This is a genomic window from Paenibacillus sp. FSL F4-0097 (genome assembly GCF_038593125.1).
Taxonomy (GTDB): Bacteria; Bacillota; Bacilli; order Paenibacillales; family Paenibacillaceae; genus Paenibacillus_AQ; species Paenibacillus_AQ odorifer.
In genome coordinates, this window is the sequence record NZ_CP151965.1 from 2710559 (window position 1) to 2768229 (window position 57671).

56 protein-coding genes and 1 pseudogene (2 of these 57 running past the window's edge) are annotated in these 57671 nt (G+C 43.8%); 45 read left to right on the plus strand and 12 right to left on the minus strand.

Features of this window, described 5'->3' with window-relative positions:
• The 24 genes and pseudogenes from MHH86_RS12035 to MHH86_RS12150 all read left to right on the plus strand — a co-directional run.
• Positions 1–532, plus strand: the 3' portion of a protein-coding gene (locus MHH86_RS12035; protein WP_076317099.1) for a glycosyltransferase. The gene continues 662 nt to the left of window position 1, outside the view; only the last 532 of its 1194 coding nucleotides appear in the window; the start codon falls outside the window, past its left edge; it ends in the stop codon at positions 530–532.
• Positions 533–542: 10 nt separating this feature from the next.
• Entirely contained in the window at positions 543–2276 is a 1734-nt protein-coding gene (locus tag MHH86_RS12040; protein WP_076147189.1) for a hypothetical protein, read from the plus strand.
• Positions 2269–4854, plus strand: a complete 2586-nt coding sequence (gene uvrA / locus MHH86_RS12045; RefSeq protein ID WP_052096966.1) for an excinuclease ABC subunit UvrA — start codon at positions 2269–2271, stop codon at positions 4852–4854. Before MHH86_RS12040 ends, uvrA begins: the two co-directional genes overlap by 8 nt.
• The gene (locus tag MHH86_RS12050) at positions 4848–6500 is read left to right on the plus strand and encodes a carbamoyltransferase C-terminal domain-containing protein (RefSeq protein WP_036685931.1); all 1653 of its coding nucleotides are present in this window, start codon (positions 4848–4850) and stop codon (positions 6498–6500) included. Before uvrA ends, MHH86_RS12050 begins: the two co-directional genes overlap by 7 nt.
• Before the next feature lie 27 nt (positions 6501–6527).
• Positions 6528–6815 carry a hypothetical protein gene (locus tag MHH86_RS12055; protein ID WP_076317098.1) on the plus strand — a complete coding sequence of 96 codons (288 nt, stop codon included), beginning with the start codon at positions 6528–6530 and terminating at the stop codon, positions 6813–6815.
• A 38-nt stretch (positions 6816–6853) separates the two neighbouring features.
• The gene (locus MHH86_RS12060; protein WP_076317097.1) at positions 6854–10195 is read left to right on the plus strand and encodes a non-ribosomal peptide synthetase; all 3342 of its coding nucleotides are present in this window, start codon (positions 6854–6856) and stop codon (positions 10193–10195) included.
• A gap of 18 nt (positions 10196–10213) precedes the next feature.
• Positions 10214–10474: an acyl carrier protein gene (locus MHH86_RS12065; RefSeq protein WP_162164283.1), complete on the plus strand. Its 261-nt coding sequence runs from the start codon at positions 10214–10216 to the stop codon at positions 10472–10474.
• On the plus strand, positions 10467–11474 hold the full coding sequence (locus MHH86_RS12070) for a hypothetical protein (RefSeq protein WP_076317096.1): 1008 nt from the start codon (positions 10467–10469) through the stop codon (positions 11472–11474). Before MHH86_RS12065 ends, MHH86_RS12070 begins: the two co-directional genes overlap by 8 nt.
• Positions 11471–12643, plus strand: a complete 1173-nt coding sequence (locus tag MHH86_RS12075) for an FAD-binding oxidoreductase (RefSeq protein WP_076100684.1) — start codon at positions 11471–11473, stop codon at positions 12641–12643. The genes MHH86_RS12070 and MHH86_RS12075 overlap by 4 nt, the downstream gene beginning before the upstream one ends.
• A 21-nt stretch (positions 12644–12664) precedes the next feature.
• Positions 12665–13408, plus strand: coding sequence for a hypothetical protein (locus tag MHH86_RS12080; RefSeq protein WP_038570138.1), 744 nt, complete (start codon positions 12665–12667; stop codon positions 13406–13408).
• A gap of 18 nt (positions 13409–13426) precedes the next feature.
• On the plus strand, positions 13427–14851 hold the full coding sequence (locus MHH86_RS12085) for a radical SAM protein (RefSeq protein ID WP_342479745.1): 1425 nt from the start codon (positions 13427–13429) through the stop codon (positions 14849–14851).
• A 41-nt stretch (positions 14852–14892) separates the two neighbouring features.
• A pseudogene (locus tag MHH86_RS12090) lies at positions 14893–15498 on the plus strand (4'-phosphopantetheinyl transferase superfamily protein); the annotation flags it as partial.
• A gap of 377 nt (positions 15499–15875) precedes the next feature.
• On the plus strand, positions 15876–16703 hold the full coding sequence (locus tag MHH86_RS12095) for a hypothetical protein (RefSeq protein WP_051491424.1): 828 nt from the start codon (positions 15876–15878) through the stop codon (positions 16701–16703).
• 348 nt (positions 16704–17051) lie between these two features.
• Positions 17052–17474, plus strand: a complete 423-nt coding sequence (locus tag MHH86_RS12100; RefSeq protein WP_036685950.1) for an Rrf2 family transcriptional regulator — start codon at positions 17052–17054, stop codon at positions 17472–17474.
• Between the two features lie 175 nt (positions 17475–17649).
• The gene (locus MHH86_RS12105; protein ID WP_036685952.1) at positions 17650–18174 is read left to right on the plus strand and encodes a hypothetical protein; all 525 of its coding nucleotides are present in this window, start codon (positions 17650–17652) and stop codon (positions 18172–18174) included.
• 547 nt (positions 18175–18721) lie between these two features.
• Positions 18722–19456: a metallophosphoesterase family protein gene (locus tag MHH86_RS12110; RefSeq protein ID WP_036685954.1), complete on the plus strand. Its 735-nt coding sequence runs from the start codon at positions 18722–18724 to the stop codon at positions 19454–19456.
• A gap of 81 nt (positions 19457–19537) precedes the next feature.
• The gene (locus MHH86_RS12115; protein ID WP_051491425.1) at positions 19538–20140 is read left to right on the plus strand and encodes a GNAT family protein; all 603 of its coding nucleotides are present in this window, start codon (positions 19538–19540) and stop codon (positions 20138–20140) included.
• Between the two features lie 23 nt (positions 20141–20163).
• Entirely contained in the window at positions 20164–20904 is a 741-nt protein-coding gene (locus tag MHH86_RS12120) for a peptidase E (RefSeq protein WP_036686532.1), read from the plus strand.
• Entirely contained in the window at positions 20901–21452 is a 552-nt protein-coding gene (locus MHH86_RS12125; RefSeq protein ID WP_036685956.1) for a GNAT family N-acetyltransferase, read from the plus strand. The genes MHH86_RS12120 and MHH86_RS12125 overlap by 4 nt, the downstream gene beginning before the upstream one ends.
• Positions 21453–21488: 36 nt before the next feature.
• Positions 21489–21833, plus strand: coding sequence for a protein tyrosine phosphatase (locus tag MHH86_RS12130; RefSeq protein WP_076100670.1), 345 nt, complete (start codon positions 21489–21491; stop codon positions 21831–21833).
• Positions 21823–22335: an N-acetyltransferase gene (locus tag MHH86_RS12135; protein ID WP_036685959.1), complete on the plus strand. Its 513-nt coding sequence runs from the start codon at positions 21823–21825 to the stop codon at positions 22333–22335. The genes MHH86_RS12130 and MHH86_RS12135 overlap by 11 nt, the downstream gene beginning before the upstream one ends.
• Positions 22336–22489: 154 nt before the next feature.
• Positions 22490–23356 (plus strand): VOC family protein, encoded by an 867-nt coding sequence (locus MHH86_RS12140; protein ID WP_342479746.1) that lies wholly within the window; start codon positions 22490–22492, stop codon positions 23354–23356.
• Positions 23357–23438: 82 nt separating this feature from the next.
• Positions 23439–24317 carry a beta-1,6-N-acetylglucosaminyltransferase gene (locus MHH86_RS12145; RefSeq protein ID WP_341031838.1) on the plus strand — a complete coding sequence of 293 codons (879 nt, stop codon included), beginning with the start codon at positions 23439–23441 and terminating at the stop codon, positions 24315–24317.
• Between the two features lie 18 nt (positions 24318–24335).
• The gene (locus MHH86_RS12150) at positions 24336–24971 is read left to right on the plus strand and encodes an NAD(P)-dependent oxidoreductase (protein WP_036685963.1); all 636 of its coding nucleotides are present in this window, start codon (positions 24336–24338) and stop codon (positions 24969–24971) included.
• Between the two features lie 77 nt (positions 24972–25048).
• Here the strand turns inward: MHH86_RS12150 and MHH86_RS12155 are convergent, their stop codons facing one another.
• The gene (locus MHH86_RS12155; RefSeq protein ID WP_036685965.1) at positions 25049–25810 is read right to left on the minus strand and encodes an MBL fold metallo-hydrolase; all 762 of its coding nucleotides are present in this window, start codon (positions 25808–25810) and stop codon (positions 25049–25051) included.
• Between the two features lie 249 nt (positions 25811–26059).
• On the opposite strand from MHH86_RS12155, the gene MHH86_RS12160 reads away from it, so the two are divergent.
• The 4 genes from MHH86_RS12160 (at position 26060) to MHH86_RS12175 (ending at position 30488) form a co-directional block, all read left to right on the plus strand.
• Positions 26060–28078, plus strand: coding sequence for a Na+/H+ antiporter (locus MHH86_RS12160; RefSeq protein ID WP_076212735.1), 2019 nt, complete (start codon positions 26060–26062; stop codon positions 28076–28078).
• A gap of 2 nt (positions 28079–28080) precedes the next feature.
• Entirely contained in the window at positions 28081–28611 is a 531-nt protein-coding gene (locus MHH86_RS12165) for a GNAT family N-acetyltransferase (RefSeq protein WP_244886468.1), read from the plus strand.
• On the plus strand, positions 28608–29069 hold the full coding sequence (locus MHH86_RS12170) for a DIP1984 family protein (protein WP_038570144.1): 462 nt from the start codon (positions 28608–28610) through the stop codon (positions 29067–29069). Before MHH86_RS12165 ends, MHH86_RS12170 begins: the two co-directional genes overlap by 4 nt.
• 534 nt (positions 29070–29603) lie before the next feature.
• A complete protein-coding gene (locus MHH86_RS12175; RefSeq protein WP_076105516.1) occupies positions 29604–30488 on the plus strand; it encodes a DegV family protein in 885 nt (294 codons plus the stop codon).
• 111 nt (positions 30489–30599) lie between these two features.
• Here MHH86_RS12175 and MHH86_RS12180 read toward each other — a convergent pair whose 3' ends face one another.
• The 5 genes from MHH86_RS12180 to MHH86_RS12200 form a co-directional block, all read right to left on the minus strand.
• The gene (locus MHH86_RS12180) at positions 30600–31028 is read right to left on the minus strand and encodes a threonine/serine exporter family protein (RefSeq protein WP_036685970.1); all 429 of its coding nucleotides are present in this window, start codon (positions 31026–31028) and stop codon (positions 30600–30602) included.
• Positions 31029–31056: 28 nt separating this feature from the next.
• Positions 31057–31821 (minus strand): threonine/serine exporter family protein, encoded by a 765-nt coding sequence (locus tag MHH86_RS12185; protein WP_051491428.1) that lies wholly within the window; start codon positions 31819–31821, stop codon positions 31057–31059.
• Positions 31822–31978: 157 nt separating this feature from the next.
• Positions 31979–33241 carry a DNA polymerase IV gene (locus tag MHH86_RS12190; RefSeq protein WP_036685972.1) on the minus strand — a complete coding sequence of 421 codons (1263 nt, stop codon included), beginning with the start codon at positions 33239–33241 and terminating at the stop codon, positions 31979–31981.
• An 81-nt stretch (positions 33242–33322) separates the two neighbouring features.
• Positions 33323–33925: a YitT family protein gene (locus MHH86_RS12195; RefSeq protein WP_036685975.1), complete on the minus strand. Its 603-nt coding sequence runs from the start codon at positions 33923–33925 to the stop codon at positions 33323–33325.
• A gap of 1555 nt (positions 33926–35480) precedes the next feature.
• Entirely contained in the window at positions 35481–36347 is an 867-nt protein-coding gene (locus MHH86_RS12200) for an AraC family transcriptional regulator (protein ID WP_076224023.1), read from the minus strand.
• Positions 36348–36512: 165 nt separating this feature from the next.
• Between MHH86_RS12200 and MHH86_RS12205 the strand changes: the two genes are divergently transcribed.
• From MHH86_RS12205 to MHH86_RS12220, 4 genes are all read left to right on the plus strand, one after another.
• Positions 36513–38477: a beta-L-arabinofuranosidase domain-containing protein gene (locus MHH86_RS12205; protein ID WP_342479747.1), complete on the plus strand. Its 1965-nt coding sequence runs from the start codon at positions 36513–36515 to the stop codon at positions 38475–38477.
• Between the two features lie 303 nt (positions 38478–38780).
• Positions 38781–39137 (plus strand): HIT family protein, encoded by a 357-nt coding sequence (locus MHH86_RS12210; RefSeq protein ID WP_235219538.1) that lies wholly within the window; start codon positions 38781–38783, stop codon positions 39135–39137.
• An 18-nt stretch (positions 39138–39155) separates the two neighbouring features.
• Entirely contained in the window at positions 39156–39791 is a 636-nt protein-coding gene (locus tag MHH86_RS12215) for a pyridoxamine 5'-phosphate oxidase family protein (protein WP_036685984.1), read from the plus strand.
• A gap of 104 nt (positions 39792–39895) precedes the next feature.
• Entirely contained in the window at positions 39896–40204 is a 309-nt protein-coding gene (locus tag MHH86_RS12220) for a hypothetical protein (protein ID WP_036685986.1), read from the plus strand.
• Positions 40205–40298: 94 nt separating this feature from the next.
• Here the strand turns inward: MHH86_RS12220 and MHH86_RS12225 are convergent, their stop codons facing one another.
• Both MHH86_RS12225 and MHH86_RS12230 read right to left on the minus strand, forming a co-directional pair.
• Positions 40299–42734 (minus strand): glycosyl transferase, encoded by a 2436-nt coding sequence (locus MHH86_RS12225; RefSeq protein ID WP_036685988.1) that lies wholly within the window; start codon positions 42732–42734, stop codon positions 40299–40301.
• A gap of 176 nt (positions 42735–42910) precedes the next feature.
• On the minus strand, positions 42911–43966 hold the full coding sequence (locus MHH86_RS12230) for a LacI family DNA-binding transcriptional regulator (protein WP_036685989.1): 1056 nt from the start codon (positions 43964–43966) through the stop codon (positions 42911–42913).
• Between the two features lie 288 nt (positions 43967–44254).
• On the opposite strand from MHH86_RS12230, the gene MHH86_RS12235 reads away from it, so the two are divergent.
• The gene (locus MHH86_RS12235; RefSeq protein ID WP_038570166.1) at positions 44255–45277 is read left to right on the plus strand and encodes an ABC transporter substrate-binding protein; all 1023 of its coding nucleotides are present in this window, start codon (positions 44255–44257) and stop codon (positions 45275–45277) included.
• 121 nt (positions 45278–45398) lie between these two features.
• Positions 45399–46994 carry a helix-turn-helix domain-containing protein gene (locus tag MHH86_RS12240; RefSeq protein ID WP_076100654.1) on the plus strand — a complete coding sequence of 532 codons (1596 nt, stop codon included), beginning with the start codon at positions 45399–45401 and terminating at the stop codon, positions 46992–46994.
• A 1-nt stretch (position 46995) separates the two neighbouring features.
• Here MHH86_RS12240 and MHH86_RS12245 read toward each other — a convergent pair whose 3' ends face one another.
• The gene (locus MHH86_RS12245) at positions 46996–47187 is read right to left on the minus strand and encodes a DUF6199 family natural product biosynthesis protein (RefSeq protein ID WP_036685995.1); all 192 of its coding nucleotides are present in this window, start codon (positions 47185–47187) and stop codon (positions 46996–46998) included.
• Positions 47188–47475: 288 nt separating this feature from the next.
• On the opposite strand from MHH86_RS12245, the gene MHH86_RS12250 reads away from it, so the two are divergent.
• Together MHH86_RS12250 and MHH86_RS12255 are read left to right on the plus strand one after the other, a co-directional pair.
• Positions 47476–48372, plus strand: a complete 897-nt coding sequence (locus MHH86_RS12250) for an SDR family oxidoreductase (RefSeq protein ID WP_038570168.1) — start codon at positions 47476–47478, stop codon at positions 48370–48372.
• 308 nt (positions 48373–48680) lie between these two features.
• Positions 48681–48950, plus strand: a complete 270-nt coding sequence (locus MHH86_RS12255) for a hypothetical protein (RefSeq protein ID WP_141240302.1) — start codon at positions 48681–48683, stop codon at positions 48948–48950.
• Here the strand turns inward: MHH86_RS12255 and MHH86_RS12260 are convergent.
• Positions 48940–49617 carry a DUF1796 family putative cysteine peptidase gene (locus tag MHH86_RS12260; protein ID WP_038574383.1) on the minus strand — a complete coding sequence of 226 codons (678 nt, stop codon included), beginning with the start codon at positions 49615–49617 and terminating at the stop codon, positions 48940–48942. The genes MHH86_RS12255 and MHH86_RS12260 overlap by 11 nt on opposite strands.
• Positions 49618–49825: 208 nt before the next feature.
• On the opposite strand from MHH86_RS12260, the gene MHH86_RS12265 reads away from it, so the two are divergent.
• The gene (locus MHH86_RS12265) at positions 49826–49987 is read left to right on the plus strand and encodes a hypothetical protein (RefSeq protein ID WP_155288122.1); all 162 of its coding nucleotides are present in this window, start codon (positions 49826–49828) and stop codon (positions 49985–49987) included.
• A gap of 129 nt (positions 49988–50116) precedes the next feature.
• Positions 50117–50758: a phosphoribulokinase gene (locus MHH86_RS12270; protein ID WP_038570174.1), complete on the plus strand. Its 642-nt coding sequence runs from the start codon at positions 50117–50119 to the stop codon at positions 50756–50758.
• A gap of 141 nt (positions 50759–50899) precedes the next feature.
• Here MHH86_RS12270 and MHH86_RS12275 read toward each other — a convergent pair whose 3' ends face one another.
• Positions 50900–53443, minus strand: coding sequence for an Ig-like domain-containing protein (locus MHH86_RS12275; RefSeq protein ID WP_076317170.1), 2544 nt, complete (start codon positions 53441–53443; stop codon positions 50900–50902).
• Positions 53444–53459: 16 nt separating this feature from the next.
• Between MHH86_RS12275 and MHH86_RS12280 the strand changes: the two genes are divergently transcribed.
• The 5 genes from MHH86_RS12280 to MHH86_RS12300 all read left to right on the plus strand — a co-directional run bounded on the left by MHH86_RS12280 (position 53460) and on the right by MHH86_RS12300 (position 55840).
• Positions 53460–53693, plus strand: a complete 234-nt coding sequence (locus tag MHH86_RS12280; protein WP_141118532.1) for a hypothetical protein — start codon at positions 53460–53462, stop codon at positions 53691–53693.
• A gap of 16 nt (positions 53694–53709) precedes the next feature.
• The gene (locus tag MHH86_RS12285; protein WP_036686005.1) at positions 53710–54501 is read left to right on the plus strand and encodes an AraC family transcriptional regulator; all 792 of its coding nucleotides are present in this window, start codon (positions 53710–53712) and stop codon (positions 54499–54501) included.
• Between the two features lie 5 nt (positions 54502–54506).
• On the plus strand, positions 54507–55097 hold the full coding sequence (locus MHH86_RS12290) for a DJ-1/PfpI family protein (RefSeq protein WP_038574385.1): 591 nt from the start codon (positions 54507–54509) through the stop codon (positions 55095–55097).
• A 48-nt stretch (positions 55098–55145) separates the two neighbouring features.
• Entirely contained in the window at positions 55146–55352 is a 207-nt protein-coding gene (locus tag MHH86_RS12295; RefSeq protein WP_143766171.1) for a hypothetical protein, read from the plus strand.
• A 74-nt stretch (positions 55353–55426) separates the two neighbouring features.
• Positions 55427–55840: a hypothetical protein gene (locus MHH86_RS12300; RefSeq protein WP_076224052.1), complete on the plus strand. Its 414-nt coding sequence runs from the start codon at positions 55427–55429 to the stop codon at positions 55838–55840.
• A gap of 32 nt (positions 55841–55872) precedes the next feature.
• Here MHH86_RS12300 and MHH86_RS12305 read toward each other — a convergent pair whose 3' ends face one another.
• Positions 55873–56832 carry a hypothetical protein gene (locus MHH86_RS12305; RefSeq protein WP_081384457.1) on the minus strand — a complete coding sequence of 320 codons (960 nt, stop codon included), beginning with the start codon at positions 56830–56832 and terminating at the stop codon, positions 55873–55875.
• A 134-nt stretch (positions 56833–56966) separates the two neighbouring features.
• Between MHH86_RS12305 and MHH86_RS12310 the strand changes: the two genes are divergently transcribed.
• Both MHH86_RS12310 and MHH86_RS12315 read left to right on the plus strand, forming a co-directional pair.
• Complete coding sequence (locus MHH86_RS12310; protein ID WP_036686008.1) at positions 56967–57206, plus strand: hypothetical protein; 240 nt, start codon at positions 56967–56969, stop codon at positions 57204–57206.
• A gap of 416 nt (positions 57207–57622) precedes the next feature.
• Positions 57623–57671: the start of a hypothetical protein gene (locus MHH86_RS12315; protein WP_036686009.1), read on the plus strand. 152 nt of this gene lie beyond the right edge of the window; only the first 49 of its 201 coding nucleotides appear in the window; it begins with the start codon at positions 57623–57625; the stop codon falls past the right edge of the window.

The window sequence follows — 57671 nt, forward strand, 5'->3', positions numbered from 1 at the left end:
GCTGGCTCAAGCTTTTCCGGACTATCCTTTTGCTGCGGTAATTACATGGGGCGATTTGAAGCAGGAGGAACAATCCGCTTTACGTGCTCTGCCTAATGTGACACTGCTTGAACCGGAGCGCGAGATGAATTTGATTTTTGAACAGGTACGAGTGTGGCTTCATCCTTCCATCTGCGCTGAAGCTTTTGGGCAGACAGTAATTGAAGCGATGCTAAGAGGTATTCCTGTTATTGCAAGCGACCAAGGCGGCCTCATGCAATCGAAATGCAAGGTTGACTATAATCTTCCGGTGACGCCGATTACGGAAACTTACAAGGATGAAGCAACAGGACATACAATGCCGGTTATTCCCGAACAGGATACTGCCATATGGGTGGAGACTTTGCAACGGCTGCTGACGGACAGGACACTCTACGAATCCATTTCTGCAGCCTCTAAAGCTGCCGCGCAGGAATTTATAACGGAGGCCCAGCCTGAAAAATTCGAACTGTATCTGGAGAATATGCTGCAATCCGAAATGTCAGCAAGGTGAGGTGAAGAGTGTGGAAAAGACATTGGATACATCCGCCATTTCCGTTACATTGCTCGACTGTCTTCATCGTGCTTTAACAACAGGAGATATTGAACTTTGGCTGGAGACCCAGTATTTCGAAGATGAAATGGAAGCTGAATCACAGCGGGCATGGTTCCATGGGTATTTACAAAAAACAGTTCCGACTTGCATAGAATTTAACGTACGAAATGTCAGAATAAGTCTTGCTGAAATTGTTGCTGCTTGTACTTTGACCTTTACTTATGAACAGTTTGACCAGCTAAAGGATGAGCATATTTATACTATGCGCTATGTTGAAGACAAAAAAGAATGGAAGGTTGTAACGATCGAGAAAAGCTGGCTACCGTTTGGTTCGGCCGAAGCCGATCTAATTCATTACGATACTTATTCCATGACTGATCTCTTCTGGTGGACCAATGAAGCGGAATTGGAGATTGTTAGAAACAGCAACGATCCTCTGCCGGCGAATTTATACGCTCGGGCAATTCCACGAAATATACGTTCCCGGGAAGTGCACTCTGAATTGGAATGTGCGGCCATTCTATCCAATATGCTGTCTTTGCGCGTAGCTGATCTGGCAGCATTGCTGTTTCAGCCAACCGCTCTAGGGACGCTGAAGTCCTTATATCATTTTGCAAGTGAAAATATCAATTTCCAGATTGAGCGGCCTGATCGTAACAGCAGCTGGTCAAGCAAATTTACTGCTCCAACGTTTAGTTATGATGAACTGTTGACCTTGGCTGAAGATCACTTTCCATTAACCGCTAATTGTACGCCGCTTATGTCATTTTATTTTGCGGTGCTCCGATTATGCGGCTTGGCGGCTTCGGATATCGTCCAGCTCCGTTTAGTTAATTACGATTGTTTGCTCGTCTCCATCACTGGAGAGGCATACCTGTTTTTCACAGACCGGATTGTTAAATTAAATGCAGGTACTTACTATTATCAGACCGAAATCAGCAAGCTGTTCAATGAGAGGGAGTATTGGTCTGCTGCCGGAAGTTCGAATTTATCAGGCCGGACGGTGGAGCGATTAAATAACTGGTTCAAGGATGGCATTGTGTTTAAATTCTCACGTCCGCTAACAACGGGAATTAGCTATATGGATGAATGCCCAATGCCCAGTTTAAAAGAATGCGCTGACCCGCTGCAACTTCATCGGTTGCTGCGTCAAACGATGCTGAGATACAGCTGCAATCTGCCGGATTCTGTATATACGTACGCCAAATATGCTTATCAGACACTATTAGTAACAAAACCGCAGGCTTATGTTCTGGCATCTATGAATAGTCCGCTTATTCGTCAGTTTCTGAGCGATTATAATACGAAACAGCATTTTTTTGAGTATGTGGATTTATTGAAGAAGAAATCCATATTTCGGGAACACGACCGACTGATGACTGCAGACCAAGTAATACGTCACGGTACCGCCGATCCGGCTTCCCTTACAGTGTTGGTGTATGTCTGGTTAAATCAAAGCCACCAGTCTCAAGGCGGGGTTTGTATAACTGATGAAGATAGCTATTGTTTTTTTGAAGGAGAAATATGGAGCGGCAAAAAACGAAAACCAGCATCAAAGATGCAAGGAAATCTGTTAGTAGCTTTTAACCATGAATCATGCTTCAGTGAGCTGATGAACATTTCTGAAGCGAAGACCGAATGGATAACATTCATACGGCAGCATATGACGATGTCTCATGAAGGAGCCGATCACATTGAATGACTGGATTAAAATTCAAGGTGCGAGAGAAAACAATCTGAAAAATATATCTCTGTCTATCCCCCGAAACAAACTAGTGGTGTTAACTGGATTGTCTGGTTCCGGCAAATCAACGCTTGCCATGAATACCTTGCAGCAGGAATGTCAGAGGCAATACATGGATTCGCTCGGTATGATAAGTGATTTTATCCACAAACCTAAGGTTGATTCTATTGAAGGGTTGTCGCCTTCCATCTGTATTGACCAGCGCCACACTAACCGAAATCCCCGGTCAACCGTTGGAACTACAACGGATTTGTACACCTTGCTTCGTATATTGTTTACCAAAAGCGGAGAAAGAGCTTGTCCTAATTGCGGAAGCCAAGTCAAGGGTTCAAGTAGTGCTGACATCTGGCAGGAAAACTATGAGTCGATCGAAACAGAGATTCAAGATCTTCCTATGTCCTATTCCGATGAGGGCAAAGCCGTGTGCCCAGAGTGCAGCCATGAGCTTAGAGCATTGACCATGTCCCATTTCTCTTTCAATAAACCTGAAGGCGCATGTCCGGTTTGTATGGGCTTGGGGGTTGAACGAAAACCGAATTTACAAGAAATTTTCGATGACAGCCTCAGCTTGAAGCAGTGTGCACTTAAGGGGAGCAATCCTCATGGAGCACAGTTAATGGCCGATAATTTGGTTGCAGCCGGTAACTATTACGGATTTGTGTTTGATCCTGATAAACCCTTGAGAGATTTGGGCACGGTCGAACGGGATCTGCTGTATTTCGGTGTATACAGCCAGCGATTTATCAGGCATTTTTCTGGGAAGACCCCTCCAACTTATGCTGCAGAGGGAAGATTCGAGGGGATTCTGACCAACCTGGAACGCAGATACAAGGAACGTGGACACGAATCGGACTATCGAGAGAAGATTGAAAAATTCTTTCATCTGCAAGAGTGTTCGGATTGTCACGGTACGAAGCTGAACGCAGACAGTCGAGCGGTTACGCTAGCCGGGAAAAGTATCACCGAAGCATCTGCAATGCCGCTCTTCCATTTGCTTGGCTGGTTGCGTAAAGTGTCCGCTCAACAGCTAGGGGGAAGTCAGGATCCGCTTATGAACATCGTTTCCGAAATGGAAAAAAAGCTGGCTCGCTTGATTGAAGTGGGTGTCGGCTACTTAAGCTTGGACCGCTCCACCGTTTCTTTATCTCTGGGAGAAATGCAGAGGCTTAAGCTCGTCTCATTAATCGGAGCTAGCTTAACAGGAGTTTTGTATATTCTCGATGAACCGACAATTGGCCTTCACCCGATAGATACCGAAGGTCTGCTCCGGGTGCTCCGGCAGTTGCGTGATCTTGGAAATACGGTTCTAGTTATCGAGCATGACCCGGATGTTATGCGGGCGGCCGATTACCTTATTGATATCGGACCGGGTGCGGGCAAGCAAGGGGGAGAAGTGGTTGCGGCTGGCTCCGTGCAGCAGCTGATTCAGTGCAGCAGATCATGGACCGGGCAGTATTTCGCTGGTAAAGATACGGTGGTTCTTCCTGAACAGCGCCGCAGAGGGAACGGGAAATGCATTGAGATTACAAATGCGAATCGCCATAACCTTAAGGATGTAAGTGTGAATATCCCGTTGGGCAAGCTCGTTGTGCTGACCGGGGTATCAGGGTCGGGGAAATCGACTCTTATGTTCGACGTCCTGGCTCGATCCGCACAGCTTCATTTTACCCAAAGCACCGAGACTGATGCCTATGCAGATGTTAAGGGCTGGGAGAATGTGCATAAGGTCATTAGCTTCGATCAATCCCCTATCGGTCAGACTGCAAGATCAAACGCGGCAACTTACACAGATGTGTACACGGCGATAAGGAATATTTTTGCTGCGCTGCCTGAAGCGAAAATGCGTAATCTCCAGGCCAAACACTTTTCTTGCAACGTCCCCGGCGGCCGATGCGAACGCTGTCAGGGAGCAGGGCTTGTGCAAGTGAATTTGCAATTCCTACCGTCGGTTGAGACCCCATGTCCTGTATGCCGGACCAAACGATTTAAGCCGGAGATTCTGGATGTAAAGTATAAAAACCATAGCATTTCAGATGTATTGGCTTGCTCTGTAAAAGAAGGGATGGAACTGTTCGCGGATGAACCATCCGTATATAACAAGCTGGATGTGATGTGCCGTATTGGACTGGATTATTTAATTCTGGGCCAGCCGGCAACCACTTTGTCTGGCGGGGAGGCACAACGGGTAAAGTTGGCCAGAGAGCTCTCCAAAAGCAGTAGACACCACACCTTGTACTTGCTTGATGAACCAACAACAGGCCTGCATCCGCATGATGTGATTAAGCTGATTGATATGCTTGGGCAGTTGGTCGACTCGGGTAATTCTGTCGTTGTGATAGAACATAATACCGATGTCTTAGTCATGGCGGACTGGATTATTGACATGGGGCCGGAGGGAGGCCTGGAGGGGGGACAAGTCTTGGGTGAAAGCACACCAGAGAACATCGCGGAAATCAAGAATTCCAAAACAGGTCGAATTGTAAATCAGCTTCTCAATCAATATCAACAAAACTTAGAGGGGGAGTATACGTGTTAATTCTTGGTTTAAGCGGTGGGCTAGGACATGATTCAGCGGCATGTTTGGTTCATGATGGCGTTTTGGTGGCCTATGCTGAGGAGGAGCGTTTTTGCCGAAAAAAACATGCTTACGGAGAGCCCCCGGTTTTGTCGCTCCTCAATTGTCTGTCACAAGCGGGCGTTGCTTTTGAAGATATCGATCTGATTGCTTTATCATGGGACCCGCAAAAAGCGGAAGAATTGGGGATATTGGAGAAATTCAAGAAGCACCCGGTATTATCAGGCAAAAAAATGCCCACTATCATTTCGGTCAGCCACCATTTATGCCATGCGGCAAGTGCCTACTATTTATCCGGGTTCGATGATGCGGTGATTTTGGTTATGGACGGACAAGGTGACGATATTTCAACCACAGTAGCCTATGGGAAGAATGAGCATATTGAGGTTAAGCAAGAATACGGGATTTCACAATCGCTTGGATTTTTTTATTCCATCGTCAGTGATTATTTACAGCTTGGAGCATCGGGAGAAGGAAAGCTGATGGGATTAGCCTCTTATGGAGAGTCAGTCTATGACTTTTCTGTACGGTTGACGGAAGACGGGTACGAGATTCCTATCGGAGAACCTGATAGTTCGCTTGGTTTGGAGGATAAGTATAACAAGCTGACCCGAATATGGATGAAGGAAATGTACCGTAAATTCGGTGATCCTCCAAAGCGTATCTATAGCAATAATACACTGTATGGCGGGCTCAATTATACGGTCGAATACAGCAAGAAGCACAAAGATATTGCCGCATCGGCGCAGCAGGCGCTGGAAGACACTATTGTGCATCTTTGCCAGCAGACCATCCGGCAAGGCAACAGTAAAAATTTGGTGATAGGCGGAGGTGTTGCTCTCAATTGTACGACGAATGGAAGGCTGGAACGCCTCGGAATTTTCGATGAAATCTTCGTATTACCGGCAACCAATGATGCTGGGGGCTGTATCGGAGCTGCCATGATTGCCTCTAAAGAACGTTCCGTTCTCCCTGTAAAGGGCAGACTGAAGACTCCTTACTGGGGAATTTCCTATGATGACAACCATATATCGGAGGTATTAAACAAGCTTGGTTTGAAGTATAACTATTCATCCGATATTTGCCGGCAGACGGCAGAACTGATTGATAGAGGTAAAGTCATTGGCTGGTTCCAAGGCGCAGCCGAGATGGGGCCAAGGGCATTGGGCAATCGTTCCATAACAGCCAGTCCTGCAAGTTATGATTCATATGTAAAAGTCAATCAAAAAATCAAATTCAGAGAATCCTGGAGACCGCTGGCGCCAAGTATTATGGATGAACATGCGGATTGGTTGGTGGAGGAGGCGCAGTATTCGCCGTATATGCTGAAAGCCTACACAGTCAAAGAAGAGAGAAGGCAGGCTGTTCCTGCCATCGTGCATGTAGATGGATCTACCAGACCGCAAACGGTTCGAAGCGAGGTGAATCCGGTCTGGCATCAGCTTATTGCCGAGCATTATAAGTTGTCTGGAATTCCGCTGATAATGAACACATCGCTTAACACACGAGGAGAACCGGTGTGTGAGACTCCATACGACGCCATCAAAACCTTCTATACCTCCGCTATGGATGCGCTGGCGGTCGGCAATTTCTTAATCGAAAAATAATACGGGAAACGAGGGGATTTGACCGTTATGAACAGAGAAGAGGAATATATCCAAGCGACAGTGATGGAACTAATCCGCAAAAATGGAGCCTTACCCTCAGTAGAGCAGAAAGAGACGCTGCAGGCTGCTGATTTGAACAGAACTTTAACCGAATGGGGAGTTAATTCGTTCCGGGCTTTATATCTTCTGTACGATTTGGAGGAGGTCTTCCGGGTTCAGATTCCAGACAACTGTCTCACTCCAGAGACCTTTGAGTCTCCCTTGACGATTATTAACTGTCTTAAAGTGTTGCTCAATGATAAGGCAATTTCCTGATGCATGATTTTTAATTCCAAGAATCGGGAGGATGAAGTATGACTCGAGGTTTATCAAATTGGGAAGCGCTGCTGCAGGCCGAGCGAATGCATAGAAGTCTCCCTCCTATCCGTGCTGATTCCGATTTAACCGATATTCCGCTGAGCGGCGCTCAGCGCAGATTATGGTTTTTGCATCAATTGAACCCTGCCAGCTCCGCTTACAATATGACGATACAATACCGCTTGAAGGGTTGTCTGAATTATAAACACTTGACTGAATGTCTGGGTATATTGAAGGAAAGGCATCGAATTTTAGACACTGTATTTTACGAAAAAGACGGGGAGCCTTACCAAAAGACGGTTCCACAGCCCGCAGCGGTCAGGATTGAGCGGTTGGATTGTCTTGAGTCAGAGATGGAGAAACAGGCGTTGGATTGGTTGGCAATGGAGATTAATAAACCGTTCGAATTAAATGGAGGCTCTTTATTTGAGACGGTACTGGTGCAGATGAGCCCAACCGAGCATTTACTGATATTTCGTTTCCATCACAGCATTTCAGATGCGTTGTCTCTGGATATTTTTACAAATGAATTCAGGGAGATCTACAACGCTTTGGAAGAAGGCAGGGTGGCACGCTTGCCTGAATTGCCGGTGCAGTATTCTGCTTATGCTGTCTGGGAACAAAAATATATTGCAAATGCCGGCAATCCAACACTAATGGATTATTGGAGCAACAAGTTAGCTTCGGCAGATACACGGTTTGATTTAAACCTTGCGGCAATGCCTGAAGCTGCTGGGCCAACCGATTCGGAGTGCAATTATGGGGGAGAGTTGCCGCAGGATGCCTATAATGAAATGCTGGATTTTATAAAACGTCACCCCGAATTCACGGTCTATAACGTTATGCTCGCAGCCTACCGGGTCCTGATGTTTAGATATACCGGTCAGTCTAACCTGATTATCGGCTCAACCATGGCTAACCGTAACCGCATTGAAGTAAGGAATCTTATCGGTTTTTTTGCCAATACTTTGCCACTCACCACCAATGTGCAGACTGAAGACAGCTTCTTTGAAGTATTGAATAAAGAGAAAGAAACAATTAATGAGGGCATTGCCTATCAACAAGTCTCTTTCGACAAGCTGGTCAGTATTATGCATCCAGATCGCAGGCCAGGGGAAAATCCGCTGTTTCAAACGATGTTTACTTATGTGCAGAGCGGCAAAACGGATTTGGAGTTATCCAACCTAACTGTTGAAGCGTTAAAGGCAGATAAAAGCTCTTCGGCCTTTGACCTGACGATTGGGCTTAATGATACCGGAAGCGGAGTGCAATTATTTTACGAATACAACAATGATAAATGGTACGCGGCCTCATTGAGGCAATTCCATTACCACTACATTAACATTCTCCAGCAGCTGCTGCAGCGACCGGAGGCTACGGTTAGCAGCCACATGTTTTTGACCGCGGAAGAAATCAATAAAGTGATCTACGAATGGAATGATACTTGTACGGATTTCGGCTGTCTGGACAGCCGAAGGTTCATAAGCCAGATCAAAAAACAAGCTGCGAAGCATAGTCATCTGCGGGCTGTATTTTTGAGCGAAGAAGACAACATGAGTTATGAGGAGCTTGATCTGGCCTCAGATATGCTTGCTTCGAGGCTGATACAATTGGGGATCGGGCGTGGCAGCCTTGTTGGGTTGGGCTTGGAGAGATCTGTTGAGCTAGTCACCTCAATTCTGGCGGTAATTAAATGCGGCGGGGCATTTATGCCGCTTGATCCACAGCTACCCTCCAAACGTCTGGCCCATATGATTTGTGAGTCGTCGTGTGCACTGATCATCACCCAGGAACAATATGCGGCTCTGTTTAAACCGATGCATAAGGTGGTCCTCGTCGGGATTAGCTCTTATTCAGCTGACTTAAGGTGTGAAATTGTGCACAATGAGCCGGTCGAACCCAGCGATTTAGCCTATGTTATCTATACTTCCGGTTCAACCGGAACCCCGAAGGGCGCGATGAACAGCTATGAGGGATTATACAACCGGCTTCTTTGGATGCAGCAGCAGTTTGGTTTGGATGAGACCGATAAAGTGCTGCAGAAGACACCGCTCACTTTTGATGTGGCAGTATGGGAGCTGCTGTGGCCATTACTGCATGGAGCGGAATTGGTATTAGCCCGACCGGATAAACCGCATGATCCTGAATATATTGGGAATGTGATTGTCGAGAGGCATATTACGACGATTCATTTTGTTCCGGCGTTACTGCAGCAGTTTATGGACTCCTTTCCAATAGAAAGCTGCATTTCACTTAAAAATGTCATTTGCAGTGGAGAAGAGCTGAGTACCACATTACGTGATTCTTTTTTCTCAAAATCCGCTGCGCATTTGTTCAACTTGTACGGGCCCGCTGAGGCGGCCATTGATGTAACCTGCTGGGACTGTGCGGAGAGCCGAGGCCATTCAAGTGTTCCGATCGGCAAACCGATTTCCAATCTCCGAATTTACATTCTGGATAAATATCTCCTGCCGGTTCCCGTTGGGGTTTACGGAGAAATATGCATTGGTGGAATAGGAGTGGGCCTAGGATACATCGGAAATGAAGAGCTGACCAACCGCAGTTTTGTACCCAATCCTTACTCCAGACATCCTGCTGCTGAACGTCTGTACCGCACAGGAGACATGGGCAAATTCCTCGAAGACGGCACGATTATTTATGGGGGAAGAACAGATCAACAAATCAAGCTCAACGGTGCGCGGATAGAGCTGGGTGAAATCGAGGCCGTATTTCGCCGTTACAACCGGATCAAAGAGACTCTTGTCCATCCGCTCAAGCAGAATAACGGGGGGCAGCTTATGATTGCCTATTATGTGAGCGATGAAGAGATTGCCGCTGCGGAGCTGCGAAACTATGCGAGAGCTTATTTGCCGGCCTATATGATTCCTGGCATCTTTATGAGACTTGAGAGATTTCCGTTAAATCGAAATGGTAAGGTTGATCGCCAGGCGCTTCCGCTGCCTGATGTTAGATTTAAAGAAGCGAGCAGCGCTCTACTTCCTAAAAATGAGTTTCAGGCAGAGATAGAATCTATCTGGCAAGAGTTGTTGAGTTTGGAGGGCCGTGCGATCGGCATTGCCGAGAATTTTTTTGATCTGGGCGGCCATTCGTTATTAGCTCTAAAGCTAGTTAGTATTGTCAACAAAAGATTCAATACAAACATAACTATTATGGAGTTGTACCTAGGCGAATTTACGATTGCAAGAATGGCGGACATGCTTGCTGAACCGTCCTCTGCTGCAGCCCAGGGACAGCTGACGAAATCAGTGTTATCTCAATTAGGAATGTCATTGGAAGAAATTTTGCAAGTAGGCGAAGGAACATTAGGCCAGAGATAAATGATGGACAGGGAGGATATGATGGACCAAATACAACAGCGGGTGGAGGTATTGCTGCGCCTATTTGTAAAGTGTGATATTTCCTTGGAGCCCGAAAGTGTGTTCACAGATCTGGAAATGGATTCGCTTACTTACATCAAATTTATTGTTGAAGTTGAGCGGGCGTTGCAATTGGACTTTGATCCTTACCTTTTGGTAGCAGGACATTTTCCTACGGTTGGAGATTTAACGGCATATCTCTGGAGTAAAAATGGTGAAGGATGTGCCACAGATGCCTAACCTGCCGATCAAGTACCCTATGGTGAACAGCAGCATGAACAGCTCTCATCTGCTCAGTGTAGTGGAAGTCTGCTCTAGAAAGATGGATTGGCTGCATAACCATTATATTCATTTATATCTTGGAGCGAATATGGATGTGATGGATCTTGAATTTCTGTCACCCGAGCAATCTTTGGGGCATTTCCCCTATCTGAATTTGAAAGAGATCAGGCTTGGTCCTGAACGTGTTGCTGTAAAACAGATCTTGGATTGTCTGGCCGAGAAGGAGTATGTCGAAGTAAGCTTGGATGAATTTTATATAGAAGGTAAGCACTATTTTAATAAGGTTCATTTCGAAAGGAATTTTATGATTTACGGCTATGATGATCTTAGTCATACATTTAGTATTGCTGGCTCGGATTACGATAAAATCTTCGAGTTTCATGAGCTTCCCGCCGATCAGATCATATCATCGCTGCGCGCTCATGCATTCGAACGGCGTTCGATTCGCTCTGTCCGGCTAAATGAAGCTGATAAGATGCATTTTGAGCCAACTACACTGATCGCAAGCCTAGCGGATTATTACTATTCACGCCAGCCAGAAACCATGGTAACCTGCCCGGGAACAGATGGAGGTTCGTGTTGGGGAATGAAGGTGTATGGAGCGCTGCTAGACTATTTAGATAGGTTGGCGCGTCACGAAATTTTCTATTGTGTTCGTCCGTTTCATTTACTCTGGGAGCACAAAAAATGCATGGTTAACAGGCTTGGATATTTATCTCAATGTGGATATAACCTTTCTGATTTCATTATGAAAGGCTATGAGGATATATACGAAACCACTCTTATTCTCAGAAACATTTTGGTGAAATATCATCTTGAGCCTGACCTTAACCTGTTGCGGATCGCTGCACGCACAGTGGAGAGTATCGATGTGCAAGAGCGCGCGCTTCTGTCAGCGCTTTTGAAAGAGTTTAGTACTGTAATCAGCAAAATAGAAGAAAAGGAGAATTCTCGGTGATACCCGATAAATGTGAAGTTGTTATTATTGGATCTGGGGCAGTCGGGGCGTGTACAGCCTACTATTTAGCCAAAAAAGGAATAACCGATGTGGTAGTGCTTGAGAAAAGCGAAAGTTTAGGCGGAGCAACCACATCTATCTGCGCAGGCGGGATGCGAAGTCAGTTTACAACGGAGATAAATATTGAATTGTCCAAGTTAAGTTTTCGATTGCTGGAGCAGCTTGATTCGTATAACCTTGTTCAGGATGAAATGGACCAGTGCGGATATATGTTTATTTTCACGGCACAAGATAATCTTTCTGAGTTTTATGATGCGATGCTTTTGCAGCAAAGGTTGGGTGTGCAAACGGAATGGATGGAGCCTAAGCAGATTCAAAAGAAGCTGCCGATGCTGGTACTAGAGGATGTAACCGGTGCAACTTACAATAAGCAGGATGGATTGATCGATCCCAATAAGATTACAAGCACGTATATTCGGCTCTCCAGAGATCTGGGTGTCAAATATTATCCTGGAGTCGCTGTAACGGACTTTATTACTGACGGTTCCGCGATACAGCAAGTGGTAACGTCAGAAGGAGCGATAACTTCGCGAGTTGTTGTAAATGCTACGGGCCCCTGGTCCAAATTTGTGGCTGCTAAAGCCGGAATTGAGTTGCCGGTAATCCCCTGCCATCAGCAGTTGTTGGTTACAGATGTGCTCCCATGGCTGCCCGCCGATTTTCCCGTTATTGTGTTCCCCGGGGAAGGTCTGGGCTTACATAAGGAGACAGGCGGTCTGTTAACGGGCTTAAATAAGCCCTTTGTTGCAGGGGGATGCGAAGATCCGGATTATAGCTACTCAGACCCGGAATGGGAATATAAACATCTGGAAGCTGCTCTTCGTCGGCTGCCTCGTCTCCAGGAAGCAACCATCAAATCCTGCTGGGGAGGGTATTATGATGACACGCCGGACTCCCATCCGGTGCTGGGCGCTGATAACAAAATCCAAGGGTTTTACCATGCGTCAGGATTCAGCGGACATGGTTTTATGCACAGCCCGGCCGCCGGACTCCTAATCAGTGAAGAAATAGCCGGGAATTCGGCACAAACATTAGACATATCATCATTGCGGTCCAATCGCTGGCTAACTGCAGCAGGCAGAAAAATTAATGAATACTACAAGATTTAGAAGTATAGGAGGTTTATTGAAATGGAGAACTCTAAGAACCAAATGTTAAGGCTTATAGATAATATGCTAAACGCAAATGTGCTTCAGCGGACGGATCTCAAACGGTTTACCGCAAACCTTGAGCATTCACCGGATGATCCCGAAATGCTGCGTCTGGAGCTTGAATCCTGGTATCGTGGGATGGGGGTAGATCAGATCATTGGCAGAAAATTCGAACTATCGCCTTGTCCTTTTACAAGCGAAGAGATTCGTTCATCGAGAGAAAATGGAGAAATTATTTTGTGCTTTCCCAAGGGAATTACACGGGAACAGATTGGTGAGCTTACAAGAATTTCAAGCTGGGCCTTAAAAGATCCACTTGTGACAGCCGCAACGGAGCAGGAAGATTGCTGGATTCGAACAGCGGCTGCGCTGTCGCCTTCATTAATGAAACACACAGGGCTAGAGGTTGCACACTTAGTGGAAGACAGCGGGCATCTTAACTTTAGTTTGGAAAGGTATCTTCTTTTCGTGGCTAGAGTGAGATTCTTGACAGGTAATACCCCGGATTCGGAATACTGGATTTGGCTTCCAAGAGGGAGATACGACCGTTCGGGAATGTTAATTGCCGGTTTTGACCGAAATGGCTGCTTTAATGTGCATGGCTGGATGCCCCAATTCTCTGCCAGTTTTTTGGGTGCCAGATTTGGAACACTTCCCGGTTCCGCTGCCAAAGTCGGTTCTTCCATCGTCTCAGATTCAGACCTCAGTTTCACTAAAATTTAACAATGGAGGCCGAAATCAATGGCGGATCGTCAGAGTAAAAGAGTAGCCTGTGTTATTCCCCCGTTTTACCGGCTTATTGAGTCGAAAAACAATAGGATCAGTCCTGCTATGCATTACATAGCGGAGATATTGCATCGTAGGGGTCATGCAGTCACGTTAATTAATGGCGATAATGCTCCAGATGATCATGATTATACAGAGCGGTACAGTATGACTATGAACAGCTGGCTTATGCAGGAACGTTGTACTCGGGGGCATGAAAGCTTTGATATGGTCATAAATGAGCTAGAGCGCTTTCAGCCTGATTATGTGTTTATTGGTGTTGGCGATGTTCTGATGCCTACTGTCGAACTTGGAAGTACTCAGTCCTGTGCATACCTTGCAAAAGAGATAAAGAAGAGATGGGGAGATAAGGTTACCTGTATTGGTTATGGACATTTGCTTAAACATGCCAAGCTGAAGGACACGGCTGATTTGGATACGATCATTGTTGGAGAAGGCGAGGATCTTGCGGTTTCTGTAGTAGAGGGGAATGCAAGGGGAATGCTGCCTGTTAAATGGGCCCAGCAATTAAACGATCTTCCGATACTGACAGATTCATATTTAGCGCAGAAAAATAAGCCGGAAGACTGGGACTACATTATGTCTATGCGCGGGTGCCCCAAACGCTGTACATTCTGTTATCAGCCCTCGCTGCGCGGCTGCAATGTCTCCTTTATGTCTCCCGAACGTTTTGTTAGCGAAATCCGCTACCGCATTGAACGTATGCATGTATTTGGATTTTATTTCTCAGATATGATCTTTCTGCCGGGCTTAGGCAAACGCACTTCAGAAATGCTTAGATTGCTGATTGAACTAAAAGAGGAGTACCCTGAGTTTCACTGGTGGGCAGAGGCGCGCGTGGACATTTGTGTGAGACAGAATATCCTTGATAAGATGAAGCAGTCGGGGTGCGTGCATTTGAAATTTGGTGTGGAAATGGCCAACCAAAGGATGCTGCAAGTGGTGAATAAAGGAATTAGATTGACGGAAGTCGAGGAAGCTTTCCGCATGTCAGCGGAGGCGGGAATCAAACGGACAGCCTATATTTTGCTGGGATGCCCTGGATTCAATGACCAAGATTATATAGAGATGTTACCTTTTTTTAAAGCCTTAAAGGCTGATAATTATGTGATAAATATCAATGTTCCTTATGTTGGCACACAGCTATATGAACAGGTGAAGGAACAGCTTTTTGATTTTGGAATTTATAAAGATGGTGAAGAAAGCTACATGCATACTTCCTTGGTGATGCAAAAATTCTGGGGAATTTCTGATGAAACACGGGATAGTTTTTTTGCACTTCAAGGAGAGAAAGATGATGCAAAAGTAAGGAATTATAAGCGGAAAATTGTAGAGAAAGCTGCTTTTATAGAGAATGACGTGTTGTCCTTTCATGAATAGGATTCGCAAGTACTTATGAGCTGAAGGAGTAGCGATGAGCGATGGAGATTTTCGGGGTGAAGGTGGCTGAGCTAATATCTGAACCTGCGTTAGAAACATTAATGTGGCGCATCCCCCAACAAAAGAGAGAGCGGCTTAAACGCTTTAAAAGAGTGGAAGCGTTGCAGCATTCTCTTATTGCTGAATTGCTGGTTCGTGTAAGCTTAAATAAACGGTTAAAAGTGAACAACCGCGATATCGAGTTTGTTACAAATGTCTACGGAAAACCCTCCCTAAAAAAAAGGGGGGGTACTGTAGAGTTTAACATTTCGCATTCAGGAGAATGGGTGGTTTGCGCATTGGATGAATTGCCGATCGGTATTGACATTGAGCAGATTCAGCAAGCCGATCTTAATATTGCTAAGCGTTTTTTTTCGCAAGATGAATATGTCCAATTGACGGAATGTGAAGAGATGGGCCGGATGAGTCTGTTCTTTGACCTTTGGACACTTAAAGAAAGCTATATCAAAGCGATAGGGAAGGGATTATCTCTTCCATTGAACTCGTTTTCGTTTCGTTTAAACAACGGAATTCAATTGGAGAACCATGACGCAATCGGATTGTATCACTTTAAGCAGTATCATATTGATGAGAAATATAAATTAGCCGTATGTGCGCAAAACCCCTTATTTCCCGGGGAGGTTTCAGTGGTAAACCAATGCCAATTTCACCAGGATTGCATGCAACTATTGGATGCTTTTTAACGATCTAAGCCTAGGTGATATTGAACTTGTTACAGAGAAGCGGCTTATCTACAGATAAGTTGCTTTTTGTCTTGCACGTTTTCGCTTTATCTAGATTTGAAGTTTTCTGCCAAGGTGTTAATATTCCCTCATCGGTTATATGCATAAGCCATTGATGTGATGTAAAATGTCCATGAGTGATTAATGCTGGAGATTTGATCAAATATTGATGGAACAGGAAACTCGCATACGCGATGCAAGGAATCGTTCGAATCTGAAGATAACTATCGGAGGGACCAGAGATGGCTGAGCAAAAGATGATTGAAGTGCCGTTTCAGCAATGGGTAAACGATAAGGAGCTGTGGGTACAGCTTAATGATTTGATGATGCAGGAGAGTAAACTCCCAGGACCACGAGTGAATTTGGAGCTCTCAGACCATTTCGCCAAACAATTCGCGCATCCTAATCTAACAGATACAGGCTGGGAGCTGCTCGTCTCTTGGACTAATATTACTGAAGCTGAAGCTGGGGTGAATGATCCCCGTGAGTTTCTGCCGTTTTGTGCGATTAGGGCGTTCGGTGCTTATTACAGTTACGGTGGAGAAGAGCAGCAAGTAGTGATTCAAAACATCATTAAGACAGCTATGAATGACTCGCGATGGAGGGTACGTGAAGCATCTGCTATGGCGCTGCAAAGTATAGGGGAGGATGATTTCACCCTACTTAGACAGCTGATCGACATGTGGGAGAAAGGTGCGAACAGGCTTGAACAACGGGCTTTTGTAGCGGCATTAGCGCATCCTCCTCTTTTAAAAAAGAAAGAAAATACGCTATATTGTCTTCAGTTGGCTGCCCGAATCATGGAGAGTATAGATGGTGGGGGAGCGCAACATGAGGACGCTGAGCATTTTCGTGTATTATCTAAGGGACTTGAATACAGCTTGAGTGTATTTGTGGCGAATGAGCCTGAAGAAGGCTTTGTTATGCTGGAGAGATTTGCAAAGAGCCGAGATGCCCGAATCATTAAGATTGTGAAGAGTAATCTTGGCAAATCGCGTCTGAGTAAAAAATATGCTGCCCAGGTGGCTGAGATTCTAAAGGAATTCGATCACATAGGAAAAGATACTTAGGATACGAGTGCCATTTGGCAGTTGTATTTAATCATTTTTTTGTTTTTACTTATATTAGACTTAACAATTAAAGAAACAAAGAGAATTAATATAATCAAAGAAAACCATTCTATGGATTGTTCGAATATTAAACTGTAAGTTATATTAATAAATTCAAAGACAACTGTTATTATTAAAAATATTGCCCAGCGATCTTTTTTCATGAAAATATACCATCCTAATCTATATGGAGAATATTGATAGATTTTAAGTTGTTCATATCCTCAAAAGTTTGACAAACGCATGAAATGTAACTATTATAGTTGCATCTGAATGATGTTTTGCAGCAAGGCAGAAGGAGAGATTTCTATGAATATTAGCACCCGATTTGCGGTAGCCATTCATATATTAACGTTGATTGACAGCAATAAAGAAGGCAAAAGCACTTCGGAGTGGATAGCTGGTAGCGTAAACACAAACCCTGTAGTTATCCGTCGGCTTACGAGTATGCTGCAAAAAGCAGGACTAGTAAATGCCCGCCCCGGAGTCGCAGGCGCTTCGCTTACACGTAGCGCATCCGAGATTACGCTGCTGGAGATTTATAAGGCAGTTAATGCGGTGGAAGAGGACTCGTTGTTTTCTGTCCATGAGCATCCTAATCCCGATTGTCCTGTTGGTAAGAATATAGCCAGTGCAATTGTACCTGTGTTCTCACTCGCCCAAAAAGCAATGGAGAATGTTCTCCAGGAGGTTACATTGGAGCAGATTGTGAATGAAATGCCTGAATTATGATTACTCCATATCATAGCTTAGAAGGAAGGCCAGAACATGTGAAAACGTGATTCTGGTCTTTTTTTGCTTAATTAGGTTTATGGACAAAGAAGGGAAGTAAGAGGGAATATAGAATCTGTATTTAGAAGCCGGATTAAAGATAATATACATACATACATTGAGGGAGAGCTAAAGAATGTTAAAGAAATTACTGCCTATACTACTAATTATGGTAATGATTACCGGATGTAATGAATCAAGGGATACCACTAAATACGAGGATGCGAATTTTGGAATCACCTTTAACTATCCGGATCATTGGGTTGTAACTGAGAAGTATGGAGCGCCATTATGGTTGATAGTCTCTACGACTGATTATAAACCTGCTGAGGGACTTAAAGGTCCAGGAGTAATGCTCTTTGGATTTAAGCCTAAGGATATGGAGCTTGTCAACAAATGGCTCGGGGATGCCCAAACGAATTACAACAACGGGGCGGAGCTGACAAAAAGTAAAGCTAGTTTAGGCGAGTTAGAGTCCATAAAGTACGAAACTGAAGTATTCGAAGAGGAAGGGAGTAAAGGGAAAGCTATCTATTACGTTATTGAGGAACCGGAAATGTCATTTATGGTGCAGTTCCCTTACAGTGTGGATGAAGTACATAAAGAAGACATGAAGAGGATAGAGGATATTTTACAATCCATAAAGTTTACAAAAGATTAAGTGGGACTAGAACAAGATAGCTGGAATGGTGAAATGTACGGTATAAATGCCTTTGAAATGGGCTGAAGTGGCTGGACTCGTGAAATGTACGGTATAAATGCCGTTGAAATGGGCTGAAGTAGCTGAAATGGTGAAATGTACGGTATAAATGCCGTTGAAATGTGCGGAAGTGGCTGGAATGGTGGAATGTACGGTATAAATGCCGTTGAAATGGGCTGAAGTGGCTGGAATGGTGGAATGTACGGTATAAATGCCGTAGAAATGGGCTGAAGTGGCTGGAATGATTAAATGTACGGTATAAATGCCGTTGAAATGTGCGGAAGTGGCTGGAATGGTGGAATGTACGGTATAAATGCCGCAGAAATGGGCTGAAGTGGCTGGAATGATGAAATGTACGGTATAAATGCCTCAGATTTGGCTGAAATCATCCAAAGTAGCAAAATGAGAAGCAAAAAAGCCCTATAAATGAGCCACAGTCGCTGATGCAGTACAATTAGAATTAGGATAAGTAACTTTTTTAAAGATCAATATATACGGAGGTTCTACAGTGGAGCAAATTGCAATAATCTCAGACATTCATGGAAATATACCGGCCCTTACGGCCGTTTTAGATGACATCCAGCAGCGGGGAATCAGCAGAGTCTTTTGTTTAGGCGATATTGTTGGAAAAGGACCGAACTCAGATCTAGCCGTTGATATCATAAAAAAGAATTGTGAAATCAGTGTTATGGGGAACTGGGATGATTTAATGAATCAGGATGTTGATTTTGAGATGGCTCGGTGGTGCCGCGGGTTATTAGGTCAAGAACGTCTTGATTATTTAAGCACGTTGCCGTTTTCGATTGAGTTTATGATAAGTGGTAAATTTGTGCGATTATTTCATGCTTCGCCACGAAGCCTGTATGAACGTGTTCAACCTTGGGATGATTATGAAAAGCGATTATCTTTGTTTGATTATTCTGATCTCTGCCAGGAGAAACGACAAGCGGATATCGTAGGTTACGGGGATATTCATAATGCTTTTATTCAACATCTAGAAGGCAAGACTTTATTTAATGTAGGCAGTGTGGGGAATCCGCTTGATTTAACCCAGGCATCTTATGTGATTATGGAGGGAGAATACATGGGAGGGTCAGCAGCTCCTTTAAATATGCAATTTGTAAGAGTGCCTTATGACATCGAGTTAGCCGTTCAACAGGCCGTTGAGGCAGATATGCCAGCTGCTGAGCCTTATATTCGTGAGCTTAGAACCGCGCAGTACAGGGGAAGTGTCCGGGGATAATAAAGGAAAGGATAATAAAGGAAACAAAAAATCAAACTGCAACCTTAATCCAAGCCATCAAAAAGTAATGGAGGGAACAAATTGAAGCTTAGTCACGTATTTGAGCAATTCCCTACTTTGGAATCCGAGCAATTATTACTGAAAAAGATTGAAGTCAGCAACCTTAATGAGGTATTTGGGATATATAGCAATGATCAAGTGTTTGAGTACTGTGGGATTATTCCGAAACATAATAAAGATACAGTCAAAAATATGATTGGTCATTTCGAACGTGATTTTACCAAAGGGGTAAGAGTGAAATGGGGGATTTTCCTCAAAAATAACCCTTACATACTGCTAGGTATCATCGAAGTTATGGATTTTAATCAAAAGGTGGATATGGTGACGATCGGTTACTTTTTGGCGGAACCTTATTGGGGCAAAGGGATTGCAGCTCAGGCCATTCAGTTAGTGGTGAAATATTTATTTGAGACTGCAGAAGTCAATCGAATTCAAGCTGAGGTTATGCCCTTTAATGAACGATCGAAGCGGGTGCTTTTGAAAAATGGTTTTACGAAAGAAGGCACGTTAAGGCAGGCGCATGTATGGTCAGGTAAAGGGCTGGTGGATCTGGAGATTTACAGCATTTTGGCAGAGGAATATTTTGCAAGCATCGGTAAGCCAAGAGTAAGCAATAGGATGTAATCCTGGTGAAAGAAGGGGAAAACATGGGCACTATCGTAGTTATTGGCGGGGGAGAGTTAATCGAGCTTGAAACGCTGGAAATTGATCGTGAAGTTGTGCAGCTAACTCAAAAGGTTAAGCCGAAGGCGTTATTTATTCCAACAGCCAGTAGTGATGCGCCGGGGTATTGTGATACTTTTAGCAAAGTATATGGCGATATTCTCGGATGTGAAACAAGTCACTTATTGCTTGTGAGCCAAACCTACACTCAGGATGAGATTACAGATTTAATTACAGCTGCTGATTTGATTTATGTTGGTGGAGGCAATACCCGAAAGATGCTGGAGATTTGGAAAAATACAGGGGTAGATACGCTTTTGAAAGAAGCTTATTCCTCTGGAACCGTATTGGCCGGGCTTAGCGCAGGTTCCATCTGTTGGTTTGAATATGGGCATAGTGACTCTGAAGCGTTCGACGACCAGGGGGAATGGCAGTATATCAAGCTTGCAGCCATGGGGATTCTGCCGGGCATTCATTGTCCGCATTATAATGAGGATATTCGGGTTGAAGATTTTACACGCATGGTTAAAGGTGGAGGTCTGCCGGGAATCGCGGTGGATAACAATTGTGCAATCATCTATAAAGATAATGAATATAAAGTGATGTCGACCAGAGAAGTAGCTAAAGCCTACCGTGTGATTGACTCCGAGCAAGGTGTTGTCGTAACGGAAATAGAAGAACATCCAAACTACAGACCTCTTTATGAACTGTATGGCGCGTTATGATTATTTTTGAAAAGCAAGAGATCAGACTGAGAACACTTGAGTTAAACGATGCCGCATTACTTGTGAAATGGCTCTCAGATCCCGTTGTACTGGAGTTCTATGAAGGCCGTGATCGCCCGCATGATTTGGAGCTGGTGAGGGAGCATTTTTACGACGAGCAAGCAGAAGTCACGCGGTGTATAGTGCAATACAAGGAGCGGGATATAGGTTATCTTCAGTTCTATCTTATAGATGATGAAGAATTAGAAGTGTACGGCTACGTGGGATTCAAAGGTCAAATCTTTGGGATGGACCAGTTCATTGGCGAGCCTGTTTTATGGAATCAAGGAATTGGTTCACGGCTCATTAAAGAAACGGTTAAGTATCTTATCGAAATAAAACAAGCGGACAAAATTGTCATGGACCCGCAAGCCTGGAATAAGAGAGCCCTTAGAGTATATGAGAAGATTGGCTTTGTGAAGAAGAAATACCTTGAACAGCACGAGCAACATGAAGGAGAGCTAAGAGATTGTTGGTTGATTGAATACACGAAGCAGGCGAGACAATAAATATCTTTTTAACAATCGGATAAGGAAGGTGCACTTATTAAACTACTGTTTGTCTGCAGCCAGAATCGCTGGCGGAGTCTAACTGCGGAGAAGATCTTTCAAGGAATTGATGGTCATGAAGTGAGATCTGCAGGGACTGAAGATCATGCCAGAATCAAAATTTCTGAAGGGCATTTGGGTTGGGCGGATGTGATTTTTGTGATGGAGAAGAAACATGTTCGAAGAATTCAAGATAAATTTAGAGGTTGTGTAATTGGCAAAAAAATAATTTGCCTGAACATAGCTGATGACTATAAGTATATGGATGAAGATTTGATCGGCCTTCTGGAATCCAGTGTATCCGAATATTTTCTGGAATGGAGCAACAAAAATGAGAATTAGAACAGAAACTGTGGCAGACTATAATGGAGTATTTCAAGTGAATGTTAAGGCTTTTGGTGATCGGGAAGATGAAGCGCGGTTGGTCGAAAACATTAGAAATTCGCAGGGGTTTATCCCGGAGCTCTCGATTGTAGCGGAAAAGGATAATGAGATTGTAGGACATCTACTGTTAAGTAAGGCTGTAGTTCAAGATGGGGAGAAGTTATCTGATGTGATTGCGTTAGCCCCATTAGCTGTTCTGCCGAACGTTCAGAAGCAAGGAATCGGCAAGGCGCTGATCCAAGAAGGGTTAGAAAGATGTAGAACGCTTGGATATGAGCTTGTTTTTTTGATCGGGCATCCCGAATATTACCCAAGATTCGGATTTCAACCCGCAGGGCCACATGGGCTCGAGTTGAAGCAGTTTGAGGTACCGGAGAGAGTCTTTATGGTCTGTGAGCTGAAGGAAGGCGTATTGCAGAGGATTAAGGGAGAGTTGAAATACCCGGAAACCTTTTTTTGAATTACTTCTTATATGTTCTTGTGAATCATGTTTGGCTGTGAACCAGTCGACATGATTTTTTTATAGGTAATTGACAAACATATAGAAGGTAACTATACTAAAGATAGTTAATTTGTAACTATAACAGTTACAGCGCGATTAGGAGGAATTTATAATGAAGACTAAAACAATACTTCAACCAGACACTCAGATCGGTCTGGTGCAGATTAGAGTAAGCAATTTGGAGCGTTCGCTCACCTTTTATCAGAATGTTGTGGGATTAAGCGTTTTACGGCAGACTGGCCGCGAAGTTGAAATGACCGCTGACGGTCAGAATGTGTTATTGATTTTGCGGGAGATTGAAAATGCGCGGGTGATCCGTCCTAATTCTGTGGCTGGGTTGTATCATTTTGCTATCCTTGTTCCAGATCGTCCCAGCCTTGGATTGGTTGTGCGTAATTTGATCTCTTCGGGGATTGAGGTGGGGCAGGGCGATCATCTGGTCAGTGAAGCACTGTATATTCAGGACCCAGACAATAATGGGATTGAAATTTATCGAGATCGACCTAAGAGTGAATGGAAATATGATGCGGAAGGGCATGTAATGATGTCCACTGATCCAGTGGATGTAGATGGACTACTGGCAGCTTCTGAAGGTTTATCATGGAACGGGCTGCCAGCAGGAACAGTGATAGGGCATGTACACTTTCATGTGGGGAATTTAAATAAGGCGAAAGCCTTCTACGTCGATTTGCTTGGTTTTGAACTAACAGCCAATTATGGAAGTGCTGCTATGTTTATCTCTGCTGGTGGCTATCATCACCATATCGGGCTGAATGTTTGGGCCGGACAGGGCGCACCTGCGGCTCCAGCTGATACTGTAGGGATTGATTATTTCACATTAATTCTTGCGAATGAAGAGGAACGTAACGCTGTGGTGGAGCGAGTTCGGCAGGCTGGTTACGCAGTTACAGAAGAGAATGGAAATCCTACATTCCAAGATCCATGGAACATTGGAATCAGACTTGTTTTAGAAAGATAAATCTATATCCATTTTCGTCCATTTATTTTATAATATTGGAAATAGGTGGGCGGAAGGGTGAAGTTTGTTGGAAGCATTCAAAATGGCGTATATAATTCTCTGTCATAAAAATCCGGAGCAGATCAATATGCTAATCAATAGTTTAACTAACGAGTCCGTAGAGTTTTTCCTGCATGTCGATCAGAAAAGTAATATTGAGGCTGATATTATTCATCGTAACGATATTCATTTTGTGGAAAAGCCTATTGATGTACAGTGGGGGCATTACAGTCAAATTGAATGTATTTTGAAGTGCTTTTCGCTGATCAAAGAACATGGGGATTTCAATTATATTCACATCTTAAGCGGTCAGGATCTGCCTCTAGCTTCAAATGAAGTGATTCTAGATTTCTTTAAGATGAATGAGGGTAAGGAATTTGTGAAGTATTTGCAGCTGCCTAATGCAGCGGAAACTTGGGGATGTTACGAGCGGGTCTCAGTTTATTATCCTAGGTTCCTCATCTCAAGGACCCGGCGTATGACAGCGATCAGAATGAGGTACATTAAACTAATTATGAGCGTTCCGTTTCTGCAAAGAAAATTAGGTGCTTTGCCGAAAGGTTTATATAAAGGCTCGAACTGGATGTCAATTACAGGTGAATGTATGGAATACATCTTGGATTTTACAAAAAGCTCTCCGGAATACGTCAGATTTTTTAGGAACACTTTATGTGGAGATGAAATCTTTTTCCATACGATAATTTTGAATAGCGTTTATAAGATGCATGTACTGAATGAAATTAAGCGGTATACAGATTGGGAAACAGGACCGGATTATCCTAGAACACTAACGATAGAAGACTATGATCGGATCACTCAACGGGGCACGGAATGCTTTTGGGGGAGAAAATTTGATCTCGATATCGATAGAACCATCGTTCAGGAGCTTCTTGATATAAATACTAAAGCGAAAACATCGTAAACTCAGGAGGACAATCATATGAAAATCGCAGTTGTTGGAGCAAGTGGAAAAGCTGGAAGTCGAATTACGCAGGAAGCGTTGGATAGAGGTCATGAAGTTACAGCGATTGTACGGGATGCATCTAAAGTAACAAATAGGAAAGCGAATGTCATCGAAAAGGATGTATTTGCGCTTACCACTGAAGATTTGCAGGGGTTCGACGTGGTTGTGAATGCTTTTGGTGCGCCGTTTGGACAAGAACATCTGCATGTGGATGCCGGGAATGTGCTTATTGAAGCTTTGAAGGCTTCACCCGATACAAGATTGATTGTAGTTGGCGGTGCAGGAAGTCTTTATGTAGATGAAGCCAAAACGCTTAAAGTAGCGGATACGAATGACTTTCCTGACTTTATTAAGCCAACAGCGACGAATCAAGCTAAGAATTTGGAGATACTACAAGGAACAGATTCACTCTCTTGGACCTTTGTTAGTCCATCTGCTAATTTTGCCATTGGCACAAGAACGGGCTCTTATGTAAAAGGTAAGGATAATCTTCTGGTGAACTCCAAAGGTGAGAGTTATGTCAGCTACGAAGACTATGCCGTTGCTATTGTTGATGAAATCGAACAGCCGCAGCATATTCGTGAACGGTTTACGGTGGGTTCAGAGTCTTAAGTGATAATTAAGAATAGCGATCATATATGAAAAAAGAAGACAGAGCCGGATTTCAGGCTCTGTCTTCTTTTGTACAATTACAGCTTTCCTTTTCCTTCTGCTAGTTCAGCAATACGTCTGTTTGCATCTCCGCGGTAGCGTCCGCCGTGATAACAAATGACCGTATCGATCTCATACTCAGAGAACTTGGTCAGAGAGGACAAAGCCAGCTCCATGTCAGGTGTGGCGGAAGGAGTGGGACCCTGTAGCTCGCCATTCTGAACGGTCAAGGCATCGGCAGCAATAAGTGTACGGCTATCATGATGGTAAAGACTGAGATGCCCTGGGCTATGGCCTGGGGTATGGATCACCGTAATTCCACCGGCAAAAGGTAACTTTTCTCCATCCACAAGTGTTTGATCCACTTTTCCTTTAGGAGGATGGGCTAATACAGAGAGGAAGGCACGCCGCCACTCCTCAGGTACATGAGCTGGGATCATAGCCGCTGCCACCGCTAATGCTTCGGGAGTGTGCTTAAGGAGCATTCGCTCTCCTTGAATATAGGGCTGCTCAATTTCATGAGCCAGAACAGTAAGCTCTAGATCTTCTTCAGCCAATAGGGCAGGGAGGCAACCAATATGGTCTAAATCCTGATGCGTGATAATAAGGGTGCGGAGCTTCTGCCAAGGCACATCCGCTTCTTTTAGAGCCTCTTTGAAATTAGAGAGTAGACCCGGGAATCCGGTATCGACGAGTACGGCGGCATGTCCATCCCAGAGTAGCGTGGGGTAAATCGTGTCTTTTCCACCCATAACCTGCGCTGTAATCTCGAGCATTTCTATTCCTTGAGCAATGTACATAATATCCCTCCGTGATTGATAATAAGAGCGACGCCGTGAGGCTAATGCATATATTACCCAAAACTAGAAACGAACACAATAGGTAAATATTTTATTATAACACAAATAAATATTTATGTCAATATATATCTGATGGAATTTTTGTGGAATTTGTAGGGGATTTTATTATTGAGAATCTTTTGCTAGATTTTGCCCTTGCCTAAAGCTTTGCGATATAATAATCAAATAAAAAAAGGGAGTTGATGTGGTTTGGAGACATTTCTTGTTGTACTCGTCCTACTTGGGCTTATCGCAATATCCAACATCATAAACCGATTCATTCCCTTCGTGCCGATACCCTTAATACAAATTGGCTTGGGTGTAGTGGTCGTACTACTGCCTTTGGGAATACATATGTCACTGGAGCCAGAGTTGTTTTTCGTGTTATTTATTGCGCCGCTTTTGTTCAATGACGGAAAGCGAACACCAAGAAATGAGTTATGGAACCTGCGGGCTCCAATCTTAATGCTGGCACTAGGCTTGGTATTTGCTACAGTGCTTATCGCTGGATATTCCATTAACTGGATGATCCCCACCATTCCACTCGCAGCTGCTTTTGCGCTGGCAGCGATCTTATCGCCGACAGATGCTGTGGCGGTAAGCGCAATCGCTGGGAGAGTACATCTTCCCAAGAGTATTCATCGTATTCTAGAGGGTGAATCATTGATGAATGATGCCTCTGGTCTTGTTGCGTTTAACTTCGCTATTGCAGCAGCTGTTACAGGCATATTTTCTTTGCCGAAAGCCTCCATTAGCTTTGTGATTATTGCTCTAGGTGGACTAATTGTCGGAGCAATACTCGCGTTCCTCCTGATTCGGTTCAGCGTATTTATTCGCAGACTGGGGATGGAGGACATCACAGTGCATGTGCTGCTGCAAATCCTGACTCCTTTCATTGTGTATCTGATTAGTGAAGAAATAGGGGTATCCGGTATTTTAGCTGTGGTTGCAGCAGGCATAATTCATGCGGTCGAGAAGGACCGTGCAGTTTCGCCACAGTATAAGCTACAGCTGGTGTCCGCCAGCACATGGTCTGTGCTGCTCTACATCTTGAATGGCTTGGTCTTCCTTATTCTCGGGTTGTCGATTCCAGATGTTATTGAAGTGATCTACCGGGATACAACTGTGGACAATCTTATGGTGATTGGTTATGTATTAGCGATAACGTTGCTGCTTTTTGTGCTGCGTTTTATATGGGTGTATGTGTTCTCCCTGGCTGGCGCCGGCCTGCAAAAAATGGAAAAGTCGTCTATTAAGTCTATGCTAATCCTGACAATTTCAGGAGTGCGAGGCGCGGTTACTTTAGCCGGTGCCTTCTCGATTCCTTTTGTGTTAGGGGATGGCTCACCTTTTCCTGAACGTGATCTAATTATCTTTATCGCTGCGGGTGTGATTCTGATGTCACTGCTGATCGCTAGTATCTTTTTGCCAATTCTCGCAGGTAAAGAAGAGCCGGTTGCTGAACCGGGTGATACTGAGGTTGAGCAGGCGGCCAAATCTAAGGTTGTTGCCGCCGGGATAACCTTGCTTCAAAGTATGATGACAGAAGAGAGCAAGGAATCTGCATTGCCAGCTTTGAGTGAGTTTAAAGAAAAAGTTTATAGTCTTAACCGCGAAGATCAGGCGAATGACCCCGCATTAGAGAACTTCCGCCGACTTGGGGTTGAAGCAAGGATTGTGGGTCTGCATGCCGAACGCAAAGAGCTGAGCCAATTGCTGGCCAACAATGAGATTCCTGCCTCAGTGGCGCTGAAGATGGAAGAATTCTTGGATCATAGTGAAGTCTTTCTAGCCAGAAGTCTAAACTCTCAGATCAGAATCTCCATTACAGAGATTAGACGGCTGTTTGCGGGGATGTTCTCTGGCCAGAATGAAGGGGAAGCTAGTCAACTGATGCTGCAACAGGCTGAGTGTGCCAGAAAAGCTAAGATCTCTATGTCCCATGCAGCGATTGCTGCTATTAATGCAAGTAAGAATGAGAACAACCGTAAAGCAGCTGAGAAGGTCGCAGACAGTTACGAGAAGCTGATCTCACGCCTCCAGCAGGGACAAGGCTGGACTAAAGATGGTCTTGTTGATGATCAAAAGCTTGAATTGAAACTGAAAGCTATTCAGGAGCAACGGGATAAGGTCCAGCAAATGTACCAGGATGGAACCATTAACCGCAAGCTAGCCGGTAAATTACGCAAGTTCGTCGATCATTTGGAAACATCCATTTGGGAGGATTAGCTGTGTTGAACAAAGTAATGGGAGAAAGTTTGTTATTCACTGAAATTCGCGAAGAGCATCTGTCGGATGTACTCGATATTTATAACTATTACGTGCTGAACACTACGGTTTCTTTTCATACCGAGCCTTTAAGTTTGGACGAAATGCGGCAATCAGTGATGAATGATGATCCGCGGTTCAAATCATACGTTATATTATCCTGGGACAATGTTATTCAGGGCTATGTTCTGATTGCTAGACATAAGAGTAAGCCGGCTTATGATAGCTCTGGGGAGATTAGTGTGTATTTGAAACCGGCTTGTGTGGGTAAAAGAATAGGACAGCATGCCTTACGCTTTATTGAAGAGAGAGCTGCCGAACTGGATTTCCATGTGTTAGTAGCTACCGTTTGCGCAGAGAATGAACGCAGTCGCCAGCTTTTCTCAAAGAATGGATATGAACAATGCGCCTACTTCAAGGAGATTGGCTGTAAATTTGGTCGAAGACTGGATATCGCCAGCTATCAGAAAATCTTAGGGGGAACTCAAATATGAAACTTGCGGAAGCATTAGTGAACCGAAGTGATCTTACTCGTAAAATCGCGCAGCTAAAGCAGCGGCTCGATCGGGTCGTTAAGGTGCAGGAAGGGGAAGAACCGGCAGAACAGCCGGAGGCTCTTTTGCGTGAGCTGGAAATAGCTGTTAACGAGCAGACGATTTTGATTCGAGCAATTAATCGAACGAATTCATCTGTGGCCTTCAATGAGAAGTGGAGTATTGCCGATGCCCTAGCCGAACGGGATAAAATGCTTCAGCTGCGGAAGCTTTTTAGCGATTTGCTTGAGCAAGCATCGATCACTCAGGATCGGTACAGCCGCTCTGAGGTTCGTTTCCAGAGAACGGTGGATGTCGCCCAGATTCAGAAGCAGATTGATGAGCTGTCTAAGTCTTATCGGGAGTTGGATTTTAAAATTCAGGAGAAAAACTGGACGGTAGACTTACTTACACCGTAATAAGCTAAGCTTTATCACAGCAGAAGGTAACTGATCTTCATAAAGGCGAGCGCAACCCGCCAACAGGGAAAGTTGGACAAATTGACAGATGCCGGGCCAAATCTGACCAAATCATAACTTAGCCCCGTACTGTAACAACTGTAAAGAGTACCTATTAATGTAACTACCAAGCGCTGATTTATGCAAGAACGGTGAGGGCGGGGACGGGGATATTTTTGCTGTGGTTAGGCTTTTACATAACATGAAGTGGCTCTATTAGGATAGGTATATTCGTCATACATAATGTGAAATAATGTCGAATAAAGTTGAAAAAAGATGAATAAAATTTGCATTATCGTCCTGTTTTGCCTATCTTATCGCTCGTTATCTTGTATAATTTACGAATACGCACGAGGACTTCCTAAACCGCTGGTCTATTCGTATGTTGATTGTACAGGATGAGAGAGTGATTCATTGGCCGAGAAGGTTTAGTGGCCCTTGTCTCTTCAAACATTCTACTATTCCTTTCATGAAAGAGAGAAGTGACAAGTGACCATGAAATCAATTGCCTGGGTAACCGACAGTACATGTACAATCGATCCTGAGTTCGCCAAGAACAACCATGTGTATATTGTTCCTTTACGTCTGATTATTAACAACGAGTGTTATAAAGAAAATATAGATATTACGATCGATGAGTTCTATGAGAAAATGCGTCAGCATGATCAAGTAGGCAGCTCACAGCCGCCAATCGGTGAGTTTATCGAGTTATACGAACGGTTGAAGGAAGAATATGATGAGATTATTGCTGTGCATCTTTCGACAGGGCTTAGCGGAACATACAATGCTTCCATGCAAGGTGCTGAAATAGCGGAAGCTAATGTTATTGGAATTGATTCCAAGGTTGGCGCTTATCCGATTCGGGAAATGATCACGCGAGGTATTCATTGGCACAAGATGGGCTTTACTGCCCTAGAAATTAAAGAAAAGATAGAGAATATCATTCAAAATATGTCCTTCTACTTAATTCCTGCAAGCTTGTCCCAGCTTCACCGTAGTGGGCGTGTTTCTGGTACACAAGTAGTGCTTAGTCAATTATTGCGGATAAATTTGCTGCTGCGTTTTGACGAGGGTAAGGTCATTGTTGTGGAAAAAATCCGTACGATGAAGAAGACGAAGCAGGCGCTGTTAGATATCTTTAAACAGGATGCTGGACTTGTTAGCGATGTGTGCATCATGCATTCCAATAATTTAGAAATGGCGCTGAAGCTAGAAGAAGACATCAAAGAGATGGCACCTGATTTACGTACGGAGATTATGACTTACATTCCTGCCGTGGCTGTTCATGCGGGTGAGGGTACCGTAGGACTTTCTTGGATTAAAAATAACCGGATCAATAGTATTGATTCGGAGGTCGAACCTGTAGCAGTACTTGTATAGATAGGACAGTAAACAAAGAAATCGCTTCTTGGAAGAGGGTTGGATGATCCTCATTATACCAAGAGACGATTTCTTTTTTTTTTGAATCTATGAGATGACGTTGTAAGAAGGTTAGGCTTTGCTTGCACGACGGCGGAACATTTGTCCGATAACTTCACTCAGTACCAGTCCAGCCGCAATTGCTCCAGAGAGCATTAATGCCCGAACAGCGATTTCTACAGCCAGATTATAGTTCTCTTCCACAAATCTGCGCATAGCATCGTAAGCAAGGCCACCCGGAACAAGTGGGATAATACCGCCTACACTAAAAATAATAACCGGCATTTTGAAGGATCGTGCAAACAACTGGCTGACGATGCCCACCACTACAGTAGCCGCAAACGTAGCAACAACAGGCCCACACTCTACATCAAGGATTACATACACCATCCAGCCTACCATTCCAGCAAAACCACACTGCAGTAGAGCGCGCTTAGGCGCATTAAATAAAATACAGAAGGTTGCCGCGGCGATAAAACTGGTTATAAGTTGCAAAATCATGAAGGGCTAACCTCTTTCACATGGAGAATTAAAATAGTGATAGTACAAGCCCAATGCCTGTACCGATCGCAAAAGCAGTTAGAAAGGCATCGGCTCCTTTGGATATGCCTGAGACCAGATGACCGGCCATCAGATCACGAACGGCATTTGTAATGAGTAGACCGGGTACTAGAGGCATCACGGAGCCGATGATGATTTTGTCCATTTCTTGACCTATACCCAGCTTTACAGAATAGAAGGCTAGAAGTCCGATCAGGAAGGAAGCAGAGAACTCTGCAAAAAATCTAGTCTGCACAAGACGATGCAGGTAGATAACCGCAGCATAACCTAACCCGGAAATCGGCAATGCGGGGAGAGCATCCCACAAGCTGCCTTTAAACATAACGGTGAAGCAAGCGCCGGTAAGTGCCGCAGCTATGATTTGCAGCCATACCGGATACGCATGTGCGGCATCATCGACCTCTCCTAATCGTGTCCGAGCTTCCTCGGCTGTAATCTGACGCTCGTTCAGACGCCGCGAGATATCATTAACCTCCGAGACTTTCTGCAGATCTGTGGTTCGCTCGGCAATCCGATATAACTTAACGGGTTCCGTTCTATTTGTGGTGAACATAATAACGGTTGGCGTCACATAACTGTGTGCCCCTGGAAAACCGAGAGAAGCAGCCATACGTGTCATTGTATCTTCTACTCTGTAGGTTTCTGCACCGTTTTGCAGCATGATCTTGCCAGCAAGAAGACAGAGATCAACGATTTCATAATAGGTAGTGTTAGTGTTGCTCGTGCTTTCCAACTTCTCCGGTCCTCCCCTGGAATGTTACATATCTATGTGTATATACTTATGATTGTCGCTTCATTGTGTGAAAATAACAACCTCAATATAGCATTATAAACGATATGGGATATATTTTAATATAGTTTAAGAAATAAAATGTATAAAGATGCACTGTTTATTTATAGTGCCCGCCAATTTTTCCGGATCTGTCCTTAAGTTGTCCGGCATCTGTGAACGATGCGGCGCGTCCAATGATCGATTCTCCGTATTTATTCTTCAGCGCATCAGTGGCCCGTTCGAGCTCGCGGTAGCGGGGGCGCGACTCAAATAAGGTTAGCTGATATTGGCTTTCGTCAGACAGATTGGACAGGCTCAGATGAATTCGGCGCACAGGCTGACCTTCCCAATGCTGTTTGAAAAGAGCGAGGGCGGCCTCGTATACCAGCTGGGTTGCATTCGTAGGATCGCTCATCGTAGTCTGCCTCGAGAAGCCGCTGGGGTCATCAAAGCTGGCGCCTTGGCAGCCAACAGACACGACTGCACCATGCACCTTCAGTTTGCGGCTGCGCCTGCACACCAGCTCTGAGAGCTCCAGAATGATGGTCTTGATCTCTTGCAGTGTATAGTAATCCCGTGGCAGTGTCATTTGGTGCCCGACGCTCTTGGGTGCTACTTCATAGGTAGCGGGACTTACAGGGCTATCGTCGATGCCATTGGCAATTCGCCAATATAGCTCGGCATCGATATCGCATTTTTTATGGAATTTCTCCCGCATGCGCCATTTCAGCTCGCTTAGCGGCATCTGTGCCAAATGGCCTATCGTTGTGAGGCCCATGCTTTGGAAGTGCGCGGACATGCGGCGGCCTACCATAAACAACTCACTAATGGGCAGCGGCCAAAGTACATCTGGAAGCTCTTCCTGAGTGAGAGTAAATAGACCTTCCGGGTTCTTCTTGGCCCACAGGTCGCAAGCCATTTTGGCGGTAACCTTGGAATAACCTATACCGATACGTGCGCGCACACCTGTATTTCTGCGGATTAAGTCCTGAATGGTCGCAGCGATCTGTCTTGGGCTTCCGAATAAGCTGAGGCTGCCGGTGATATCAATAAACTGCTCATCGATGGAATAAGGTTCTACGAGGTCACTGAATTTGCGTAGAATGTCCGTGATTTGGGAGGAAACATCGATATATTGCTGCATATGTGGTCTGACGACGATTACTTCGGGGCATTTCGCGAGTGCTTCCTTCAAGGTCTCGGCGGTAGTAATGCCAAAAGATTTGGCTAACGGACAAGCTGCAAGCACAATCCCGCTTCGTCTAGCCGGATCTCCGGCGACAATAAGCGGTTTGTTGCTGTATTGCGGATTAGAGGCCTTCTCCACGGAGGCGTAAAAGCTCTGACAATCGGATAACAAAATAACACGCTCTTTATTCATAGATTCACACTCTCCAGGTGAGGTAGAGATACGGTAGATGATTTTCTTATTATTATAATACGAACATATGATCGTGTATATTCATATTTTTTTCCATTTCTCTTCAGTCTCCAAGGTGCAGAGACCTGTGGCCACACCCCCAGCGATAATCGTGAGGATGGAGTGGAAGAAGGTTTCTTTGGAAATCAGGAGTCCCCCCGCGCCGATAATTATGAAATCCGTCAAAAAAATGATGAGTCCAAGATTAAGCGGGAGATACCTTTTGATATATTGAGCCAGCAGATCCGTTCCGCCTGTACTGGCTTTGAACCGCAGCATAAGCCCAAGACCCGTTCCCATTAAAAAACCGCCAATAATGGCGCTGGAAATGGAGCCGAACTCAAAATAATACAGAAAGTGGTACTGCAAAGGACCGAGAAGCTCAATGAGAAACGATGAGGTCAATAAGCCTAATATACTGTTGAAAAAGATATCGCGTTCCTTCAGCCAGGCTAACAGGAATATCGGAAAGCTGCAGAGAAGGACAGCTATACCGATTTTGGCATCGGATAAATAATTGATGATGAGGGCTATTCCTATTATTCCCCCATCTAGGATTTTATATGGGACTAGAAAAAAATTAGTTGCTGCTGCAATAAGCAAACTTCCGATCAGGATGATCGCGTATCTTAATAATGACTGCATATTTAACATCTCCACATTAAAGGCATGTCTTATAAATATGCTTGTCACTTCCAAAAAATTGCAGTGAAGCAAAAAAACTGATTTCGGGCCTAATCATGCGGACCCAGCAGACCCTATTAGGCAGATATAAGGCATTTTTTCGAGCTAACGGACCCAGTTGCAGCTATTCCCTCAAATATGGTCCGATTGCGGGCAAATTATGGGCAATAAGAGCTATACAGTCCGAAACTGCCGCAAAATGGGCCGAAAATCACAAATAGGTGCAATACGGTCCGATACGATCAAGATCGAGCAAAGGTAGCTGATTTCGAGACGTAGACAGCTAGGTTATGCAACAGGTAACAAATTCTGCGCACGGAGTAGCTAGGTTAAGCCATAGGTAACTAATTCCGCACGGAGTAGATAGGTTGAGCCCTAGACAGCTAGTTTAAGCACTGGGCAGCACGTTTAGGAGCAAATTTGGCAGGCGGCGTTCTTTTCAGCAACTGTTCGGACTCAGTTGCTCTTATTTCCATGATTCCGCTCATTTTGTCACACTATCGGACTCGGTTGCAGCTATTCGCTCAAATGCGCTCCTTCTCTGCGCAAATCAAGGGCAATAAGAACTATACAGTCCGAAACTGCCGCAAAATGGGCCGAAAATCACAAATAGGTGCAATAGGGTCCGATAGGATCAAGATCGAGCAAAAGGTAGCTGATTTCGAGATGTAGACAGCTAGGTTGTGCAACAGGTAACAAATTCTGCGCACGGAGTAGCTAGATTAAGCCATAGGTAGCTAATTCCGCACGGTGTAGATAGGTTGAGCTCCAGACAGCTAGTTTAAACAATGGCTAGCACGTTTAGGAGCAAATTTGGCAGGCGGCGTTCTTTTCAGCAACTGTTCGGACTCAGTTGCTCTTATTTCCATGATTCCGCTCGTTTTGTCACACTATCGGACTCAGTTGCAGCTATTCCCACAAATATGGTCCAATTGTGGGCAAATTGTGGGCAATAAGAGCTATACAGTCCGAAACTGTCGCAAAATGGACGGAAAATCACAAATAGGTGCAATCCGGTCCGCAACGGGGAATGCTATGAATGAATGATTAAGCTGACGCGTCTCCGGGGGATACAGAGAGTAGTGTGATGGCTGTGCGGTGAGTTACTTGCTGATAAGCTTTGGAGGGTCAAGCCGCATGATCACCGTTGATCTATGGCAAGTATGAGTGCGCCACGCCTAGGAAGGTAAACTGGTAAAATTATTGCAAGAAGTAAGAAGTAAGAAGCAAGAAGCAAGAAGCAAGAAGCAAGAAGCAAGAAGTAAGAAGTAAGAGCAGCAGAAGGATTTAGGACGGATCACGGGTACACAATAAATGTGCCAATCGGAGTACTGCTCCATCACAATAGTTACCTAAGTTTCTCCGAGCTAGAGGAGCATCTCGCGTCCAATTAATCCAAAGCTGATCACGTAAGCCAGCAGCACAGAAGAAAGCCAGCCTCCCACAAGAAAGCTACAGCATCGCATTAACAACGAAAACAGCACGCCTCCAATTATGAGACATGCTGTTTTTGCCGTTATCGGGAATACCGCTTGCGGAAGCGAAGCGGAGAGATTCCGATCTGCTGAGTAAAGCGACGCGAGAAGTAGGCGGTGCTCTCGAAACCGATACGTTCTGCGATCGCAGCTATAGGCATCTCTGTCTTAAGCAGAAGCAGCTTGGCCTGTTCCAAACGGTAATCCGTTAAATACTCCATCGGAGTCAGTCCATATACGCGTTTCATGCAGCGGGCAAGGTAGTTATAATGAAAATGCAGCGCATCCGCCAGAGAGGCATTGGAGAGAGGCTCCGTGTAATGATTGCGGATATAAGTCTCTGTCCTCTCGGCGATCTCTACCGCATGACTTTCTGAAGTATCATGCTGCGCTAGATCCATCATCCGCAGCATTTCTTCAAAAATCCTTTGCTGCTCCCAAACTGCACTGGAACGTCTTCCAGTGGACAGCTGTAAAAGCTTCTCAGCTTGTCCACTCCGTTTAAAGGGATCAGGAAGGGGACCAAACTGCGGGATGCGAATGGTATATGGATGAGTAAGAAACTGCCGGAAATGTGTCTCTCGGTTGATATACACAGGCTCGCCTTCAGAGCTTGACCAATCTGCGAGGGTATGAAAATGAATCCAAATAAACGAAGTCAGCTCCTCGCAAGACTTAACGGAATAATGATAGCGGTCAGGCAGCAGAAGCAGCGTATGCCCAGCCGCAACCTCCCATTGATTATGCTCTTCACCGATAAATAGGCAACCTTGCTCTACAATAATCAGATCAAATAAGCCGATATGGCTTCTATTTGGATGCTGCTCTCCGGGTTGATAAACAGTGTGATTGCATTCCAGAAAATATGGAAAAGGCGGCGCTGCGAAATGTACATAGGAAGGACTCACTGTGTTCTACCTCTCTTTTTATCGTAGTCCGAGCTCAAATTGTCCTTGGAAATAGGAGTGTGAAATAGTACAAAAAAGGGGTTGCTTCTGATTATAGTTTTTATCTATTGTACGCTCTATAATTGTAATTAGCGAGTATAAAATAAGGCTAAGGGGAAGATGATGATGAATAAAACGATCCAGGATCAGCAAGTTGTAAAAGATCAATCCGTTAGCATTAAAGATGATTTCTGGGGAAGTTATATAAAGCTGGTACAGGATGTTGTAATCCCGTATCAATATGAGGCATTGCACGACAAAGCAGCGGGAGCTGAGCCCAGTCATGCCATTGCTAACTTTGAGATTGCCGCGGGCCGGAAAAGCGGCGAATTTTACGGCTGGGTTTTTCAAGACAGTGATGTAGCCAAGTGGCTGGAGGCCGTAGGTTATTCCTTAAGCATCAAACGTGATCCCGAGCTGGAGCGTCAAGCGGATGAAGTGATTGGCCTCGTTGGAGAAGCGCAGCAGGAAGACGGGTACTTAAATACTTATTTTACGATAAAAGAACCCGGCAAACGCTGGACCAATCTGAACGATTGCCACGAGCTGTACTGTGCTGGGCATTTCATTGAGGCAGCCGTTTCTTATTATGAGGCTACAGGCAAAAGAAAACTGCTCGACATCATGTGCCGAATGGTTGATCATATCGATTCTGTGTTTGGTCCGGAAGAAGGAAAAATGCGGGGATATGATGGCCATCAGGAGATTGAGCTTGCGCTCGTTAAGCTGTATCGGCTCACAGGTGAGGAGCGGTATTTGAAGCTCAGCAGCTTTTTTATTAATGAGCGAGGTCAACAGCCGAATTTCTTAAAGCAACAATGGGATAATCTGGGGAGTATCAATTTTTTCACAGGTCAGAAGGAGAATTTAGATTTAAAATACTACCAAAGTCATCTTCCGGTAAGAGAACAGGAAGTGGCTGTAGGACATGCTGTGCGTGCGGTTTATATGTATACTGCTATGGCTGATCTAGCTGCACTTACGGGAGATGATACCCTTCGCGAAGCATGCGAGAGACTGTGGAATAACATCACTACTAAGCAAATGTACATTACTGGTGGGATCGGATCTACGCATCGGGGTGAAGCGTTCACCTTCGATTATGATCTGCCTAACGATTCGGTGTACGCAGAGACTTGTGCATCTATTGGGTTGATCTTTTTTGCACAACGGATGCTGAGAATATCGCCGGATGCACGTTATGCCGATGTCATGGAGCGGGCGCTTTATAACAATGTGTTGGGTTCGATGGCACAGGATGGTAAGCACTATTTTTATGTAAATCCACTGGAAGTATGGCCTAAGGCATGCAGCTGCAACCCAGATAAACATCATGTGAAGTCCGAGCGTCAAGGCTGGTTTGGCTGCGCTTGCTGTCCTCCGAATGTGGCGCGTCTGCTGACTTCGCTTAATCAATATATCTATACGATCCATGGTGATACGCTCTATACGAATTTGTATATTGGCAGTGAGCTGACAACAAAGCTGGGTGGAACAGATGTTGCGATACAGCAAGAGAGTAACTATCCATGGGAAGGTACAGTCTCGATGAAGATTAATCCCGCAGTGGAAGCAGAGTTTGGAATTGCCTTGCGGATTCCATCTTGGAGCCAAGGAATGGAGATCAGAGTCAACGGTGAAGTAATGAATACTGCTGAGAACATCGAGCAGGGATACCTCGTTATCCGGAGACTGTGGAGAGCAGGAGATGTAATCGAAGTGCATGACCCTATGGAGGCACATCGTATCTACGCACATCCGAATTTGCGTGCAGATGCTCAAAAAGTAACGATTCAGCGTGGACCTCTTGTGTATTGCCTTGAAAGTATAGATAATGGTGAGCCTTTAAGCTCAATTTCTTTAAAAGAAGGCAGTGAACTTACTGCGGCTTTTGATGAGACATTGCTCGGCGGCGCTGTTGTTGTCGAGGCAGAGGGGCTGCGTGTAGATAAAGAGGGCTGGAGTGGTGGACTTTACAGTAGAGTAAAAGCACCAGTTCAAACTGTTAAGGTTAAGGCAGTTCCGTATTACTTATGGGGAAATCGTGGCAGTGGTGAAATGAAGGTATGGATTCCGGAAGCCAGCGTTTAAGTTATCGGTAGACATAGATCTCGGGAATGACTGTGTTTTATCAGTATTTTCCAAGGGGGACAGCTGTAATTTACAGTCTGTCCTTTTCTTTTTGCAAAAAGGAGAACACACGCGAAATGGCGAAATTAGAAGAAACATAGAAATATTCTTAAATCCTATAAAAGTGGAGGCGGGCTATATTTATAATCATGCTCCAGAGGGTTATACTTGTCCCTTTTGTTTGTTGGTTTCGGGCATTGAAAATGAACATGTGCGTTCTAAGCAACGGATATTATTTATAAAGATCATTACATAACGGCTTTTATTGCTTCTCATTGGTATCCGAATAATGAAGGGCATGTTCTAATCATCCCTAATCAGCATATCGAGAACATTTATACATTGGATGTTGAAATTTCAAACCGGATACATGAGCTGGAGATTGAAGTTGCTAGAGGACTTAAAGAAGTTTATAAATGTGATGGCGTTTCTTCTAGACAACATAATGAGCCGGATGGCAGCCAAGATGTATGGCATTATCATCTACATGTGTTTCCAAGATATCATGCGGATAATCTGTATGGCACTTATGGGAAGTTATCGGATGAGACAGCAAGAAAAAATTTCGCCCAATTATTAAGCGGATATTTGAGCAACAATAAGAACATTGGGGCTTATTAAGTTGAGAGGGGGAGAAGTATGAAGCCAAACTTTTTCGAAAAAGTTATAGAGTCAGAAGAAGAGTTAAGGTCTTTATTTGGGTACCCAAGCGAATTGGTTAACAACAAAACCATAACTTTTATAGATCATCATTGCCGTGATTATATCTCAAAATCCCCAATGCTTTTTATGGCTACAAGCGGTTCGTCCGGTGCTTGTGATGTCTCTCCGCGCGGGGACGCAGAAGGTTTTGTTCACGTGTTGGATGATAAACATTTAGTGATCCCTGAACGCCCTGGGAACAGACGGTTTGATTCTTTGCGGAATATACTTGAGAACCCAAAAGTCGGTTTGATATTCATCATTCCCGGACTTGAAGAAACATTAAGAATAAATGGGCACGCGAGTATAGTTAAGGATGAAGAAATATTGAAACCTATGGAAGCGCATGGTAAAGTCCCGGTCATTGGAATAGGCGTGGAAGTTGAAGAATGTTATATGCATTGTGCAAAAGCCTTTAAGCGGTCACATTTGTGGGATGACGATTATTGGCTTGCGAAAGAAGTATTGCCTAATCCATCAAAAATACTGGCGCAGCATGCCCGCAAACTTGGAGTTACTCCAGAGGATATCTCGAAATCACTAAAAGAAAGCTATGAAAAACGGCTATATTAACATTTTTGACTTAGAAATGGAATGGGATTTGCCCTTCATTGTATGCTATATTTGATCTGGATAAGGCAACTGATCATTTTACAGATAATATTGGAGGCATCACAATGAGTAAACGTTATCGAATGACAAGAGCAATGCAGAATGATGGAGATTCAGCACCAACCCTATCTTTAGAAGAGTGTAAGCAATATTTCGCATCCAAACCTGATTTCACCTATACATCAGTTTTTACAGTAACAGGTGCCACTACCATGTCCATTGAGGGAGATTTCTTTATGTGGAGCTATGGTGATATAACAATCCCATTTAGACATTATCAGGGCGATATTTATGTTTCTGGCGCCAATGAAGCCGTGATTCCTAGAATGCTTGAGGTTGCGAGTGATTTAAGAGCAGATATTGTGGAAGGGTAAAAAAAGATGCCCCCTGAATCCTTCAGGGGGCATCTACTGTTAATTTTTGATGCGCTCAATCGTTCAAACGAACGGTTGAGCGGATTTTTTTGTATTAACCCAGTTCTACAACTACTTGGTGTACAGCACCGTCTCCAACAGGAGTGATGATGTTACCTTCTACAGCTGCGCCATCCAAGGTAAGACTAGCTACACCTTTGGATACATGGTTCGGGTTCTTGATTTGAATCACATAAGTATCTCCACGGAAGACACGGGTGATTTCAAAGCTGTCCCACTCTGTAGGAATACAAGGATCGATCTTCAGACCATTGAAGTCCGCTTGAATACCAAGGATAGATTGTGTAATCGCTACATAGTTCCAAGCAGCAGTACCAGTCAACCAGGAGTTTTTAGCTTCCCCGTGGCGAACGGCATCTTTACCTGCGATCATTTGCGAGTATACATAAGGTTCAGTACGGTGAATTTCGCTGATATCCTCCAAGTAAGCAGGAGCAATTTTAGCGTAAATTTCAAACGCTCTGTCGCCATGTCCAAGTACAGTTTCAGCGATCATGATCCAAGGGTTATTGTGGCAGAAAATACCAGCATTTTCTTTGTAGCCCGGAGGGTACGTAGAAATTTCACCCAGGTTCAGATAGTACTTGGAATATGGTGGCTGTTGCAATACGATACCGTATTTAGTATCCAAATGCTCTTGCACGGAAGTCAGAGCTTTTTCAGCTTGACCATCTTCCACACCGATACCGGCCATAACACAGATACCTTGTGGTTCGATGAAGATTTTACCTTCTTCGTTTTCTTTGGAACCGATCTTGTCGCCATAGTGGTCATAAGCGCGCAGGAACCAGTCACCATCGAAACCGTGAGTCAGTGTGATTTCACGCATGTTGTCAATCTTAGCTTCTGCATCCGTAGCTACATCATTAAGTCCGCGCATCCGGCAGATTTCTGCATAGTCCGGTCCAACGAAGACGAACAGACCCGCGATAAATACGGATTCCGCTACGCGGCCTTCGATGTTGGCAGTAGTTTGGAAAGATTCGCCCGGCTCTGTAGAGAAGCAGTTCAGGTTCAAGCAGTCATTCCAGTCTGCACGGCCGATCAGCGGCAAGCCGTGAGGTCCGAGATTGTTAGTTACATGCTCGAAGGAGCGTTTCAAGTGCTCAAACAGAGTAGCTGTGTTATCCGGATTGCTGTCAAAAGGAACCTGCTCATCAAGAATCGAGGTGTCGCCAGTTTCTTTGATGTAAGCAGCTGTGCCAAGGATCAACCAAAGCGGGTCATCATTAAAGCCGGTACCGACTTCATTGTTACCTTTTTTAGTGAGTGGTTGGTATTGGTGATAGGCACTGCCGTCTTCAAATTGTGTAGCGGCAATATCGAGAATACGTTCTTTAGCACGTTCAGGGATTTGGTGCACAAATCCGAGCAAGTCTTGGTTAGAATCCCGGAAGCCCATACCACGGCCAATACCGGATTCAAAGTAAGAAGCGGAGCGGGACATGTTGAAGGTAACCATACATTGATATGGATTCCAGATGTTAACCATACGGTTCAACTTGTCGTCGCCACTTTGGATTTGATATTTGGACAACAGGTTATCCCAGTGTGCAGCCAGTGCAGCCAAAGCGGCGTCCACTTGAGCGTCTGTAGCAAATTGCTCGATCATAGCCTCTGCTGGTTTTTTGTTGATTACGTTCAGAGATTCCCATTTGTCTTCTTCTGGGTTTTCAATGTAACCAAGGACAAAGATGAAGCTTTGCTCTTCTCCTGGCTCCAGAGTAATGTTCAGGGCGTGCGATCCGATAGGGGACCAGCCGCTCGCTACGGAGTTAGTTGGTTCACCTGCAGCAACAGCTTGCGGGCTTTCCAGACCATTGTACATCCCTACGAAAGCTTCGCGGTCAGTATCAAAGCCGGCGATTTCTTTGTTAACAGAGTAGAAAGCGTAGTGGTTTCTGCGCTCACGGTATTCTGTTTTGTGATAGATAACAGAACCCTTCACTTCAACCTCACCAGTGCTGAGATTGCGTTGGAAGTTAGTCATATCATCTTGTGCATTCCAAAGACAGAATTCTGCAAAAGAGAATAGCTTAACGGATTTCTTCGCGGAACCCGTGTTTTTCACTACAAGACGATGTACCTCAGCATTATGACCCATAGGTACAAAAGCAAGCTGGTTTACAGAGATGCCGTTGCGTTCACCAGTAATGGAAGTGTAGCCAAGACCGTGACGGCATTCGTAGAAGTCCAGATCACGTTTTACTGGCATCCAGCCTGGAGTCCAGAAATCACCATCATCATAAAGATAGTAGTAACGGCCGCCAGCATCCATTGGGATATTGTTGTAACGGTAACGGGTCAATCTTCTGAGACGAGCGTCTCTATAGAAGGTATAGCCACCAGCAGTATTAGAAATAAGTCCGAAAAATTGTTCATTACCAAGGTAGTTAATCCAAGGGTAAGGTGTTTTTGGTGTGTTAATTACATACTCTTTACGAGTGTCGTCAAAGGTACCGAATTTCATGTGAGAAAGTCTCCTTTCGATTGTGAACGCGCGTTTATAAGTTTCAGGAAAAATTCCCTCGAGGGAAGAGATTCTTTCCGTTGTTTCTAAAAGATAGTATTAGGCAGTGATTTCGAGAACCAATGATAGCAGCTTCACAGAAAAATATGTATTCTTCAGTGAATGATGAATCTGTGCTACTTCTTCGGCGGTTGACAGGAATCTCTCTCCACTAAACGAGCTGGAAAGCTGATCGTGCTGAAAGTCGGCTGCTGCGAATCACACAGCTCGATTACTTTTTCCACTGCAGCCTTGGACATTTCATAAATCGGCAAGCGTACAGAGGTCAGCTTAGGCTGAATACGGGATGCCAGCTGAATGTCATCAAAACCAGCAATGGAGATATCCTCAGGGACAATGATTCCGTGTTCGGAGAACGCTTCCATCGCTGAAATAGCCATGTCATCGTTGGAAGAGAAGAAGGCAGTCGGCAAAGGTTCACCAGAAGCAAGCAGCTTCTTGACCTCTTCATAAGCCGTCTCTTTCAGAAAATCACCCTTTAGGATAAACTTCTCATTCATTGGCAGACCATGTTTTTTTAGCGTATCCTCATAGGCCGTGTAGCGTTCTCGACCAGAGTACGTATTCATTTGCCCGCAGATGATGCCGATCTCTTGATGGCCTAGGGAGATTAAATGTTCAATCACTTCTGTGGTGCCCTCGTAATCTTTGGAGTTCACAATGGCCAGATGATTGCGGTCAAGATGCTCCGACATAATCTCTGAGATATCATAATCAATCAGTACAAGCGGAGAATCCAGTCCCACCATTTCGCGGACGATATTAATATCCTTCTGAGTGCCGACAATTATACCACCGTCAATCCGTTTTTGCAGAAAAGCTTGTTTTACCTTCAGAAAATCGTCCGGAGAGTATACCGTATGAATCAGAACGTAACATCCGCGGGCATTCGACGTGTCGACTACGGCATCGACGAATGGTGCAAAGTAATTGTTCTGATAAATTCGGGTAGTGTTCTCTTTCTCGTTCATACTGATGGCGAACAATCCGATGGTATCGGTTTTCTTACCGGCCAGAGCCCGTGCAAAGCTGTTCGGTTCGTACTGATGTTGCTCAATCACCCGCAGCACCTTAGCCCGGGTTTCTTCAGGAACATTGGAATAGTTGTTGATCACGCGGGATACCGTACTTCGGGAAACCCCGGCCAACTTAGCAATATCTTCGCTGCGCATGTTTCCCCTCTTTTCATAAACGCGCGTTTATGAGTTTATTGTAAGCGAAAGCATCGTATAAATCAATCGTAAAAAAAGAAATTTTGCGATCAAGTTAATAAAGGGTGACCTATTTTAAATAGAAGAAGAATCCTACCAAATAATGATAGAGCAGAATAACTAGAAATAGTTTGTATAAGTTTTTTGCGGAGAAAGTGCATTGAAAGCTATGAAAGTCATGCTACTATTGTGATAAAGGTTATTGAGAATGATAATCAATGACAATAAAGCATAGGAGTGAAGGGATCAATGGCAAGATGGGGTCAGAAGTTTTTGTGGGCAGCGGTACTTATAATGGCAATCACCGCGCTGGCAGCATGCGGAACGAATAACAATACTGCGAAAGAAAACGTTGCTAAGACAGAGAATGCAGAGGAATCTACCTCAGCGAGCACTAGCGCACCAACTGAAGGAAGTGGAAATGCCGCAGAAGAGGGTGCAACCCGGACGATTGCCGGGGAATTCGGGGATGTTGAAATTCCAGTTAAACCGCAACGGGTAGCCGGGATCTATGTAGAAGATTATTTGAAGGCATTGGGCATTACCCCGGTGGTTCAGTGGTATCATCCAAGCTGGGGCAAACAGGATTATTTAAATCTGGATGTGCCAGAATTCGATATCACGGGTAGCGTGGAGGCATTATTGGAAAAAGACCCCGATTTGATTATTGTGGACGGAGGCGCTGATGCGGCGAGGTATGAACTATATTCCAAGATAGCACCAACTTATCGTCTACCTGAGTCGGTGTTGCAAGACTCAAGACAAATGCTTACAGCTATTGCAGATGCCCTTGGTATTCCGGAGAAGGCGGAATCCGTCCTTGCAGCGTATGATCAGAAGGTGGCAGAGGGGAAAGCTAAGCTGCAACAGGCCCTGGGTCAGGAAAAAGTAGCGGTGATCCGGCTTAACGTAGCGGATAAAACCTTTGCTCTATTTGGTGTTAAAAACCGCTATACCGGTGTGATTTATGATCAATTTGGGCTGACACCCGTGCCTATGGCGGCAGAAATGACCGAATTTCAATCTGTTATTTCTGAAGAGCTTATTCCTCAGCTCGACGCGGATCATATTATTGTGTTCCCTGATAATGGGGGCTGGGATACTGAAGGGAATCAGGAAGCGATTCAAATACTTGAGGGTCCATTGTGGAAGAGTCTGCTTGCGGTGAAGAACGGGAATGTCTATAGAATGGAACGTTCCCACTGGCAGTCCGGTGCCATCACAGCCAATTCGATGAAGCTTGATGACTTGCTGAAAGCTATGGTGAAATAAAACGGTAGCCGTCGTAAGGAATAGCATAAAGAAGGTCTATCAGCATAGTTGATAGACCTTCTTTTTTATTCTAAACTATAGTAAAGTGAATGAAAATGGTTCTCAATTGGAGGGCGCTAGAATGGCAGAAGATTTACAAGACAGCAATAAAAAGAGGCTATTCTATAGCTTGATTAACATAGAAGCCCAATCCTTATCGGTGAACGGACAGACCTTAGTGTTTCAAGATCATACCCTGATCATTGTATCGGAAGGACAGGGATGGTTAGAAGCCGAGGAGAAGCGTTTTCCCCTGGAAAAAGGTGTCGGGTTCTTGTTCGAACCGGGGCTTATAAGCAGAATCAATGCCGAGGAGCGAGGACTTAGCTTTTATAGGCTTACTTTTGAAGTAATCGAAACCGGGGGAAGTAAGCAGAGTGGAATGGAAAAGGGGACTAGAGAAGGAATTCTCCGGTCTGGTCCGCTAAGCTGCAGACCTTTTTCACAATGTGCACTACTGCTTGAGGCTATCTATCATAGTCGCAGAAGTACGGAAGAGATTGAATGGTTCGCAGGCCATACCCGCTTTCAAGAGTTACTGCTGCTGATCATGCGGGCAAATTCCTCTGTCATCCAGATGAAAGGAGCCCATGAGGCGGTGCAGCGTTCCATCCGCTATATGCAGGAACATTATAATCACGCCATAACCGTCGATCAATTGGCTGAAGTGGCAGGCGTTACACGTGCACGCTACACACAGATTTTTAAAGAAGTGACAGGGCGGATTCCCTTAGAGCATTTGAACGGACTTCGTATTGAAAGGGCCCAGCAGCAGTTGCTGCTTACGAATGACCGTATGCATGATATCGCGTTATCCGTAGGATATAGCAATGAGTATTATTTTAACCGGCGTTTCAAAAGATCGGTGGGCGTTACGCCCGGCCAATACAGAAGCTTCCATCAGGAAGGGCTGCGGGTGTTCGCTCCTTTTCTGGAAGACTATCTGCTGGCTCTGGATATTACACCGGTGGCGCAATATTCTCATGCTCAGTGGGGGAAGCAGGAGTATCTGTCCCTCAACGATGTGCCTGCGGTTGATATTTCAACTGGCGATTGGCAGGAGCTCTCCCAGTACATGCCCGAACTGATCCTGCTGGATGATGGCTTTCAGCGTTGGCACCTGGATGAGTGCAGCCAAATTGCTCCGTTGTTCAAGCTGCCTTTTCATCAGGAGGATTGGCGTGCCACGTTATTTTCTGCAGCAGCCGTCTTTGGCAGAACGGACCGTGTCCAGGAAGTGATCGGCAATTATGAGCATCGGGCGCAGCAAGCTAAACGAGTGCTAAACCGTTCTGTCCAAGGGCAGACTGTAGCATGCTTAAGAATATCTTCCTACGGAATCAATCTCTATGGATGCGGGCAATTGGGTTATACAGGTAGCGTACTCCATCATGATTTAGGTTTGCAGCCCCATGAATTGGTTCCGAAGTTGACCCGTGGACAGAAGCGGGTGAGCCTAACAAGAGAAGAGCTTGCGAGCCTGACTGCAGATCATTTGTTCATTACCTTTGATCGACAGGAAGGAGAAGGACGGGAACTGCTGGATACACCGCTTTGGCGCAGTCTGCCCGCTGTGCGTAGTCGCTGTGTATATGAGGTGGATTTTATGGCCTGGATGAATTACGGGGTATTGTCGCATCAGCGCAAGATTGAAGATGTGCTAAGAGCGTTAGGGTAAGTCAGAAACTAGTCCAGATAAAAACGAGGATAATAAGTGCCACTATACTGCTGAGGCGAGTCATTAATAAATAGGCATCACTGGGCTCAACATCGCCTTTCATCATCCAGCCATAGCGCATGTACCATCCCAAATGAGGAAAGAAGATATTAAGCAATGCTAACAGTACAAAGAGGAATATAAAAATGCCCATGATTTATCACTCCTTTATCTAATGTATACGCCAGACTATACGGAGCGTTCCCCAACTAACGAGTGAGCTTCCATATATTTATTTAAGCTATCGTAATGAGAACAACGGGATTCTTTTTAGGCGGGGGATACCCTAGCCACCTTGACAGGTGGTTGGGGTATTTTTGCGGCACTATTTAAGGCTGTGTTATCGAAGGTGAATGTTTAGAGGCGTGCTTGTTGTGTTTACATAACAAAGAGTTCGGAAAATATAAAAATGTATTTCTAAAAATAAAGGAGGAATTGATCGATGTCTAACCAATATACGATGCAAGATCCTACCACTCAGTACACTAAGGCTGGACCGGAATTTCAGCAGCAACAAGAGGAGCCGGGTTTGCAGAAGAAAATGAATCCAGTACCTGATACAGGAGAAGATACCTATAAAGGAACCGGGCGTCTGACCGGACGTAAAGCGTTAGTTACGGGAGCGGACAGCGGTATAGGTCGTGCTGTTGCTATTGCTTTTGCGCGCGAAGGTGCAGATGTTGTTCTATCTTATATGCCTGAGGAAGAGGAAGATGCAAAGCAGGTGCTCAAGCTAGTGCAGGAAGCGGGTCGTACTGCAATCGCCATTCCAGGTGATCTGAAGGATGAGGCATACTGTGAACAACTCGTCGATACTACGGTTAAGGAGCTAGGTGGAATTGATATTTTAGCCAATATCGCGGGCAAACAGCAATTCGTCCCAGACATCGCTGATCTCACTACGAAGCATTTTGACGACACATTTAAGACGAACGTGTATGCCATGTTCTGGCTGTGCAAAGCTGCAGTGAAGCATATGCAACCGGGCAGCACCATTATTAACACTTCTTCTATTCAAGCTTATAATCCCTCGCCGATCCTTTTGGACTACGCGACTACCAAGGCGGCTATTAATACATTCAGTAAGTCTCTCGCTCAGCAAGTAGCTGATAAGGGAATTCGCGTCAATGTAGTGGCGCCAGGTCCTGTATGGACACCTCTTCAAGTTGTGGGTGGGCAACCGGAGGAAGTGCTGAAGGAGTTCGGTGCGAGCACACCACTAGGTCGTCCGGGACAGCCTGCGGAGATGGCTCCGGCATATGTATTCCTGGCTAGCCAGGAATCTAGCTATATCAGTGGCGAAACACTGAATGCGAACGGCGGAACACCAACTCCATAAGCCGCTCAGCGGAATGTTGATATTGTAAATACGGCGAATCATTCAAAAGTACCCTGCTAATTTTAGTGCGGGGTGCTTTTGTTTTTATATATAGAAAGGAGTATTATCGAATTCGAGGCTTTTTCTCCCATTATTTTCATAGAATATGATCTATACTGATCAAGATTGTCGAATACATAGGTTTCCTGCGATTACCCAAGAAATAATTTGAACGGCTCTAAGTTTTAGGGGAGACCACAGAAAGAATTAGGAGATGTATGATGCGAAAAAAGAAACTAGCAATCCTCACAATTTGCTGTGTCTTATTCATGGCGTGTTTTCAATCGGGATCTGTCCTTGCGGATAAAGGAAACGGAACAGTAGTAGATAGTGGAACCAAGGAAAGGCTGATGGAGAAGTATGATCTTGTAGAGCCTGAACCCGCAAATCCAGCAGCGCATGGGAGTCAATACGATTTTGGAATCAGTAACCCTATTTCTTTATTGGTCAGCATCAGTAGGCTGTATTTGTATCCATATGTTTTTGCAGCACAGGAAATAATTAATCATTTGATCGATCAAAGCGAAATTAGTTATTAGTTACTTGTATGTCCTTCAAAATATAATCCCAGCTATCATAATCGTTCATATCCTCAGGAACTTCTAACACACAAATATTATTAATATTCCAACTTAATTCTTGTACCGAGGTTGCTTCACGAACGGGATTAAGAATAAGAATAATAAATTCGTTCGGTTTTAATAAACCAGATAAAATCGATTGTAGCTCTACAGCCTGTTCATATGAGGCGGACCATCTAATGAATAAAGTTTTTTTACTGGTGATTAACTTGTCCCAAAATCTATTAATTCGTAATTCCAGCTTCGCTTTATACGAAGGATAGGTTGTAGACCAGTGTTTACCTTGGTGGATTGGAAAATCATGAACGGAGATAATGTTATATAAAGTATCCTGAATAAAATAGGATTTCACTAATGCATTTTTGTTCCAATTAGGATAGACTGGTATTCCATCCTCCAGAAAAAAATGTGTTTCATCAAGGATTTGCAGATTTATTAATTCCATGAAATTTTGAAATCTATTCTTATACAGTCTATTTACATCAGCCAATGAATAAGAAACCATCCAGTCGAGTGGCATGGAGAATTTCCTCAAGCTATTTCTTTGCAGATTTATAGCAGGAGCACAAGACATCCCTAAGCTTACTATTAAATCATAGCTTTTTTTCACAGCTTGTAATTTCATGGACGCACCCATTTTCAATCAGATTCAATTCCTAATAAATTATATACACCATTTTCTAGGAATGATTGGACTTTAAGTGTAATGAGAAACACAGAAAAAAGAGAGCAGCAATTTCACTGCCCCCTAAACCTATTAGTTACGTTGTAACAAAATATATCCGCTAATGTTTGAAGTCTTTTTACGAAAGACTACTTTAAAACCAACATCGTTGTCTAATAAGCAAGCCAAAGCGGTGTTAAGCAATCCATTGGGTCTCAAGCTAGGTCTGCAAGGCACGGCATTTCCAATAACACGGGCGGCAATAATCCTACGTGCTGATCCAGCAACCAAAGGATTTCTGCTCCAACTGATCAACACTAAATCAGGCTGACGAGTAGCCATGGAAGATCTACCCCTTTCTATTAAGTTTCTTTATATAAAATGCACCATAGATTTTAATGTGCTAAACCATAGCGGAGTAAGGAATACATAGGATCGAGTAGGGAGAGGGGCGAATAATATGGACAAGGTGTTACATAAGATAGCTAATTTGATTAGCGGTGAGGCTAATAGAATCATCATTGGGATTTCGGGTCATGGTGCATCTGGAAAAACAACGTTTGCTCATAATCTTTTAAAGCTTTTGCAGCAGGATGATGTGAATTATATTAATACAGACCCCTATATTGTTGAATCTAGTCTTAGAAAATACACTTCTATCGACTATGAATATAAGAATGAACATTACCACGATAAAGTGACAGCTTGTCATCCTGCTGCTCATTATATATCTGCTTTAGAGAGAGATATTCATATGTTGAGGGATGGGTTGGATTTTTACACCATTGGCACGGACTATACAAAAAGTATGTTCATATCTTCACAAAACAAGATAAATATTGTAGAAGGCATGAGCGTTGCTTTTACTGACCCAAATTTGTATGATCTGAAAATCTACTTATATACGGATGGAGAAACCGAGTTGGTGAGAAGGAGTATACGTGATGTTTCTGAAAGAGGAACGGATATAAATTATTTAAGAAAATCCCATGAACAGCGCAGGATGCAATATGAGTTGTTTATGCATTCTTATCATCATAAATTTGATATCGTTTTAAAAAACTCCAATGAAGAGTATGTTCTTGAAAAGGGAACGTTGTAAAGTCAACTTCATTCTCGTGGAGTAAAAACAGTGAACAGCGAATCAGGCAATATATTGTGTTGGTCCAGTCGGATATCAATAAAAACACGGAAGCCGCTTTACTGGCTTCCGTGTTTTTGGAACTGTGTAGATGAACAGACGCTATTTATTTACCGCTGAGTCACCTATTGGAGTGAATGTATTCTCCACAGTAATGTTAGAGAACTTAGCATAGTTCAGTTGTTCAATCTTATTGGCAACATCATTACTGTCAACGGCAAATCCGACATATACCGAACCATCCATAGCAATAGTTCGCTCGCCAATTAGCTTCCAGTCTTTTCCGTCCGTTGATCCGTAAGCATAAAAAACATCTCCCTTACGGCCAAGTTTGAGCCAATACCCTTGCTCCACACCATTTATTTTGAACGGAATATCTGGAACAAGTTGAATGCCAGCTTTTTCAGCAGCTGATACGCTGTCTAAAGTTTCAGTTAATTCATCAAATCCTCCGCTCTTAATGTTTCTGCCCGTCAGATAAGATGACCAGCTGGTTTCTTTGGACAACTTCACATAGGAGATACCAAGGGCCGCCGCGGCACTGTCTTTATTCAAGTCATCGCGGATCATTAGCCCGGTGAAGGCATGGTTGTCAACGGCCCCGATTTCTTCGAGCTTCGCGGTAAATTCCATATCTCCGTTCATTTCTTTATACACGAAGTGGAAGTCATCTTTGGTTGCATTGTTCGCTTCAGAACGTTCTGTGCCACCTTCACTTTTTCCAAGCTTTCCGTTGCCTTTAACGGTAAGCACATCATTTGTCATACTTCCGGAACCCTTAATGTACGGATCACCGATATCTGCTGTAGTCCAACTCTTTCCAGCCAGGGAAGAGGTAGCGGTATTGACATGAATGTTAGCAGCTGTGGTCTGCGTCTCATTTCCTTGGGTATCGGTCACTCTTGCAGAGATATAGTATGAAGCATCCGTTAAATTCTTGAGGGTATACGTATATGTGTTGCCTTTTTTGACTGCTTCCCCAAGATATTTAGAGCCATTATATACAGCAACTTTTTTTATTTTGTTTCCGGATTTAGGGGAAGCGTTAATTTTAACTTCGACCTCTTTCCCGGTAACAAATTGTGCATTGTTTTCTGGCGCCAAAAGCTTAGCAGCGGGGTTGTCGGCGACGTGTTTCATATCAACTAGACCGTTAATATAAAGCTCAAGCCAGGTGTAACCATTTTTAGTAACCGTTTTGTATGCATCCTTGATGCCCCAGATTTTATTTTTCTTTTCCCACTTGTCGTCTATTCCGTTTTGATTAGTGTCAAATTGCTTATCATATTGTGCCTCAATGACGCCAAAGTCTGAAATGTAACCCCCGACTTCATGTTCAGTGTTGATATATCTTCCCGAGTTCTGCTCGACTTCTGCCACAATTCTTGCATCGATAGCATCGCGACGCGGATAGGTAGCTCCCGCTTGTTGCAGAATGCTTTTTAATAGTGATTCATTCGCTTGCTTTACGCCGGACTTAACATAATTATCAAATGCTTTATTGGTAATACCATGGTTAACTCCAGTACTGTCCGCGGAAAGATATGGTGTGGCTGCAAGGGTCGTCTTTTGTTCACCACTCTGTACACCGGAAAATTTCACATAATCTGAAGAATCATTCAGTAAGCCTGTGAGCTTGCCGTTAATTCTGTTTCCAGCGATGTAGAAACCGCCCAGCTTGGTAGCTTCACCGGCATCAATGACTCTGTTAGTTACATTATCTCTTGTACCTGGACCGGCAATTTCGATATTGTTCATAAAGTTAGTAAAAGTAAAACCTCCGCCATAAGTGCCGTTAAAGCCCCAATTGTAAATTACATTGTTCGAGAACTGAACAACCGCCACATGATCAGCATCTGCAGCACCTGCGTAACCGCCGCCTAGTCTTGGGTTTCGCGAGGTATGGTTCGCATACAGATTGTGATGGAATGTTGTTTTGTCTCCGCCTGAAATACCACCGTAGCCATGTCTTCCTTTGGAATGCCCGGATAGAGTCAGACTTTCGGAAATAATGGACCACTGGATCGTGCCATTTTCGCCTCTATATAAAGATAGAGTTTCATCTGTGTTCCAACTGAAGGAACAATGGTCAATGAGGAAGTAGCTGTTGTCTCTCCCCCAAAGCGCATCCATTGAATCGCTGCCATTATACACATTAGTGGCACCCGGACGGAAAGAGGTGTAGCGTATGATGATATTCTCTGAATTGCTGATATTGGTATCCCAACCTGCAATGGTAATTCCGTTGCCTGGAGCGGTTTGCCCAGCGATGGTCAGGTTTTTAATATTATTGAGACTTAACGTGCTCTTCAGTTCAATCGTTCCGGAAACATGAAAAACAATTGTACGACCCTCTTTAGGAGTAGATAAAATCCCATAGCGAAGGGAGCCTGCAATCGGTTTGTCTTTTACAGCGTAATCTTCAAGGGTAGTTACGATGTATACATCGCCTCCTCGACCACCGCTCGTATAGGCGCCGCCACCTTCCGCGCCAGGAAAAGCAAGAATAGAGGCACCCGCAAAACTTTTGTCTCCGTCTGTCTGCCCTGAAGCTGCAAGTGTGTGACCTCCTAAAAATGAAAACGCTACCGAAAAACTCAATAAGACACCCATAACCTTACCTGATTTTTTACTCTTCCATTTCATCTTTTTGACGTATAACATGGATACAGTCTTATCGCTGAATGCTGTTCCTGTTATACTTCCTCCTCTCAGTGAAATGTTACTGGTCTGCGACAAGCAGCTTACTGGTAATACTTTAAAACTTTTAGGGCGTATTTACCTGCCAAAAAAATCTTTTTTTGTGCCAACTATTGCTCTTTGGTTCTTGCGCAAACGAACAAATTCATATTATGTTCTTAGTATTACAGCAGCTATAGTGCTTGGCATTCCATGACGATAGGGAGAAAAACATGAATATTAAATATCAGCATCGTGACCAGGCGTTTCACTCCTTTATTTCTACCAATAACACTTATCCTCTTCATCTACACAAAAATGTAGAGATAACAATGGTTTTGTCCGGCAAAATCAATATCAACATCAATGGAAAAGAGTATGATTTGTCTGAAGGAGACATAGCGATTATTTTTTCCAATCAACCTCACAGCTACAAAACCATAGAGAAAAGCCAGATCCTGCTGTTCTTTTTTGACGCCACGTTTCCGGGGGATTTTGCGGGGGATTTGCTTAATCATGTTCCGGATAACCCTATAGTTTCGAAACAAAAGGTGCTTCAAGATCTGCTGGCAACCTTGTATAAACTATATAAAGAACAATGTGATGTTCGTCTGCTCAAGGCTTATACCTCTGTAGTATTAGGGCACGCTCTGCCGTTACTGCTAATGAAAAAAGTAGACTACAAAAAAGAAATGGATCTCGTCCCCAAAATCCTTGCTTACATCGACATGCATTTTTTAGATCACATAAATCTGGATACGCTTTCAAGAGAGCTTGGCATTAGTAAATTTATCATTTCCCGAATCTTTTCGGAGCAGTTTCATATTTCATTTCGTGATTACATCAATGGCCAACGGGTAGCCTTTGCTCATATGCTGCTGTTATCCACTACCCATCCGGTCACGGATATTGCGTTTGATTCCGGATTCAACAGTTTGCGCTCTTTCTATCGTGTTTTTAAAAATGAATACGGGATAACCCCCAATGAATTTCGCCGAAAAGTATCGAAGGAGTGTGTAGAATGAAAATGCTGAAGATGGCTTATATTCTATTTGACGGAATGACTACGTTAGATTTTGTTGGTTTTTACGATGCGGTTACCCGGATGGGAGTTCTAAAGGCGATAGAAAATGTATCGTGGGATTTTTGTTCCAACAAGGAAGAAGTCACGGATGATCGAGGATTGACGTTGAAAATAAACCAGGTTTCCCCTGATCTGTCAGCCTATGATTTGATATTTATCCCTGGAGGGTTATCCACTCGACAACTTAGATTCGATACTGATTTTATAACATGGATTCAGACTGCTCGAGAGGTTGAATACAAGGTGTCAGTGTGTACAGGGGCTTTGATTTTGGGAGCTGCCGGTTTCTTAAATCAGAAGAAGGCGACTACCAACCCTTCTGCATATGAACTATTAGCACCTTATTGTTCCGAAGTAGTTAAGGAACGGTTCGTAAGGGATGGAAATGTTTTTACTGGGGGAGGAGTAGCAGCTTCGATTGATCTGGGTTTATATTTCATAGAATCGCTTACTAATGAAAATGTAGTTCGAGAAATTCAAGAGAAGATGGATTACCCATATTACAAGCCAATTAACCCTTCCAAAGGGAAATCATAACTATAATATATGGGAATTAATGATATAATATCCATATGGTACTTTTTGATGGCAGGGACTTCAGCTGTTGTTAATGTAGTGTCAGTAAATAAAAGAGAAATAGTAATACAAAATATGAGCGGTGATCAAAATACAGTCACAATCCCAAAAGGAATATATAAGTTAATAGATGTAAATGAGGAGTACTTTATTTCATATAATAGTAGAATAGGGCAAAAGCCATTCTTAACCTCAATAGAACCAAGTGCGAAATGATAATTTGAAAAATCGGCTGTAAGTATAAAAAGCATAAAGATGGTGGGATTGTTTTGCGTGCAGTTAAGCCTATAATGTTATGGTTTATTTCGACGATTTTATTCACCCTGGCAGCCTTTGGATTGGAGCTTTGGGAAGGAAATAAAATAAGTACAACAGAATATTACGGTTTTCAAAACATTGGGTTTGCTTTTATTTTTCTGATGTTCCTTTTTTCAGTTCTTCTTTACCCGGTTATACTGCTTCCTTTATCATGGGTTATTCGAAAGATAGTTAATCCTTTAATAAGCCGCATAATGATATTCTTATTGAGTGGTATTGCGGGATATGGTTTCTTTTACGAGGTGTACGATGAACGCTTTATACGGGAATACCATTTGAATAGTAGTACAGCTATTGTTTTTTTCGGAATTGCTGGTTTCATTTATGTTCTGGTGGATTACTATTTTGAGTCGCAAGCCATTAAAGCCGAACAAAATCCCTGCTAACCGTGGCGGCCGGCAGGGATTTTATTTTTAATCTAAGAATTGGGTAATTTGTCAACCTCATCAGTAAAGGCTTCCAAGTACTGGGTGAATATTCCTGTATCTATTTTGGTGGTTGCATCATTTGCAATAGGAGGCGTATCTTGGATTTGTTTGTACATACGATCCATCTCACCCGTGAGCTTAGCCCAGATGCTTTTAACTGAATCATATTTTGCATCAAGGTTGTTGATATAATTATCATACTCCATTTTTTGGGTCATTGCTTTTGCTAATTGCTCGATTGTAAAATCTATATCTATTGTTTGACCCGTAGAGCCAGTTCCTGAACCTGCATACCAGCTGATATCAACAAATCCATCATTCCAAATATCTGAAACGACAAAATTACTGATTTCTTTAAGCGTCGCTTCAGGAGACTGTTCAGTTGTACCTGCATTACCTGAAGCTGAAGTATTAATTACAGGTTCCTTAAAGAGTTTCCTCACTTCGTTAAATGCATCCTTGTCCTTGTCATTAGACGAATATCCCCAACCAACTTTATCATCCTTAATAAAAATGATAAGTTCGCTATTGGAGGAAGACTTCTCACCTTGGATAAGCACGAGTTTATCTTTTCCGCCATCTTTGTCCGTATAATCAGCTGTTTCAATTACTGTAGGATTCTTAAGTTTATTATTCTCGGGTGTCTCAGTAGATTCAGCCATTTGGAAAATGGGTTGTACATCTGGAAGTATATTTTCGGATACGAATTTCTTTTTCGCTTCGATATCTGAACCATTGAGGAAAATCTCCACATAGTTGAGAGCCAGTTTCTCGGAAGCTGTAAGTTTCTTTTTTGGCTCAGGAGTGGGCTCTGAAGGGCTGGCTGTTGCTTCGGACGGTGTAACTCCTGTAGACGTTGTATTTTTTTTCTCTGAATTTGTTGTGGAACTACCACATCCTGAAAGGATTACAATAGTTGCCACGATACATAAAAAAGCTTTTTTGTTCAATCTTATATCCCCCTAAATCTGCTAATAATTGCTAGTTGATTCTACCAGATATAGGAATAGTAATCTATGAATTTTAATTTATGACGGAACCAATATATTAGATTAGCGTGTTTTATTTTTCGGAGGTGAACATTTTGCTGAAAGTACTAAGGGTGTGCGGTATTTTATTCAGTGCAGCAACAATCATTCTGGGAATCACATTTTTCCGCGGTCAGGATCAAGTGATAATCTCTTGGACTATGCTGGGGATGTGCGGAGCTTTAATATTTAATGGAGCGGCATTGTATTTGAAAACTAAAGATAAAATGGCTGTGCTATCCTCGATTGTTGGGATTGTACTGTTAATAGTCTCGCTTACTCAGTTTCCTTTTTGAAAATTAAAAACAACCTCGTCAACCTTAATGGGTCGATGGGGCTTTTTTACGTTATTTTCCTTTATATTTATTTCTTTTTCTTCTTTGTGGGTCCGATCTGGCGTCTTACCTTATCGTTCTCATCTACCTCAATAATATAAATCTCCTTCACTGTACCGGAGAGAGTAAACCATTCACGCATAGCTTCAACCTCAGTCATCGGTCCTAATATTCGTTTCCCCCTATAACATATAAAAAACACTCATACTCCTTAGTTTGTTTGCGGAAATGCAATAAATGCTTATAAAACAAATTATAAACCTGAGCGATGACTTTGTATGTAATAATTCATGCCTGGCGGGATATTTTTACATTGATTAACGAACGTACGTTTGGTTATAATACAAACAAATGTTCTTATCCTTGGAAGGTGAGTAATTATGCAAATAAGAATCGGTCAAACCATTGAAATAGTGTACCAAGATA

Bases quoted from the DNA above. Each gene is read 5' to 3' on its own strand.
- MHH86_RS12250 (WP_038570168.1), top strand. From the start codon at position 47,476: ATGTCTAACCAATATACGATGCAAGATCCTACCACTCAGTACACTAAG.
- MHH86_RS12225 (WP_036685988.1), bottom strand. From the start codon at position 42,734: ATGAAATTCGGTACCTTTGACGACACTCGTAAAGAGTATGTAATTAAC.
- MHH86_RS12150 (WP_036685963.1), top strand. From the start codon at position 24,336: ATGAAAATCGCAGTTGTTGGAGCAAGTGGAAAAGCTGGAAGTCGAATT.
- MHH86_RS12065 (WP_162164283.1), top strand. From the start codon at position 10,214: ATGATGGACCAAATACAACAGCGGGTGGAGGTATTGCTGCGCCTATTT.
- MHH86_RS12070 (WP_076317096.1), top strand. From the start codon at position 10,467: ATGCCTAACCTGCCGATCAAGTACCCTATGGTGAACAGCAGCATGAAC.
- MHH86_RS12260 (WP_038574383.1), bottom strand. From the start codon at position 49,617: ATGAAATTACAAGCTGTGAAAAAAAGCTATGATTTAATAGTAAGCTTA.
- MHH86_RS12230 (WP_036685989.1), bottom strand. From the start codon at position 43,966: ATGCGCAGCGAAGATATTGCTAAGTTGGCCGGGGTTTCCCGAAGTACG.
- MHH86_RS12235 (WP_038570166.1), top strand. From the start codon at position 44,255: ATGGCAAGATGGGGTCAGAAGTTTTTGTGGGCAGCGGTACTTATAATG.
- MHH86_RS12205 (WP_342479747.1), top strand. From the start codon at position 36,513: ATGAATAAAACGATCCAGGATCAGCAAGTTGTAAAAGATCAATCCGTT.
- MHH86_RS12085 (WP_342479745.1), top strand. From the start codon at position 13,427: ATGGCGGATCGTCAGAGTAAAAGAGTAGCCTGTGTTATTCCCCCGTTT.
- MHH86_RS12155 (WP_036685965.1), bottom strand. From the start codon at position 25,810: ATGTACATTGCTCAAGGAATAGAAATGCTCGAGATTACAGCGCAGGTT.
- MHH86_RS12240 (WP_076100654.1), top strand. From the start codon at position 45,399: ATGGCAGAAGATTTACAAGACAGCAATAAAAAGAGGCTATTCTATAGC.
- MHH86_RS12275 (WP_076317170.1), bottom strand. From the start codon at position 53,443: ATGAAATGGAAGAGTAAAAAATCAGGTAAGGTTATGGGTGTCTTATTG.
- MHH86_RS12100 (WP_036685950.1), top strand. From the start codon at position 17,052: ATGAATATTAGCACCCGATTTGCGGTAGCCATTCATATATTAACGTTG.
- MHH86_RS12195 (WP_036685975.1), bottom strand. From the start codon at position 33,925: ATGCAGTCATTATTAAGATACGCGATCATCCTGATCGGAAGTTTGCTT.
- MHH86_RS12295 (WP_143766171.1), top strand. From the start codon at position 55,146: ATGGCAGGGACTTCAGCTGTTGTTAATGTAGTGTCAGTAAATAAAAGA.
- MHH86_RS12055 (WP_076317098.1), top strand. From the start codon at position 6,528: ATGAACAGAGAAGAGGAATATATCCAAGCGACAGTGATGGAACTAATC.
- MHH86_RS12105 (WP_036685952.1), top strand. From the start codon at position 17,650: ATGTTAAAGAAATTACTGCCTATACTACTAATTATGGTAATGATTACC.
- MHH86_RS12280 (WP_141118532.1), top strand. From the start codon at position 53,460: ATGGATACAGTCTTATCGCTGAATGCTGTTCCTGTTATACTTCCTCCT.
- MHH86_RS12180 (WP_036685970.1), bottom strand. From the start codon at position 31,028: ATGATTTTGCAACTTATAACCAGTTTTATCGCCGCGGCAACCTTCTGT.
- MHH86_RS12145 (WP_341031838.1), top strand. From the start codon at position 23,439: ATGGCGTATATAATTCTCTGTCATAAAAATCCGGAGCAGATCAATATG.
- MHH86_RS12300 (WP_076224052.1), top strand. From the start codon at position 55,427: ATGTTATGGTTTATTTCGACGATTTTATTCACCCTGGCAGCCTTTGGA.
- MHH86_RS12135 (WP_036685959.1), top strand. From the start codon at position 21,823: ATGAGAATTAGAACAGAAACTGTGGCAGACTATAATGGAGTATTTCAA.
- MHH86_RS12170 (WP_038570144.1), top strand. From the start codon at position 28,608: ATGAAACTTGCGGAAGCATTAGTGAACCGAAGTGATCTTACTCGTAAA.
- MHH86_RS12190 (WP_036685972.1), bottom strand. From the start codon at position 33,241: ATGAATAAAGAGCGTGTTATTTTGTTATCCGATTGTCAGAGCTTTTAC.
- MHH86_RS12285 (WP_036686005.1), top strand. From the start codon at position 53,710: ATGAATATTAAATATCAGCATCGTGACCAGGCGTTTCACTCCTTTATT.
- MHH86_RS12215 (WP_036685984.1), top strand. From the start codon at position 39,156: ATGAAGCCAAACTTTTTCGAAAAAGTTATAGAGTCAGAAGAAGAGTTA.
- MHH86_RS12060 (WP_076317097.1), top strand. From the start codon at position 6,854: ATGACTCGAGGTTTATCAAATTGGGAAGCGCTGCTGCAGGCCGAGCGA.
- MHH86_RS12120 (WP_036686532.1), top strand. From the start codon at position 20,164: ATGGGCACTATCGTAGTTATTGGCGGGGGAGAGTTAATCGAGCTTGAA.
- MHH86_RS12255 (WP_141240302.1), top strand. From the start codon at position 48,681: ATGGCGTGTTTTCAATCGGGATCTGTCCTTGCGGATAAAGGAAACGGA.
- MHH86_RS12140 (WP_342479746.1), top strand. From the start codon at position 22,490: ATGAAGACTAAAACAATACTTCAACCAGACACTCAGATCGGTCTGGTG.
- MHH86_RS12125 (WP_036685956.1), top strand. From the start codon at position 20,901: ATGATTATTTTTGAAAAGCAAGAGATCAGACTGAGAACACTTGAGTTA.
- MHH86_RS12245 (WP_036685995.1), bottom strand. From the start codon at position 47,187: ATGGGCATTTTTATATTCCTCTTTGTACTGTTAGCATTGCTTAATATC.
- MHH86_RS12080 (WP_038570138.1), top strand. From the start codon at position 12,665: ATGGAGAACTCTAAGAACCAAATGTTAAGGCTTATAGATAATATGCTA.
- MHH86_RS12220 (WP_036685986.1), top strand. From the start codon at position 39,896: ATGAGTAAACGTTATCGAATGACAAGAGCAATGCAGAATGATGGAGAT.
- MHH86_RS12095 (WP_051491424.1), top strand. From the start codon at position 15,876: ATGGCTGAGCAAAAGATGATTGAAGTGCCGTTTCAGCAATGGGTAAAC.
- MHH86_RS12175 (WP_076105516.1), top strand. From the start codon at position 29,604: ATGAAATCAATTGCCTGGGTAACCGACAGTACATGTACAATCGATCCT.
- MHH86_RS12270 (WP_038570174.1), top strand. From the start codon at position 50,117: ATGGACAAGGTGTTACATAAGATAGCTAATTTGATTAGCGGTGAGGCT.